Source organism: Terriglobales bacterium (genome assembly GCA_035691485.1).
Classification (GTDB): domain Bacteria; phylum Acidobacteriota; class Terriglobia; order Terriglobales; family Acidobacteriaceae; genus JAIQGF01.
The window spans coordinates 1-56,420 of the sequence record DASSIZ010000111.1 but is presented as its reverse complement, the minus strand read 5'-3'; the positions used below and the strand labels follow the sequence as shown (position 1 = coordinate 56,420).

The 56,420-nt window shown below is 61.2% G+C and carries 55 protein-coding genes and 1 tRNA gene (1 of these 56 running past the window's edge); 35 read left to right on the top strand and 21 right to left on the bottom strand.

The annotated features are described in order from the left end of the window. From VFI82_14160 to hslV, 7 genes are all read right to left on the bottom strand, one after another. A protein-coding gene (locus tag VFI82_14160; protein ID HET7185827.1) for a hypothetical protein crosses the window boundary here: on the bottom strand, window positions 1-163 show its 5' end (the start). 230 nt of this gene lie to the left of the window's left edge; only the first 163 of its 393 coding nucleotides appear in the window; the start codon lies at window positions 161-163; its stop codon lies off the left edge, out of view. A 214-nt stretch (window positions 164-377) separates the two neighbouring features. Next, a complete protein-coding gene (gene fsa, locus VFI82_14155) occupies window positions 378-1,052 on the bottom strand; it encodes a fructose-6-phosphate aldolase (protein ID HET7185826.1) in 675 nt (224 codons plus the stop codon). A 117-nt stretch (window positions 1,053-1,169) separates the two neighbouring features. Next, window positions 1,170-1,973: a fumarylacetoacetate hydrolase family protein gene (locus tag VFI82_14150; protein HET7185825.1), complete on the bottom strand. Its 804-nt coding sequence runs from the start codon at window positions 1,971-1,973 to the stop codon at window positions 1,170-1,172. Window positions 1,974-2,439: 466 nt separating this feature from the next. After that, entirely contained in the window at window positions 2,440-3,561 is a 1,122-nt protein-coding gene (locus tag VFI82_14145; protein ID HET7185824.1) for a hypothetical protein, read from the bottom strand. A 129-nt stretch (window positions 3,562-3,690) separates the two neighbouring features. Beyond that, the gene (gene hslU, locus VFI82_14140; GenBank protein HET7185823.1) at window positions 3,691-5,106 is read right to left on the bottom strand and encodes an ATP-dependent protease ATPase subunit HslU; all 1,416 of its coding nucleotides are present in this window, start codon (window positions 5,104-5,106) and stop codon (window positions 3,691-3,693) included. 21 nt (window positions 5,107-5,127) lie between these two features. After that, window positions 5,128-5,538: a DUF3052 domain-containing protein gene (locus tag VFI82_14135; protein HET7185822.1), complete on the bottom strand. Its 411-nt coding sequence runs from the start codon at window positions 5,536-5,538 to the stop codon at window positions 5,128-5,130. A 2-nt stretch (window positions 5,539-5,540) separates the two neighbouring features. After that, window positions 5,541-6,107 (bottom strand): ATP-dependent protease subunit HslV, encoded by a 567-nt coding sequence (gene hslV, locus VFI82_14130; protein ID HET7185821.1) that lies wholly within the window; start codon window positions 6,105-6,107, stop codon window positions 5,541-5,543. Window positions 6,108-6,221: 114 nt separating this feature from the next. Between hslV and VFI82_14125 the strand changes: the two genes are divergently transcribed. After that, a complete protein-coding gene (locus VFI82_14125) occupies window positions 6,222-6,599 on the top strand; it encodes a RidA family protein (GenBank protein HET7185820.1) in 378 nt (125 codons plus the stop codon). A 2-nt stretch (window positions 6,600-6,601) separates the two neighbouring features. Here VFI82_14125 and VFI82_14120 read toward each other — a convergent pair whose 3' ends face one another. The 3 genes from VFI82_14120 to VFI82_14110 all read right to left on the bottom strand — a co-directional run bounded on the left by VFI82_14120 (window position 6,602) and on the right by VFI82_14110 (window position 11,624). Beyond that, window positions 6,602-6,982: a PilZ domain-containing protein gene (locus tag VFI82_14120; GenBank protein ID HET7185819.1), complete on the bottom strand. Its 381-nt coding sequence runs from the start codon at window positions 6,980-6,982 to the stop codon at window positions 6,602-6,604. A gap of 447 nt (window positions 6,983-7,429) precedes the next feature. Then, window positions 7,430-10,192, bottom strand: coding sequence for a protein kinase (locus tag VFI82_14115; GenBank protein ID HET7185818.1), 2,763 nt, complete (start codon window positions 10,190-10,192; stop codon window positions 7,430-7,432). A 571-nt stretch (window positions 10,193-10,763) separates the two neighbouring features. After that, window positions 10,764-11,624: a hypothetical protein gene (locus tag VFI82_14110; protein HET7185817.1), complete on the bottom strand. Its 861-nt coding sequence runs from the start codon at window positions 11,622-11,624 to the stop codon at window positions 10,764-10,766. 292 nt (window positions 11,625-11,916) lie between these two features. Between VFI82_14110 and VFI82_14105 the strand changes: the two genes are divergently transcribed. After that, a complete protein-coding gene (locus VFI82_14105) occupies window positions 11,917-13,206 on the top strand; it encodes a radical SAM protein (GenBank protein HET7185816.1) in 1,290 nt (429 codons plus the stop codon). A 71-nt stretch (window positions 13,207-13,277) separates the two neighbouring features. Here VFI82_14105 and VFI82_14100 read toward each other — a convergent pair whose 3' ends face one another. The 4 genes from VFI82_14100 to VFI82_14085 all read right to left on the bottom strand — a co-directional run bounded on the left by VFI82_14100 (window position 13,278) and on the right by VFI82_14085 (window position 18,562). Then, complete coding sequence (locus VFI82_14100) at window positions 13,278-14,999, bottom strand: response regulator (protein HET7185815.1); 1,722 nt, start codon at window positions 14,997-14,999, stop codon at window positions 13,278-13,280. 261 nt (window positions 15,000-15,260) lie between these two features. Beyond that, window positions 15,261-16,706 (bottom strand): outer membrane protein assembly factor BamD, encoded by a 1,446-nt coding sequence (locus VFI82_14095; protein ID HET7185814.1) that lies wholly within the window; start codon window positions 16,704-16,706, stop codon window positions 15,261-15,263. Window positions 16,707-16,814: 108 nt separating this feature from the next. After that, window positions 16,815-17,489, bottom strand: a complete 675-nt coding sequence (gene rpe / locus VFI82_14090) for a ribulose-phosphate 3-epimerase (protein ID HET7185813.1) — start codon at window positions 17,487-17,489, stop codon at window positions 16,815-16,817. 68 nt (window positions 17,490-17,557) lie between these two features. Next, window positions 17,558-18,562, bottom strand: a complete 1,005-nt coding sequence (locus VFI82_14085) for an MBL fold metallo-hydrolase (GenBank protein ID HET7185812.1) — start codon at window positions 18,560-18,562, stop codon at window positions 17,558-17,560. 166 nt (window positions 18,563-18,728) lie between these two features. Here VFI82_14085 and VFI82_14080 point away from each other — a divergent pair, with 166 nt between their 5' ends. From VFI82_14080 to VFI82_14070, 3 genes are all read left to right on the top strand, one after another. After that, a complete protein-coding gene (locus tag VFI82_14080; protein HET7185811.1) occupies window positions 18,729-19,160 on the top strand; it encodes a hypothetical protein in 432 nt (143 codons plus the stop codon). A gap of 164 nt (window positions 19,161-19,324) precedes the next feature. After that, a complete protein-coding gene (locus VFI82_14075) occupies window positions 19,325-20,116 on the top strand; it encodes an ATP-binding cassette domain-containing protein (protein HET7185810.1) in 792 nt (263 codons plus the stop codon). Between the two features lie 132 nt (window positions 20,117-20,248). Further along, window positions 20,249-21,181 (top strand): DUF1259 domain-containing protein, encoded by a 933-nt coding sequence (locus tag VFI82_14070; protein HET7185809.1) that lies wholly within the window; start codon window positions 20,249-20,251, stop codon window positions 21,179-21,181. 3 nt (window positions 21,182-21,184) lie between these two features. Here the strand turns inward: VFI82_14070 and VFI82_14065 are convergent, their stop codons facing one another. Then, entirely contained in the window at window positions 21,185-21,811 is a 627-nt protein-coding gene (locus VFI82_14065; protein ID HET7185808.1) for a TetR/AcrR family transcriptional regulator, read from the bottom strand. Between the two features lie 121 nt (window positions 21,812-21,932). On the opposite strand from VFI82_14065, the gene VFI82_14060 reads away from it, so the two are divergent. Further along, window positions 21,933-22,355 carry a response regulator gene (locus VFI82_14060; protein ID HET7185807.1) on the top strand — a complete coding sequence of 141 codons (423 nt, stop codon included), beginning with the start codon at window positions 21,933-21,935 and terminating at the stop codon, window positions 22,353-22,355. Window positions 22,356-22,459: 104 nt separating this feature from the next. Here the strand turns inward: VFI82_14060 and VFI82_14055 are convergent, their stop codons facing one another. Continuing rightward, window positions 22,460-23,104, bottom strand: a complete 645-nt coding sequence (locus tag VFI82_14055; protein ID HET7185806.1) for a thioredoxin domain-containing protein — start codon at window positions 23,102-23,104, stop codon at window positions 22,460-22,462. 124 nt (window positions 23,105-23,228) lie between these two features. Continuing rightward, window positions 23,229-25,400, bottom strand: coding sequence for a TonB-dependent receptor (locus VFI82_14050; protein HET7185805.1), 2,172 nt, complete (start codon window positions 25,398-25,400; stop codon window positions 23,229-23,231). An 807-nt stretch (window positions 25,401-26,207) separates the two neighbouring features. Here VFI82_14050 and fusA point away from each other — a divergent pair. From fusA to VFI82_13965, 17 genes are all read left to right on the top strand, one after another. Beyond that, a complete protein-coding gene (gene fusA, locus VFI82_14045; GenBank protein HET7185804.1) occupies window positions 26,208-28,313 on the top strand; it encodes an elongation factor G in 2,106 nt (701 codons plus the stop codon). Between the two features lie 141 nt (window positions 28,314-28,454). Next, entirely contained in the window at window positions 28,455-28,661 is a 207-nt protein-coding gene (locus VFI82_14040; GenBank protein HET7185803.1) for a hypothetical protein, read from the top strand. A gap of 166 nt (window positions 28,662-28,827) precedes the next feature. Next, window positions 28,828-29,313 carry a type II secretion system protein gene (locus VFI82_14035; protein HET7185802.1) on the top strand — a complete coding sequence of 162 codons (486 nt, stop codon included), beginning with the start codon at window positions 28,828-28,830 and terminating at the stop codon, window positions 29,311-29,313. Window positions 29,314-29,348: 35 nt separating this feature from the next. Then, entirely contained in the window at window positions 29,349-30,407 is a 1,059-nt protein-coding gene (gene ruvB / locus VFI82_14030) for a Holliday junction branch migration DNA helicase RuvB (protein HET7185801.1), read from the top strand. 102 nt (window positions 30,408-30,509) lie between these two features. Beyond that, a complete protein-coding gene (gene ispE, locus VFI82_14025; protein HET7185800.1) occupies window positions 30,510-31,490 on the top strand; it encodes a 4-(cytidine 5'-diphospho)-2-C-methyl-D-erythritol kinase in 981 nt (326 codons plus the stop codon). Window positions 31,491-31,569: 79 nt separating this feature from the next. Beyond that, window positions 31,570-31,643, top strand: a tRNA-Gln gene (locus tag VFI82_14020). A gap of 154 nt (window positions 31,644-31,797) precedes the next feature. Continuing rightward, the gene (locus VFI82_14015; GenBank protein ID HET7185799.1) at window positions 31,798-32,829 is read left to right on the top strand and encodes a ribose-phosphate pyrophosphokinase; all 1,032 of its coding nucleotides are present in this window, start codon (window positions 31,798-31,800) and stop codon (window positions 32,827-32,829) included. 87 nt (window positions 32,830-32,916) lie between these two features. Then, window positions 32,917-33,654, top strand: coding sequence for a 50S ribosomal protein L25 (locus tag VFI82_14010; GenBank protein ID HET7185798.1), 738 nt, complete (start codon window positions 32,917-32,919; stop codon window positions 33,652-33,654). Between the two features lie 83 nt (window positions 33,655-33,737). Next, window positions 33,738-34,328 (top strand): aminoacyl-tRNA hydrolase, encoded by a 591-nt coding sequence (gene pth / locus VFI82_14005; GenBank protein ID HET7185797.1) that lies wholly within the window; start codon window positions 33,738-33,740, stop codon window positions 34,326-34,328. A gap of 127 nt (window positions 34,329-34,455) precedes the next feature. Further along, window positions 34,456-34,860 (top strand): 30S ribosomal protein S6, encoded by a 405-nt coding sequence (gene rpsF, locus VFI82_14000; GenBank protein HET7185796.1) that lies wholly within the window; start codon window positions 34,456-34,458, stop codon window positions 34,858-34,860. A gap of 109 nt (window positions 34,861-34,969) precedes the next feature. Next, complete coding sequence (rpsR, locus tag VFI82_13995) at window positions 34,970-35,338, top strand: 30S ribosomal protein S18 (protein HET7185795.1); 369 nt, start codon at window positions 34,970-34,972, stop codon at window positions 35,336-35,338. Between the two features lie 81 nt (window positions 35,339-35,419). Next, window positions 35,420-35,875, top strand: a complete 456-nt coding sequence (gene rplI, locus VFI82_13990) for a 50S ribosomal protein L9 (GenBank protein HET7185794.1) — start codon at window positions 35,420-35,422, stop codon at window positions 35,873-35,875. A gap of 358 nt (window positions 35,876-36,233) precedes the next feature. Further along, window positions 36,234-36,830, top strand: a complete 597-nt coding sequence (locus VFI82_13985; protein HET7185793.1) for a sigma-70 family RNA polymerase sigma factor — start codon at window positions 36,234-36,236, stop codon at window positions 36,828-36,830. Between the two features lie 4 nt (window positions 36,831-36,834). After that, entirely contained in the window at window positions 36,835-37,767 is a 933-nt protein-coding gene (locus VFI82_13980; protein ID HET7185792.1) for a HEAT repeat domain-containing protein, read from the top strand. 59 nt (window positions 37,768-37,826) lie between these two features. Beyond that, window positions 37,827-39,020, top strand: a complete 1,194-nt coding sequence (locus tag VFI82_13975) for a DUF4097 family beta strand repeat-containing protein (protein ID HET7185791.1) — start codon at window positions 37,827-37,829, stop codon at window positions 39,018-39,020. 71 nt (window positions 39,021-39,091) lie between these two features. Beyond that, window positions 39,092-40,390 carry a PDZ domain-containing protein gene (locus VFI82_13970; protein HET7185790.1) on the top strand — a complete coding sequence of 433 codons (1,299 nt, stop codon included), beginning with the start codon at window positions 39,092-39,094 and terminating at the stop codon, window positions 40,388-40,390. Window positions 40,391-40,570: 180 nt separating this feature from the next. Then, complete coding sequence (locus tag VFI82_13965) at window positions 40,571-41,902, top strand: amidohydrolase (protein ID HET7185789.1); 1,332 nt, start codon at window positions 40,571-40,573, stop codon at window positions 41,900-41,902. A gap of 63 nt (window positions 41,903-41,965) precedes the next feature. On the opposite strand, the gene VFI82_13960 is transcribed toward VFI82_13965, so the two are convergent. Further along, on the bottom strand, window positions 41,966-43,447 hold the full coding sequence (locus VFI82_13960) for a sensor domain-containing diguanylate cyclase (protein ID HET7185788.1): 1,482 nt from the start codon (window positions 43,445-43,447) through the stop codon (window positions 41,966-41,968). 62 nt (window positions 43,448-43,509) lie between these two features. Next, window positions 43,510-43,722 carry a hypothetical protein gene (locus VFI82_13955; protein ID HET7185787.1) on the bottom strand — a complete coding sequence of 71 codons (213 nt, stop codon included), beginning with the start codon at window positions 43,720-43,722 and terminating at the stop codon, window positions 43,510-43,512. 57 nt (window positions 43,723-43,779) lie between these two features. Here VFI82_13955 and glp point away from each other — a divergent pair, with 57 nt between their 5' ends. The 6 genes from glp (at window position 43,780) to VFI82_13925 (ending at window position 47,928) form a co-directional block, all read left to right on the top strand. Beyond that, entirely contained in the window at window positions 43,780-45,012 is a 1,233-nt protein-coding gene (gene glp, locus VFI82_13950; protein ID HET7185786.1) for a gephyrin-like molybdotransferase Glp, read from the top strand. Window positions 45,013-45,065: 53 nt separating this feature from the next. Continuing rightward, window positions 45,066-45,215 (top strand): hypothetical protein, encoded by a 150-nt coding sequence (locus VFI82_13945; GenBank protein HET7185785.1) that lies wholly within the window; start codon window positions 45,066-45,068, stop codon window positions 45,213-45,215. 60 nt (window positions 45,216-45,275) lie between these two features. After that, complete coding sequence (gene moaC / locus VFI82_13940) at window positions 45,276-45,767, top strand: cyclic pyranopterin monophosphate synthase MoaC (GenBank protein ID HET7185784.1); 492 nt, start codon at window positions 45,276-45,278, stop codon at window positions 45,765-45,767. Between the two features lie 7 nt (window positions 45,768-45,774). Continuing rightward, window positions 45,775-46,527, top strand: coding sequence for a DUF4388 domain-containing protein (locus VFI82_13935; GenBank protein ID HET7185783.1), 753 nt, complete (start codon window positions 45,775-45,777; stop codon window positions 46,525-46,527). A gap of 77 nt (window positions 46,528-46,604) precedes the next feature. Continuing rightward, on the top strand, window positions 46,605-47,090 hold the full coding sequence (locus tag VFI82_13930) for a MogA/MoaB family molybdenum cofactor biosynthesis protein (protein HET7185782.1): 486 nt from the start codon (window positions 46,605-46,607) through the stop codon (window positions 47,088-47,090). A 220-nt stretch (window positions 47,091-47,310) separates the two neighbouring features. Then, the gene (locus VFI82_13925) at window positions 47,311-47,928 is read left to right on the top strand and encodes a VTT domain-containing protein (GenBank protein HET7185781.1); all 618 of its coding nucleotides are present in this window, start codon (window positions 47,311-47,313) and stop codon (window positions 47,926-47,928) included. A gap of 45 nt (window positions 47,929-47,973) precedes the next feature. On the opposite strand, the gene VFI82_13920 is transcribed toward VFI82_13925, so the two are convergent. Continuing rightward, entirely contained in the window at window positions 47,974-48,483 is a 510-nt protein-coding gene (locus tag VFI82_13920) for a DUF6580 family putative transport protein (protein ID HET7185780.1), read from the bottom strand. A gap of 86 nt (window positions 48,484-48,569) precedes the next feature. Beyond that, complete coding sequence (locus VFI82_13915) at window positions 48,570-49,664, bottom strand: metal-dependent hydrolase (GenBank protein HET7185779.1); 1,095 nt, start codon at window positions 49,662-49,664, stop codon at window positions 48,570-48,572. Between the two features lie 165 nt (window positions 49,665-49,829). Here VFI82_13915 and VFI82_13910 point away from each other — a divergent pair, with 165 nt between their 5' ends. From VFI82_13910 to VFI82_13885, 6 genes are all read left to right on the top strand, one after another. Next, on the top strand, window positions 49,830-50,225 hold the full coding sequence (locus tag VFI82_13910; GenBank protein ID HET7185778.1) for a thioesterase family protein: 396 nt from the start codon (window positions 49,830-49,832) through the stop codon (window positions 50,223-50,225). 113 nt (window positions 50,226-50,338) lie between these two features. Then, window positions 50,339-51,517, top strand: coding sequence for a tRNA guanosine(34) transglycosylase Tgt (tgt, locus tag VFI82_13905; GenBank protein HET7185777.1), 1,179 nt, complete (start codon window positions 50,339-50,341; stop codon window positions 51,515-51,517). Between the two features lie 166 nt (window positions 51,518-51,683). Beyond that, window positions 51,684-51,989 (top strand): preprotein translocase subunit YajC, encoded by a 306-nt coding sequence (yajC, locus tag VFI82_13900; GenBank protein ID HET7185776.1) that lies wholly within the window; start codon window positions 51,684-51,686, stop codon window positions 51,987-51,989. A gap of 89 nt (window positions 51,990-52,078) precedes the next feature. Beyond that, window positions 52,079-53,707, top strand: a complete 1,629-nt coding sequence (secD, locus tag VFI82_13895; protein ID HET7185775.1) for a protein translocase subunit SecD — start codon at window positions 52,079-52,081, stop codon at window positions 53,705-53,707. A 136-nt stretch (window positions 53,708-53,843) separates the two neighbouring features. Then, window positions 53,844-55,061 carry a protein translocase subunit SecF gene (gene secF / locus VFI82_13890; GenBank protein HET7185774.1) on the top strand — a complete coding sequence of 406 codons (1,218 nt, stop codon included), beginning with the start codon at window positions 53,844-53,846 and terminating at the stop codon, window positions 55,059-55,061. Between the two features lie 257 nt (window positions 55,062-55,318). Next, a complete protein-coding gene (locus tag VFI82_13885; protein ID HET7185773.1) occupies window positions 55,319-56,059 on the top strand; it encodes a TonB family protein in 741 nt (246 codons plus the stop codon). Window positions 56,060-56,420: the final 361 nt, after the last annotated feature.

Here is a 56,420-nt window from a genome sequence, read left to right as displayed (position 1 = left end):
GGACGGTACCGTCGCAGATGCGGCCGATTTTCGACAGGCGGTCGCGGCGCATGCGCTCGCGCTGCTCCGCGGTGAGACGGTGGCTGCGAATCCATTGCCAGACACCAACCCCGGCGGCGGCTGCGCTCGCCGCGATGGCTGCATACATGCGAAGTGCGCTCATTGCGGGGATAAACTCGGCCAGATCAGAAAGCAAGTTACTACGCCTCCCCCTGCGGACAAATCCAGCTTACGCCTTAGATGCCGACAAGTAGAGGCTACGATTCCGCATTCAAGATTCCCCGAGCTCAGAGGTTTGAGCCGCGATCCGGCGAACACCAGCCAAGCAAGCGGCGCGACCGAGGCCGCGCCGTGGATCACGAGAGTGATTCAGGCCCTTACCCTTTGGCGACCAGTTCCGCCTCCGCCTGCGCCTTCACCTTTTCCCAGTCTTTAAGGAAGGCGTCGAGACCCTTGTCCGTGAGCGGGTGCTTGATCATCTGGTCCAGCACTTTGAAAGGGATGGTGGCAACATGCGCGCCCGCCAGGGCCGCTTCCACCACGTGCAGGGGATGGCGCAACGAGGCGGCCAGGACCTGCGTTTTGTAGCCGTAGTTGTTGTAGATCTGGATGATTTGCCGCACCAGGTCCATGCCAACATGGCTGATGTCGTCGAGCCGCCCGACGAAGGGGCTGACGTAGGTAGCGCCGGCTTTGGCCACCATCAAGGCCTGGTTGGGCGAGAAGCAGAGCGTCAAATTGGTGCGAATGCCTTTTTCGCTGAGCGTCTTGCAGGCCTTGAGGCCTTCCCGGGTAGTGGGCAGCTTGACGACGACGTTCTTGTGCCAGCTGGCAAAGTCCTGCGCTTCCCGCAGCATTCCCTTGGCCTCGATGGCCACGACCTCGACGCTGACAGGACCGTTCACGATGCCGCAAATTTCCAGGATCGTGTCCTTGAAGGGCTTGCCCTCCTTGGCGATCAGAGAGGGGTTGGTGGTGACGCCGTCGAGGATGCCCATCTCGTTGGCTTCGCGAATTTCCTTCAGGCTGGCAGTGTCAATGAAGAACTTCATCGAAGAGCCTCTCGCGTGGCGGATCGGGTAATTGCCGAACTGCGGAACTGCGGAAATTCAATTCAGCAATTCGGCACTTCTGCAATTCCGCAGTCGACTCATGAGCCCGCTCGAACCCTACTCGTTGACCACGGTATTACGCAACGTTCCCACACCCTGCACCGCGACCTCCACGACGTCGCCGGCATGCAGTTCACCGACTCCTTCTGGCGTTCCGGTCGCGATGACATCGCCGGGAACCAGCGTCATGGCAGCGGTAATGTGGCGGATTATAACATCGAGTGGAAAGATGAAATCGGCGGTGGTGCCGTGCTGGCGTACCTCCCCGTTGATGCGGGTTTCCACCTCGATCCCTGCCCACGGATCGAGCCCGTCGACGACCACCGGACCCACCGGGCAAAAGGTATCGAAGCCCTTGGCGCGCGCCCACTGGTTTTCCTTTTTCTGCAGGTCGCGCGCGGTAACGTCGTTGAGGATGGTGTAGCCGAGGACGAAGTCGCGCACATCCTCGCCTTCCTGGACCTTGTAGCAGCTCTTGCCGATGACCACTGCCAGCTCGCCCTCGTAGTGGACCATTTCCGATAGCTTCGGCAGGCGGATCTGCGCGCCCGGATCGGCGAGCGAAGATGGCGGCTTGAAAAATACCAGCGGCTGTTCGGGGATTGGATTCCCTAGTTCGGCGGCATGCGCCTTGTAGTTGCGGCCAATGCAGACAATCTTGGATGGCAGCACCGGGGTGAGCAGACTGGCGTTCTCCAGGGGAATAGGGTCAATGCGCCTGGAGGCGGCGTCTTCGTCGGGGATGCGCGCGCATGCGTCCGACTTGAAGACACGGGTGATCAGCTCGCGGCCGGTAGAACCCTCGGTTTCAACGAGCGCGAATTGCGGTTCATTGTTGATAAGCAGGCGGCAATATTTCATTGTGGTCCTTAGCAAACATTCTTACGGAACCTTTACCGCAGAGTACGCAAGGGGCCGCAAAGGAAACAAGTCAGAAGTTGTTCACGAGCCGTTTGATTCCGTCTTTGAGACATGGAACTTTGAAATTAATCAGAAGGCCAAGGTGAAGCGAACACCAAGACATCCAGCCGCGCAGCGGCGGCACAATGTGCAACCCCGGCGCGCAAGCCCGGGGTTATACGGTTACTTCAACTCCTGAGTCCCGCAGATACTGCAGAACCTAGCCTGGCACGTCAGTGCCGGAAAGCCTGTCCAAGGGACCAACGAGCGGCCTGCATCTTGCCTTCAGCGCGAGCGCAGCGAGCCCGGCATGCTTCGCCAGCCCAACGCGTGAGCGTTGGGTGGGATTCGCAAAACCAACCCAGCCCGAGCCAACGCGAGGCCGACACGCTCAGTGTGAGGCCGACAGCCCGAACCACGCTTAATTTCATTTTTTTTCCGGTACAGATTCGCTGGCTTCATTCGACTTAACACTCTCATTGCCGCGCAAATCCACTGCCGTCACGAAGTAAGAATATTTGTGGCCGGGCGTGACGTCCCGATCGCGGAAGGCGGGCGCCTTCACCAGCTCGGTATTGATCCTGACCTCGGCTTGCCCGTCCTGGCGACGATAGGCGTTGTATCCGGCAAGGTCGGGTTCGGTATTGGGGGCCCAGGTGAGGTCGATAAAAGGCGGCTGCCCGACGCCGCTGGCGACAGCCTGCAGGCCCGCGGGTGCAGCAGGGGGAAAGACATCATGGACAAAAACCTCGACGGGTGGCGACAGCTCGCCCTCCACCTCCTGGCTGCCGGCCGTTGACCTCACAGTCGTGACTACACCGACCCAGTAGTCGTACGTGTGTTCCCACTCCGCCGCGGGATCGATCACGTTCTCGTTCGGCTGCGGAAGGTCTGGGGAAACGAAACCGTTCTCGACGGGAATGGAAGTGGGAGCCGCATTGGGCTCTTGTGCATCGCGGCGATAGAGCCGAAAAGTGTACGAGACTGGCGAGCCTTGCTTGTTACTCTCCGGAAGCATCACCAGGTTGACCTGATCCAGCGGAACTGACCAGCCGATTACCGGGCCTTGTGCGGTGACCTTCGCAATAACCTTTTGCGGCGGCGGTAACGTCGGCGCCAGCGGAACCTGCACCTGGTTGGACAATCCGGCGCTGCGGCCGCGCGCGTTCAATGATTCGACAGCGTAGGTGGCGAAAGCAGTGGGATTCTGCTGCTGCAGGTCGTCGGGGAGCGTGTCGGTATAGGTCCTCGGCTGCGGGTTGCCGTTCGCGGCTGTGGCTGGAAGCTGCGCCACCTGCGTGCAGCTCACCATGGCGGAAGTATTCACGCCGCGGCAGACGCGCACCGGACCGGGATGGCGGATGTTCTGCTTGTCGGTGGTCTCGCGCGGGACGGTCCAGGTGAGCGTAGCCCTGTTCCCCTGCCTGCTGGCCGAAAGGTCCCTGACCGGCTGCGGCAGCTCCAGCGACGGAGGACGCGGCGCGCCCGGCGTCCCGCACGCGGCCAGGCACAACATGGCGACCAGCGCGAGATGAAGTGGGCATTTCATGAAAGCCGATCAGGGTAACAGACATTGGAAATTTGAAATTTCAAAATTTGAAAATTGCCGGGACTCTCAAATGAAAAGGCCCGGCATGCAGCGGGCCAAATTTCAAATTCTCAAATTTCCAATTTCAAGTTACAGGATGTACCTCGACAGGTCCTGGTCCTTCACGATCTCGGAAAGCATCTGGCGGACGTAATCGGCGTCGACGGTGACATGCTTTTCTTTCATGTCGGGGGCCTCGAAGCTGATCTTGTCGAGCACGCGTTCCATGATGGTGTGCAGGCGGCGGGCGCCGATGTTTTCCGTGCCCTCGTTGACGCGGGCGGCGAAATTCGCCACCTCTTCGAGTGAGTCCGGGGTGAACTCCAGCTTCAGTCCTTCGGTTTCCAGCAGCGCCATGTACTGCTTGACCAGCGAAGACTTGGGCTCGGTCAGGATCTTGATGAAGTCGGCGATGGTGAGCGATTGCAGCTCGACGCGAATCGGGAACCGGCCTTGCAGTTCCGGGATCAGGTCGCTGGGCTTGGAGACGTGAAAGGCGCCGGCGGCGATAAACAGGATGTGGTCGGTGCGCACCATCCCGTAGCGCGTATTCACGGTGGTGCCCTCGACGATGGGCAGGATGTCGCGCTGAACGCCCTCGCGGGAAACATCAGGCCCGTGGCCGCTCTCGCGCCCGGCGATCTTGTCGATTTCATCGAGGAAGATGATGCCCGACTGCTCGACACGCTCCACCGCGATGCGCGTCACCTGGTCCATGTCAATCAGCCGCTGCTCTTCTTCCTGCACCAGGTACTCGAAGGCTTCGTTGACCTTCATCTTCCGCTTCTTGGTGCGCTGGCCGAAGATGTTGGGCAACATGTCCTTGATGTTGACGTCCATCTCCTCGACGCCCTGGTTGGAGACGATCTCAAAGGCGGGGAAGGACTTCTCGCGGACGTCGAGCTCGACGATGCGATCGTCGAGCTTTCCCTCGCGCAGCTGCTGGCGCAGTTTTTCGCGGGTACGGCTGCCGGACTCGGCGGGATTGATTACCTCGATCGCCGCTCCACCGCCGTCGCCGCGCGGGGTGTTGCCGAAGCCGACGCTGCTGGGCAGCAGCAGGTCGAGCAGGCGCTCCTCGGCGTTGAGCTCGGCCTTGTCCTGCACGTCCTCCAGCTTCTCCTCCCGCACCATGTCGATGGCGATTTCGACCAGGTCGCGGATCATGGATTCCACGTCGCGACCGACGTAGCCGACCTCGGTGAACTTGGAAGCTTCCACCTTGAGGAACGGCGAATTGGCGAGCTTGGCCAGGCGGCGGGCAATCTCGGTTTTTCCCACCCCGGTGGGGCCGATCATGATGATGTTCTTGGGAATGACCTCTTCGGCGAGTTCCGGCGTGAGTTTCTGGCGGCGCATGCGGTTGCGCAGCGCGATGGCCACGGCGCGCTTGGCGGCGTTCTGGCCGACAACGTACTTGTCGAGCTCGCCGACGATCTCGCGCGGCGTCAGCTCATCGAGTCCGATGCTTTCTTCTTCTGCGGTTTGGGGTAAATAAATTGCCATAGGAAAGACAGTTTCCAGCTTCTACTTTCGGGCAGCCGCTCTCGCCTGCGCTTTGCGCCGATAGAACTTCAGCCCGGACCAGGTTTCATCGATGGCGCAAACCTTCACATCCACCCAGGTCAGGCGCAGACCGGCATTGCGAACCACGTCCTCGGTCAGGTCGGTGGCCACTCCGGATGCTTTCTTGGGCCACGAAATCCATACCATCCCGCCTTGTGTTACTCGCGCCAGCAGCGGCGGCAGGGCCTTCTGCAACTCGGCGGCGCTCTTCACGAAGAGCAGCGCGAAATCCAGGTCGCCGGAACGAACCGGTTTTGCTTCTGCCGTCAGATCGGCTATTTCAAGCTCTGCAGGCGCATTCAGAAACTGCACTCGCGCGCCCGGCTTGATGCCGAGCTTCTTCACCAGCGGTGTTCCGGAATACCCGGCCATGTTCACAGCTCTTCGAACGTGAATTGCTCGTTCGTGTAAATGCACATGCGCCCGGCGATCTTCATGGCTTCCTCGGCAATGGTGCGCACCGGCAGGTTGGTGTGCGCGGCCAGCGCCTGGGCCGCCGCCTGGGCATAAGGCCCGCCGCTGCCGATGGCAGCAATCCCGGAATCGGGCTCGATGACGTCGCCGGCGCCGCTGATCAGGTAGGTCTGCGTCTTGTCGGCGACCAGCAGCAGGGCCTCCAGGTGGCGCAGCGCTTTATCGGTGCGCCAATCCTTGGCCAGTTCGACCGCGGCGCGTCCCAGGTTACCGTGGTACTGGTCCAGCTTGGCTTCAAAGCGGCTGAACAGGGAAAACGCGTCCGCCGTGGATCCCGCAAAGCCGGCCAGGATCTTGTCCTGGTAGAGGCGCCGAATCTTGCGCGCCGAATGCTTGATCACGCCCTCTCCCAGGGTAACCTGCCCGTCTCCCGCCATGACCACATTGCCGTTCTTGCGAACGGCCAACACGGTTGTGGAGCGGATTTTCGGGAAATGACGATCGGATAGTGCGCGCAGCGCTGTCATCAGTAACATTCGATTATAGCAGCCGCGGAATTGGCGCGGCGAATCCAGGCCGCCGTCGTGGCGCGCAAACGGCAACTGCTACAATCTCGGCTCCATCATTACCGTGGAGATACCATGCGCGAAGTCATCGCTACTGCCAACGCTCCCAAGGCCATCGGCCCCTATTCGCAGGCCGTCCGCTCCGGCAACATGATCTTCTGCTCCGGGCAGATCGCGATCGATCCCGTCACCAGCCAGGTGATCGAAGGCGATGTCGCGGCGCAGACGGAGCGCGTGCTGAAGAACCTCTCGGCGGTATTGTGGGAGGCCGGCAGCAACCTGGAACAGGTGGTCAAGACGACCGTATTCCTGAAATCCATGAACGACTTCGCCGCCATGAACGCGGCTTATGGCAAGTTTTTCGCCAAGGAGCCGCCGGCGCGCTCCACCGTCGAGGCGGCGCGGCTGCCGAAGGACGTGCTGGTGGAAATTGACGTAATAGCGATGCTCTAGCTTCAGTTCGGTCGCCTGCGCTGACCGACGACACAGAAACTTAGCAGCACCATGCGTTGTTCTCGCGATAGGTTGAGGAACTGTACCCCGGCTGCGCGGCCGGTACAGTAGCGGACCAGGGCTTTGACCTGAATCGGGCCGCCCGGGATGCGCATTTCCAGCAGGATGACGCTGCCCACGGGGTAGGCAGCGGCGGTCAAGAAGCACATGCCATCGTCGTTGATGTCGGCGGCAAGTCCGAAGCGGATAGGCAGGCCCAGCCCGTGCAGAATGGGAAAACGCGATAGCCAGCGCGGAAAGGCACGATTCTCGTCGTTTAGTACCTCTGCCGGCATCACGATCTGACACAGCAGGGCAAAACTGTCCACTTCCACCATGTCCATGCTGCCGCGCCCCCAAGGCGCGAGTGGCTGAAGTTAGCGCCATGAGGGTGGAGGGACAACGTCACCGACGTAATCGCTTCAGTGGTGACTGGTAACCTGGGCCTGAAATTTGAGATCTGCGGCGGTGACCTTCCCCGCCCCTTAGTCCACGGATAATGGGGCTTTCTCTGGTTTTTGTTCGCCTCACGACCCTTGTTCCGAAGCGGGGGATCTGGCATTTGGAAAAGCTATGGAAAGAGTGCGAGTCGCCTGGCGGCTGCTGCGGGTCAAGTACGACACCGGCGATTGGCAGTAGCGAAGCGCATCCTCTCGGGCAGTGTTCTATTTTGCACAGACCGCGGGTCAACAAATTGTGGAGATGACGAAGCTGGACAGTGTCTTCAAGAAGAATGAAGGACTTCTTCGGGGACGTGACGGCGTAGCATCACGAGCCTGAAGCGCAATGCCTTACCGAAGCTTTGCGAACTCGCCCTTGGCCTGTTGCAGGATGGGAATGTCAGGGTCGCCGTCTTTCCACAGGGTAAGGAAGTCCTGGTAGGCGGCGCGGGCTTTGGCACTGTCGCCCTGGAGAGCGTAGGCGCGGGCGAGGCCGAGGTGGGCGAGCGCGCCGAGCGGGAAATTGAGCAGGATGCCGCGATGGTCAATCATCTTCTGAAATTCCGCCGCTGCTTCCTTGCCCTGGCGCGCCAGCAGGTACGCCTCCCCTCGCAGATAAACCGGGCACATCATACCCAAATTGATCGGCTCATTCTGGGCCAGTTCGTAGGGGGCCGCGGTCTGCAGGGTTTCGAGCGCTTTGCTGGCGCGCTTCCCATTGATTTCAAGGGCGGCCCGAATGGATGGCAGCCAGTACCGCTGCACGATCGTGTGCTGCGGGAATTCGATGTTCAGGGTATTCGCTAATTTTCCGGCCTGACCCGCATCGCCGGCTCGTGCCAGCGCCAGCGCCGCCACGCTCCTTGCGTCGTTGCCGCGCGCCTCCGCCAGGGCGGCCATCGCGTTCTGCCTTGCGGCGCTGGCATTACCGAATTCTGCTTCTCGCAACGCGGCGTTGGCCTGCCACAGCGCAGCAGTTTCCTTCGCGTCCGCATGCAGGGCCGACTGTACCGCACGCCGCGAAAACTCCCGCGCCTTCGCCAAACGTCCGAAATAAGCTTCCGTATCCGATTGCGCGGACAGCAGCCAGTCTTCTTCCGTGGGACGACCCACGGCCCACGCCAATTGCTGTTGCATCGTTTCTTTGTCACCGCGAAGGAAGCCCGCCTCGTAAAGCGCCAGCCGTAGAAGATGGGAATCCAGCTTGCGTGCCTGTGCCTGCTCGAGGGTGGCTCTGGCCTCCTCCGTCCGGCTGAAGGCAAGCTGCATCCACACCAAATTGCAGTATATTATGACGACGTTTTGCTCGAGACGTAACGCATCCTGCGTATTCCTCAATGCCTTCTCCCACTGCCCCAGCCTCATGTAGTTATCTCCCAGGTTGCCGTAGGCCAGCCAATCTCGCGGATAGCTTTGCTTCCATAGCTCGTACACTTGGGGAACCTTTTCCAATTCTCCCGTGACCAATAAGTAGTAGAAAGCGTCGATCTCGTATCTCTCTCGCTCGCTCACCCGCTCCCGCAAGTCGAACGCCTTTCTGGCATTTTCGCTGGCCCGCGTGGTCTGCCCAAGGTTGCTGTATGTAATTGCCAGAGATCTGTACGCGAGGGCGAATTTGGGGTCGCGCTCCACTGCCTGCTGATAGAACGGGAGGGCGGTCGCATCACCCTTTTCATACAGGAGCTTTCGTCCCATACTGTAGGCCTTCAGCGCTTCCAGCGAAGACGTGGTTGCTTCCTCGATGGGGGTAGCGAATTTCTGCACCGAGGCCAGCGATTCACCCAGCTTAGTTCGCAACGTCGATGCCGAACTGTCCAGAGCTTTCAGCACCTCGCCCTTGCCGGAGGCCCGTGCCTGGGCAGCCACGAGCGTATCGCCGGTAGAGCAGTTGATCGCATTCAAGCCAATCACGTATTCGTTACCCAGACTAGAGATCGACCCCGCCAGCATGGCCTTGCTGCCCACCCGCTGGCAGAGGTCGCGCACCACCTCACCGATAAGTGGCTGGTCGGGCGAGCGCCCCATCAGCCGCAACGTCTGCGCGACTTTCCGGTCTGAAAGGATGTTCAGGAATGGTGATTGCTCCAGGTCGACCGTCAATGCCTGCTTGAGCGTATCGTCAAACACCGCGTCGCCCGTCTTGTTGTCAAAGTCGGCCAGGACGATCGTGTCTTTCTCGTTGAGGGCGGGAGCGCGACGCGCGTAAAACAACGCGCCGGCTCCGATCACGGTTGCCACCAGACCCAATGGAATGGCGATCTTCCAAGTTCGTGATTTGCGCTGAACTTTGGTCACGGGTGTTCCACTCGCAACTGCTGTGACCGGCGCTGTCCCGCGCTGTATTCGTTTCAGGTCGGTGCGAATTTCCGAAGCATGCTGGTAGCGCAGTTCGCGATCCTTCTCCAACGCTTTGTCGATGATCTCTTCCAGCTTCGGCGGTACAGCCGGGTTCAAGCGCACGGGCGCCGTCGGCGCGTCGCTCAGGATGGCATGCGACACGGTGCCGGATGTGGGGCCCCGGAACGGCAGCGTGCCCGTCGCCATCTCGTACAGCACGACGCCGAAAGAAAACAGGTCGGTACGCGCGTCCAGTTCTTTTCCCCTGACCTGCTCGGGCGACATGTACACCAGCGTGCCGACGGCTTCGCCGGGCAAGGTCAGCGCTGTCGCCAAGTCATCTGAGGGGGCTGCGGCCTGCGCCACAGTCATCTTCGCCAAACCGAAATCCAGAACTTTGGCCTGGCCTCGCCGGGTGACAAAGATGTTCGCCGGCTTGATGTCACGATGGATGATGCCTGCGGCGTGGGCTGCATCGAGCGCATCGGCGACCTGAATGGCGACGTCGAGCAGCAATTCCAGTTCGAGCGGCTTATTCTCGATGGTGTGCTTTAGAGTCTTGCCTTCGAGCAACTCCATGGCGATGAAAGGCTGCCCGTGGGCCGAGTCAACGTCGTAAATCGTGCAAATGTTGGGATGATTGAGCGCGGAAGCGGCTTGTGCCTCGCGCTCAAAACGGCGGAGCGCAGTGATGTCGGAGGCGAGATCTTGTGGGAGGAACTTCAGGGCAACGCGGCGGTGCAGTTTGAGGTCCTCGGCCTCATACACCACGCCCATACCGCCGCCACCAAGCTTGCGCAGAACGCTGTAATGCGAGATGGTCTGACCGATCATGTGCCATCCGTATTCGGCGGATAGTACGTTGCAGGGACGCCGCCGTCAATCAGACGAGATCCCCGATAGAAGAAATGATTTCCTTTGGATCACATGCTCATGGATACGAACTTAGACCACAGCTGAGGCCCACTGAGGGGGTTCACGCAAGCCAAATCCAGACGTTGCTCGCGAAGACCATCCTCACGGGCAATGTTCTGTTTTGAACAGAATTACTGGTCAGAGAGTTGCACAATTCTGGCATGGACCCGTACACCAGTCCCGCCGGAATTGAGTCCCCGGAGCCGGTGGTTGAATTTGCCAACCTGGTCTACTTCTACCGTATCCTCAGGCAGGTATCAGAACGTCCCGAAGAGGTACCGGTCGGCGCCGCAAGCCGCAATTCTTGCCTTCAGTAGTGTTCCGCTGAGGCTGGCGCTTACAGCCAAAGAGAGGGTGATTGCGATGAGTGGGTTCACCCGCGGCGTCCGCGCCCCGCGCCCATTGGCGCCTTTCTTTAGCTGTGCCCCCGCGGCTAATGACCGACGTGGGCAAGCCGAGAGCTGAAGAACAAGAAGAAGTTGGAGCCAACCTCGATCGCTCGGCCGGCCGCTTCCGCGTCATCCATGGTTCTCGACGACGTGATGCCGCTCGAGCCGTCGGCTGCCGGCCAGTCGCGTTGGTCCATCACCAGCACTGGACGAACCTCCCACCAGATCGGGGTCGTGTTAACGCGGCTGTTGTCCACCACGTGACTGTGATTCGGCGTGGGGACGAAAATAGGAGTGGTGATAGGGCCCTTAATCTTTCCCAAGGCAAGCAAGGTCTTCGACAAATCGACGGACGAGGCGTGCATCGTGCAGGTGCCGGGTACAGGATTATTTGGGTCGGGGCACTGCGTCGTGATCGCCGGATTCACCTTCGTCCTCCAGGCTTCCGGAATAAACCCAAAGAGGTTAATCAGCGCCGTCCCCAGCACGGGTCCGCAGAGTTCACCTGGGCGTCCATTATTCGGGCACGGCATCGCGTCTGCCGGGTTCGTATCAGGAGGTTGTTCGGCGGAGAACATGGGGATGAGCACGTACAGATGTGCGGTGTGCTTGATGTCCCCACCGGTGGGGTCCTGTGTTGGTTCAGTGATGGGCTGGCAAATCGGCGTCTGCATTTCATTGGGATCGGACTGCGCCAGCACCCCGTTGAAATCAAGATCCAGAGTTGGTTGATCCACGCAATCAAAGTTTTGCAAATAAGTGAAAGTGACGAGCTGGTTATTTCCGAAACCATTGGTCTGATTCGGCGCCACCTGCTGCGCCGAAACAACACCGGTCAGGAGGAGAGCGACGACCAGCAGGGTTGAAGCTGGGGATTCCAGGGACGTGCGTCCGGTACCTGGCATGTTGACCTCCTTTGATTGGCAGTAATGCGTGTCCCAGCTTTCGGGGCCCGAACAGCGCATGTAATGCGGAGGTAGATGCACCCACCGAAAACGAATCGTCACCAAGCTGTCATCGTTTTGTAAAACGTTTGTCACCGCAGAGCGGAGTGCAGTGTAATAATCTGAGAAGGGGCGCGTTTGGTTCGCTCTAGCCTTTTAGCTCGGGCCGCCAATAATTTGTTTCGAGCTGACCGCCACCAGGCGTAGCTTAGCTGCAACCGGGGAGTCAGAAACCGTTGAGAAGCTTGGCCACATGTCCCCAGATCCCCGTACGCTGCTTCTGATCACCGCTTCGTCCCCGGAAATCCAACGGGTGCGGCGGTCTCGCGTCCTGAACTTCCAGCAAATTACGATGCCATACCTGGCCGCCTTTGTGCCTCCGCATTGGACCGTGCTCCATGTGGATGAAGCAGTGGCGCCGATTGACTTCAATACGCCGGCGGACCTGGTTGCCATTACTTTCCACACCCCGAGCGCGCCGCACGCCTACGATGTTGCTGCCCGCTTCCGCCAACGCGGAGTCACGGTGGTTTTGGGCGGACCCCACGTCACCCTGATGCCGGAGGAAGCACAGGCCCACGCGGACGCAATCTTCGTCGGAGAAGCCGAATCCCACTGGCCGCGATTCCTCGCCCAGTTTGAGGCTGGGAATTACCAGTCGCGCTACCGCTGTGTGGAACCTCCTGCCCTCGAGCAAGCCCCCATGTCACGGCATGACCTGTTTCATCGGCGTGACCACGCGGCCGGGGTTCTGTTCGCCACGCGCGGCTGCGTTTATCGGTGTGACTTCTGCACGCTGGCGGTGATGTATCAGAGCAGTCTGCGCAAGCGGCCGGTTGAGGTGGTGGCGCAGGAGTACGCTTCCTTCCGCGGCAAAGTCATCATCCTGTGGGACGACAACATCGCGGGCGACACCCACTACGCCAAGGCGCTGTTCCGGGCTCTCGCTCCCCACCGCAAATGGTGGAGCAGCCAGGCGAGCATCCATGCGGCCGAGGATGACGAGTTCCTGGAGTTGGCCGCGCGCAGCGGGTGCAAGCAGCTGTTCCTCGGGCTCGAATCCGTCTCGCAGGCGAGCGTGAATGAAGTCTCGAAAGGGTTCAATCGGGTGGAGAAGTACGCGCAAGCGATCGAGCGGATCCATTCGCACGGCATTGCGGTGCAGGCGGGAATCGTCTTCGGCTTCGACCACGACACGGAGTCGGTGTTTGAAGAGACGCTGGATGTGTTGGAACGGTCAGGAGTGCAGAATGCAACCTTCAACATCCTGACTCCCTTTCCTGGGACTCGCCTGCATGAACGACTGGAGGCGGAGGGCAGGATTCTCACCTGCGACTGGAGCAAGTACAACGGCCGAACCGACGTTGTGTTTCATCCCCGGCACATGAGCCCGGAAGCGCTTTTGAATGGCTACCGCTATGCGAACGCGCGATTCTACTCGTGGGGCAGCATATGCCGACGTTTGTCTCGTTCTCCAGTCCAGTTGTCTTGGGTATTGCCGTTGAACTTGGCCTATGCTTTCGCCCTTCGCTACCCCAGGTAGTGTTCATAGCTGGGTGACGGGTGTCAGCCGAGGCTCGGCAACCGGCCTGCCGGCGACTTATGAGATAGGCTCTAGCCTTTGAGCTCGCGGACGATGGCGGAGATCAGTTCGTCCTTGTAGCGATCGAGGACATGCTTCACCGCCTCGGCGACCCGTTGCTCATCCATCATGCTGAACGGCGCTGCGGTCCCGGTGGCGGGGGACTCCGTCGGCTCGCCTTCCGGCGGAGCTTCCATGTGTGCCGCCTCGAGTTCAGCGGCGAACTGTGCCACCAGCTTTTGCGTGATCCCGCCGGCTTCCGCCGGATGCTCCGTTTCGCGAGGTTCCGCTTCTGCCGTGTCTTCCGAAGGCTCCGGGGGAAAGCTGTCCAGCGGCTGTGTATCGACGCCAACTTCGGCCGGGGGCGCGGGTTCCTGCGCTTGCGGTTCCGGTTCGCATGCCGCAGGTGCGTCCTGGTGCACCACTTCCGCGGGATGCATCTGCGGCCAGAGGTCCACAGGCTGCGTATCCACACCGACTTCCGCTCTTGGCTCAGTCTCACGAGCGGGCGCAGCGGCGGCGGCGCCACCCGCGAATTGGCGATGCATGCTCTCCCCGTAGCTGAGGCCGGTTTCTGACATCCGGGAAGCTTCGCTCAACAGAGCGGAAATCTCCGCCATGGCTTCTTCGTGCGTGGAGTGTTCGATGGTGAGAACGTGGTCCTGGGCTTCCAATCCCATGACCTCAGCCTGCGCCGGCTCTTCGACGTCGGCAGCGTGATCGTCGGCCGCATGTTCGACCACCGAGCTATCTGCGGCCGCCTCTTCCATCATGCCCGTCGCATCTTCGAGTACTGGCTCGTCCGCGGCGCACAGTTGATCCGGCTCTGCCATGGCAATGCCGACGGGAACGTCCTCCGGATGTTCCTGGCCGAACTTGGTAGTGAACTGGGTAAAATCCGAGGGATCGGTGGCCAGGGCTGGATCTTGTACTATCGCAACTTCATCGGCGCTTTCCTGCAACGTGGGTAGCAATTCGGCAGCCGGCGCAACCTCCACTTCGCCCGCCTGGGGCAAAGAAGTGAATTCCAATTCAGACGGCAGTTCGGCAACGGAGGTTTGCGCGGCCGAGGTGACGACCGGCGCCGCCGCTTCCGTGTGCTGCTGCAAATCAAAGGCGGGCGCAGCATTCAGGTCGAAGTCAGGATGGGAAACGGGCGCGCTGTCGACCGCGAATTGCCCAACCGCGGCGGCTGGCGCGGAAGCAGCTTGCTCTTCCTGCGGCGGGGGCAGCTCTTCGATGCCCAGCACCGGCGAATGCGCAACTTCCTGCGAGAAGGCCGGCTGCCGAGGCTCTGGTTCCAGAGAGGCGTCCGCTTTCCAATCCGTATCACTTTCGTCATCGGCAGAGGGCAGCTTGGCGGTCTTTTCGTAAAGCGACTCGGGAGCGTGCAACTTCTCTTCAAACTTTCGCACAACCGACAGCAGATCAGTGGCCTCGAACGGCTTCACCAGCACGCCGTCGGCTTTGACGCGGTTGCCGTCGGCGGCATTGTACGGTTCCATGTTGGTGATGGTAAGCAGCACCGGAACGCGCATGGTTTCCACGGCGCTCTTGACCTTGTCGCAGACCTCCAGGCCGGTATAGCCGGGCATGTAGACGTCAAGAATGATCAGCTCCGGCTTCTCAGCGGCGATCTTCTTCACCGCGGCGGCGCCATTGCTGACCGCCACCACGGTGTAACCGGCGTCGCTAAGTATCTTGGAGCCCATTCTTTGGGCCGTAATGTTGTCGTCCGCGAGCAGTACCTTCATAGGCACGGAAAGCCTCATGGCGGGGGAGCGTGAATCCGACGTTACTGTGACTCCGGATGCAAAGTCAATGAAAACAGCGCCCGTGGAAGCCGCCGGAAGCCGCGTTGGGACATGTCCTTTCAGGGCACAAGAAGCAGGAAATTAGCTGGCAGCGCGTAAGAAACAGATGAGCGGACAGAGGGCGCCAGGAACACAGAACGCAAACGCGGCGAGGTGTGGCTCGCCGCGTCCGTTGCATTGTCTTGGCCTTGCCTCAGGACCCTAGAACGGGTTCAGTTTCCCCAAGCCTTTCTTCTTTTTCTTCTTGCTGGTTGAAGTTGTGCTCTTGTCAGCGTCGTTGGAAGAACTGGTGGACTCCTGCGCTGTCGCAGGCGCTTTGGACTGGTCGGCGGCTTCGTTGACCTGGGTTGGGGGCGCCGGAGCGCTGCCGGCAGAACCCGTCGCTGAAGAGCTGGAACCGGAATCCGCGGCGGCGCCTTCGGGCGGAGTCACCGGCTTCAGTTCGGGAATTCCAGTGTCGTCGGAATTGCCGGTTGGTGAGGTGCTGCCGGGCTGGGCATCGCTACGCGGCACGGGCTGGTTGGGCGGCGGCGCCTCGCCCGCCTTGATTGTTTCCACGGAGACGCTGCTTGTGCCCCCGCCGCTTCCGGCGGCGGCATTCACCAGCGAGGCGGCATTGGCACGCACAATATCAGGTGCATTAGTAGGTTTGGAGTCCACCATCGTAGGCTCGCCCACTCTCGACACCAGCGAGGTGTCGGGACCGCGATGCATGTTGAGCATCATGCGGTGGAACCGGCCCGCCTGCTGGCGGCTCTCTTCTTCCTTCTTGTTGAGAGCGATCGCCTCCGGCGTGGCGGTGGGAACGGGACGATGAAGTGCCTCCAACCGCTTGCGGGCATCGCCAGCGCGGTCGGTCACCGGGTACCGAGTGATGATGCGCGAGTAAGCGGCGGCAGCCTTATCGTCAAGGTCCTTGATCATCCGTCCCTTCGTGGTTTCATCGAACTTGGAGCCACGAATCATGTCAACCTGCTTCTCGTAGGCGCCGCCGAGCAGGTACAGGGCATCGTCAGCGCCACTGTAGAGCGGGTACTCATCGGCGAGCGACTGCAAGCGTGCGATGGCGGCGGGAAAGGACTCGCGGAGATAGTAGAACCGCCCGATGCGGAATTCGCGCTCGGCGAGCACTTCCTGCACCTCGCGCAATTTTTCCTTGGCTTCGGGCACCAGCTTGCTGTCGGGATACTGCTGGATCAGGTTGCGATATTCCTCTTCGGCGCGCATGGCGTGGGTGAAGTCGCGGTCGGGCTTCTCCATCTGCCGATAATGGATGTTGGCGATCTTCAACTGCGCTTCCGCGGCTTCCGGCATGTTGGGAAAGAAGGTCTCGAAGTCCTTGTACTCGTTTTCAGCCTGGGCCAGGGCCGCTGATCCGCCCTCGGCGTACCAGGAATCGCCAACCGCCAGCTTGGCGCGGGCGATGTACTCCGAGTCAGGATAGGTATTGATCAGCGTCTGCAGAATGATCCGGGCCTGGTCCATATGGTTGTGCTTCATCTGGTCCATGGCGCGATCGAAGAGGACTTTGTCGGGCTGCTTGGATCCGACGTCGGCCAGCGGGTTCACGACCTTCTTGTTGTGACAGCCGGCAAGAGCGACGGCCAGCAGCGAGATAACGCAGAGTGGAAGAAGACGTCGAAACATTTCTACCTCAATACCTCTCGAACCCAGGTTGGCACGGAGAACGGTTGTCCATAGTTTACAGGAAAGCGGCTGCGCGCGCCGACCCTCCGCGCCCGAGAGGGGACCCGGCTAGACCTTCTCCAGAGCGGCGTCCATGGCCATTTTCAAGAGACTCTGGGCATTGCTCTTGGGATCACCGGAACCGAACACCGCGTTGCCCGCGACCAGGACCTCAGCCCCGGAACGCACCACTTGCTGGACCGTGTCCATGGCAATGCCGCCATCCACTTCAATGCGAAAATCGAGGCGGCGCTCCGAGCGCACCGCCGCCAGACGCGCGATCTTGGGCAGCGAAGAAGGCAGAAATTTTTGGCCGCCGAATCCGGGGTTGACGGACATGACCAGGATGAAATCAACGATGTCGAAAACCTCGGCGAGGGTGGAAACGGGAGTGGCGGGATTGATCACCACCCCGGCGCGGCAGCCATGCGATTTGATCAACTCCAAGGTCCGGTTCAGGTGAATGCAAGCTTCCTGGTGCACGGAAATCCAGTCGGCGCCGGAATCCGCGAAGGCCGGGATGTACTGGTCCGGGTCCTCAATCATGAGGTGGCAATCGAGCGGCAGGTTGGTGGCCTTGCGCAAGGACTTCACCACGGGCGGGCCAATGGTGATGTTAGGCACGAAATGGCCGTCCATGACATCAACGTGCAGCAACGATGCGCCGCCCTCGCCGGCGGCGTGGACCTGCTCGGCAAGGTGGGCGAAATCGGCCGACAAGATGGAAGGCGCCAACTCGATCACGGCAGCCTCGCTTTCGGGGAATCAGCCGAAGTTTACTACAACCTCTCCGGCGGCGACTCAGCCCGCCCTTACTTCACCAGCGATCCCGGATGAATGCCTTCGCCGAGCACGTAGGTGGCTCCGACCGTGCCGACGACTGCCGACTTGCGGGTCAACGCGGCGCGCTCGCGAACACGATACACGGCCTCAATCCCGGTGCAGTGCGCCCCCACCAGGTTGGCCACTTTGAATTCCTTCAGCTTGTCTGCGGTCCAGTTCAATTGCTCATCCGAGGCGGGGAACAGGTGCAAACCACCGACGATCGCGTTTACCGGCTCGTTGGGAAACTCCTGCGAGGCGTAAGTCAGGATGTTGACGATGCCCGCGTGACCGCAACCGGTCACGACGACGATGCCTTGTGTCGTGTTGAGGACTAGAGACTGGTCTTCTGGAATCGTGTCTTCCACCAGGCCTTGTGGCGTTTGCACCTTGCCGCTGACGCTCCAATTGCGCTCCGGAAACTTGCGCGGCACAGGTCCGGTCAGCCATGCTCCGGGGAAAATCGGCGCCCCGCTGTCGTACTCGATGATCTTTCCGCCGGTGGCCTCGTATTCTTTACGGATGGCGATCATGGGATTGTCTTCGCCGGCGGGCGAAGGGCGGCTGTAGAAGATTCCTTTGCCGACGTGCACGACGGACAGGGCGGCGGGATCTTTCTTCATCAGCTCACGCCGCAAAGTCAGCAGCCCGGTGACGTGGTCCCAGTGATTGTGAGTAAGGATGACATCCTTCACATCGGAGAGATTCACCTTCAGTTCGCGCGCATTTTGCAGCACGGTCTCCGGATGCCCGCCGGTGTCCACCAGCACGCGATGTCCATCGGCCTCCACCAAGCCCGAGAATCCCCACTCGCCGAATCCGGCGCGGTCGCCAACCATCATGGTGGAAAGGATCGTGATCTTCAAAGCGTGAATCTGCGCCGGCGCCGTCGTTTGCGCAAACGCAGCCGGCACGGGCCAGCACACGACGAGCAGGAACCCGGCGATCAGAGTCCGCCGAATAGCGGCCATCAAGGCGGAAAAGAGAGTGGTCAAGGGTCACCCCACAGTTCTTGTGAGGTGAGGTATACCGCGCCCGAGCAGATTTTGGCAACGACGATTCTTCACGTCCTGCTGGTTGCCCGAAACGAATCGGAATGATCAAAAAAAGAGTGCTGCGGGTGGAGGAAAACTTCCGCAGCGGGGCGCATCTAAACTTGACGTGACTGGAAAACGCCTACTGAAGCGGATTGCGGTGACCATGGCTCTGGCGGCCGGATTTGTCATGTTCATGGCCGCACTGGAAGCGGAGGCGACACCGATCCGCCCCGACATCCGCAAGATTGTTGAGCAGCCGCCGGCGGAAGCGGCGCAATCCGTGCCGGCGCGCGCCGGGTGGGACGGTCCGGAAATGGCCGCCGGCCAACCGGGTGGAGGAATCTTTTTGAAGACCGAGCTGACGGGCGAAAGGCTGGCGCGCGCGGAGCGGGCGGAGTTGATCGCCGCCGCAACGCCCAATCCGCAAGCAATCCTGGGAATCGCGGCCGTGATCTTTCTGCTCCGCCTGCTGCGACAACACGACGAACGTCGCGCCAAGGTGAATGTCGTCGCTGCTCGGCGGCTGGAAACACCGGAACAGCAAATCGCAGCCTGATACAAGTTTACCGCGCGCAAGAAAGGGCTTCTCTCTGCGGCAGTTGATTCGGAGAGAGGCCTTTTTCTTGAATGAAGAGGTTGGTGGCACCCGGTACTCAGGGCTCGTGCCATTGGCGCAAGATACTGGCAGCGAGTGGGCGGTAGCGAGTAATCTGCAGGCTCATGGCACTGGTCGAAGTGCGAAACCTGAGCAAGATTTTCCCGCTCGGCGAGTCCGTCTGGGGAGGACGAGCCAAGGGCGAGGTGCGCGCGGTCGATGATGTCTCGCTCGATATTCAGCCGGGAGAGACCCTGGGATTGGTCGGGGAATCAGGTTCGGGAAAAAGCACCCTGGGAAGGCTGGTGCTGCGGTTGATTCCGCCGACTTCCGGCAGCATCCGGTTCGACGATCGGGTGAACGTGCTGGCGGCGGGCGCGGCGGAAATGCGCCGCTTGCGGCGCGACATGCAGATCATCTTCCAAGACCCGTTTGGCTCGCTCGATCCGCGCATGAAGGTGAAGGACATTCTCTCCGAACCGGGCCGGATTCACGGCGCAGCGGCGAAAGGCGATGGGCTGCTCACGCCGTCTGAACTGCTGCGCGCGGTCGGGATGGACGAATCGGCGCTCACCAAGTTTCCGCACGAGTTCAGTGGCGGCCAGCGGCAAAGAATCGGGATTGCGCGCGCGCTGGCGTTGCGGCCGCGGTTCATCGTTGCCGATGAGCCGGTGTCGGCGCTGGATGTCAGCGTGGGAGCTCAGATCATCAACCTGATGGCGCAACTGCAACGGGAATTCGGCCTCACCTACCTGTTCATTTCTCATTCCATGCCCGTGGTGCGCTACCTGGCCTCGCGGATCGCGGTGATGTACCGGGGAAAAATCGTGGAGGTGGGCGCGACCGAGCAGATGATGACCCGGCCGGCGCATGAGTACACGCGCTCGCTGCTGGCGGCCACGCCGGAGATGGGATAGCAGCCCGATTGGTCCCAAGAAGGGCATCTCCCAGGGCGAGTTTCGCGTCTGCATGACCGGACAATGCTGAAGCAGGCCTTCGGCAACTGTTTCCACGTTCGCTGGACTCCTGATATCTGCCAGGGAGGGTATATGCGGCTCACGAAACGAGCGAACCAGATCGTGTCGCTGACATTGTTCACCATGTGGCTAGCGTGCGCCGCGAGCGGACAGGGCAAAACCGCTGACGAGAACGGCGACTGGAAGGCAGTCGAGGCGGCCATGGGCCGCCCGGGAAAACTGCAACCGGATGGCGCCTTCAAGTTCGGCATGCCGCGATCGGACCTGAAAGTTTCGGTGGCCGGCACGCCGATCCAGGCAGGTCTCGCGCTGGGATCATGGGTCGCGTTCCAAGGCGCGCGCGATCATGCCATGGTGATGGGCGACTTGGTGCTCACGGATAGTGAAGTCGGGCCGGTGATGCTGAAGCTGCAGCAACAAGGGATCGAGCAGACCGCGATTCACAATCACCTTCTGCACGAAACGCCGCGCGTGGTTTACATGCATATCGCAGGCCGTGGCGATGCAGTGCAAATGGCGAAAGCCCTCCACGATGCGCTCGCATTGACCAAGACACCGTCGGCGCCGCCGGCCAGCGCGGCCAGCGCGCAGAACATTGGAATCGATACGGCACAGCTCGATTCCATCCTTGGCCACAAAGGCAAGGTAAACGGCGGAATCTACCAAGTGAGCGTGCCACGATCGGAAAAGATCACCGAAGGAGGCATGGAAGTACCGCCATCGATGGGCACGGCGACAGCGATCAACTTTCAACCAACGGGCAATGGACGCGCCGCCATCACCGGGGACTTTGTTCTGCTGGCAGCGGAGGTCAATCCGGTAATCCGTGCTTTGCGTCAGCACGGCATCGAGGTCACGGCGCTGCACAGCCACATGCTCGCTGACGAGCCGCACCTTTTCTTCATGCACTTTTGGGCCAATGATTCCGCCCTGACCCTGGCAAAGGGATTACGTGCGGCACTCGACCAGACGAAATCGGCAGGACAGGAAGCGAAATCGAAGTAGCGGCTATTTCGGCGACGCCAGCGCAGGCAGCAGCGTGTTGAAGATCTTGCTCATGTCGGCGGCGGTAAAGGTGGAGGGGAAACCCATTTTCTTCGCCAGGAGCTGATCGCGCATCAGTCCTTCGAACATTCCCATCAGGGCGGAGCGGAGCGCATCGGCGTTGATGTCAGGACGCAACTGGTGGGCGGCGCGCATCTCGGCCAAGATGCTGTCAATGACATGAACAAAATGCAGGAAGCCCTGGGTGATGAGCACCATCTGGCCTTCCTTGCGGATGCGGCGGCCTTCCAGCAGGATGAGCAGCTTCAGTTCGGGGTCGCGCTCCATGGCGGCCAACATTATTTCGACCAGCATGTTAAGTTTCTTGACCGGCGAGGCAATTCCCTCGATCTGCTTTACCGCCGAGGCCAGGGTGGTCCAACCGTCGTCGAAGATGGCCTCCAGTAATCCTTCCTTGCTGCCGAAGTGTTTCATGAGCTGCGATTCGCTGGTTCCAGCGAGCCGGGCAATGGCAACTGTGCTGGTATTTTCGTAACCGCGCGAGGAAAACAGTTGCTTGGCGGCATGCAGAATTCGCTCCCGAGAACTACTGCCCTTGCCGGAATCGCCGAGATTGGGTGCGGAAGCCATAGTCATATAACTACTAGCTTTGACAACCCTTTGCAAGTCGGAAGATACGGGCAGCAGGAATTCTGTTGACATCGTTCTTGCAATAGTGATACTACTACCATTCGCAACCTGCCAAGTTTCCATGAGTTCACCTCAGCTTGCCAGTTACGGATGCTGTGTCGCGAAGCAGCCGGTCAACGCGATCGGGAAGCGCCCGCGCGTGGTCGTGGTCGATGACGAGCCTTCGATCCTGGAAATCTGGGGTGCAATCCTCACCGCCTCGGGATACAGCGTGGAGTGTTGCAGCGACGCAACCTCCGCCTTGGAAGCAATCGCGGCGGGCTGCGACTGCGTCCTCACCGATTACCATATGCCGCTTATGACGGGCGTGGAACTGATCCGCGCAGCGCGGAAATGGTCGACGGCGAAGTTCATTCTGATGACGGGGAATATGTCGAGCATGTTGGCGGAGGATGCGATCGGCGCAGGAGCGTCCTGCGTGCTGCACAAGCCGACGACGGCCCCGCAGGTGTTGCAGAAGATCGAAAGCCTGTGTCGCGGCTAGTGGAACCTTCTCTAGCCCCCAGAGGGACACAGAGGATCTCAATCCTGAATCGCAAAGACGTAGGTCCCAGTGCCCCGCCGGCGGCAAATTGAAAAAACTCTCGCCTACGTGCCCGCCTCGCTCTTCATCTGGTCGATCAACTGGAAAAGCTGGGAGCGGTCCACCACCTCGATAAATGGGCGGCCGGTGCGGCTGTTGTTGACCACGTAGAGGGTAGGTGTGTGCTCGATGCCAATGTGCACGCCGAGTTCGCGGTCGGCGCGAACGGCGGCGGCGAACTTGTTTTGCGGATCGACGACGAAGGGCAGCGTGGTTTTGTGTTCCTTGGCAAACTGTTCCGCCGCGGCCCGCAGGCGCTGCTTCTGGCCACTCTCGTCGGAAGTATTGGCGCTGGTGATCACGGGCTGATGCTGGAAGATGTACTCGCGGAATTCCAACCCCAGCGCAGGCGACTTGCTGCTGAAATAGCGGGCCATCACGGCAGCGTCAAACGCCCAGAGGTGCTGCGGCAAAGGGAAATCGTAGCGTACGACAGGAATCTTGTAGGTCTTGCCCGCCTCGATCACCAGGGGCGCGGCGCGGGCGCAATCCGGACATTCCAGATCTTCGAAGACCACGATCGCAACCTTGGCGCCCTTGGGCGGACGTAGAACTTCGCCGCTGGTCTGCGCGCGAAGCGCAATCGTTCCGCAAACGGCAAGAACAAGAAAGATAATCAGCCAAATCAGGCTGCGTTTATTCATTTTCATAAGCAGAGCTGCTCTTTCCATATAGATGTCGCGGCCCGCAGATAGTTGCGCTACACAGGCGAGCAACTCAGTAATTTACCGCATGGATACTGGGCGGAAGCAAGAGGCGGGATTAAGGCGACGCCTAATACTTGAATCGATAGCGGAGTTCCACCACCACCTCGCGAGGATTGACGAAGTGCGTCCCGCCGAAGGTGTTGCTGTTATCGAGCAGGTAGTGGTTGTTGTTCAGGTTCAAGGCGCTTGCATGCACCGTCCAGCTCTCGCCGAAGCTCTTGCCGGCCGCCAGATCGAAGGTCGTATGCGGCGGCAGGTGGAAGGGGCCATTGCCGTCGAGAAAACCGGAGCCGTAATTGAGGTTGGCGGAAATCCAGGCGCGCAGGGGCAGGCGCACGTTGCCTCCCAGGCTGAGCGTGTCGCGCTGGTCGTGGTCGAGGAAAAACCAGTCATTCTGAGGCGGAGAGAAATCGGTGAGGCCGCCGGTAATCGCGCCCAGACCCTCGACCCACTGTCGCGAGAAGGCGAGGTGAAAGGAAGCGCGCTGGAACAGCTGCGGCGACCGAACGGTTGCCTCATAGCCATGCACGCGGGCGCGGTCAATGGTGAGCGGAAAAAACACGTTGGAATTGCCGAGGACGTCGTGATCGAAGTAATTTCGGGCTGCGGTTTTGAAGTTCGCGAAATCAAGCGTCCAGCCGCGCACCGGAATGGTCAGCCCGAACTCGTGCTGCTCGTCGCGCTCCCCCTTCAGAGGCAGGAAGCCAAAGCCCTGGCTGGCGGCCAGCGCCAGCACTGGACCGCCGACGCTGAACAGCGGTGGAGCCTGGTAGTAGCGGCCGTAGAACGCGCGCAGGTTCCAGTGCAGCCGCGGCACCTGTACCGCCGCGCCGATGCGCGGGTCGGCTACGGTTTCATTCAGGCCGCCGCTAAAATGCGTTAGCCGCACGCCGGCATTGAACGTCAGCCACGAAGCGGCCTTGAATTGATCTTCGGCGAACAACGCGCTGAGGCTCCCCCAGCTCCGCTGTGACTCACTGAGGGGCGCAACGGTGGTCAACGAGAGGGAGCGCGATTCGTGCTGGGTGAATCCTTCCACGCCGACGCGCAGGTTGTGGGCTCCGTGAGCCACGCCCAGGCTGGCAACGCCGCCGGCGAAGTTGGAGCCACGATGGTCGTCGAGGCTGCCCTGATAATGCGCGCTGTTGAAGTGGAAGAAGGGCGAGACGGTAAGCATCAGCCCGCTGGGTGATGTGTGCACCCAGGAAAAGTTGCCGAAGACATCGCGTTCGTTGTCGACGTCGCGAATGCCGGCAACTTGCGCGTCGGAATCATTGGGAACCTGGTAGTGGTCGCCGCGAACAGAGACGACCGAGCGTAGCTGGTCGTGGGGTGTCTTGTTGTAGATGAGCGAGGTAAACGCGCTGAGGCCGCTGCCGAGGTCGTGCAGCACTTGCGGATTCGGCGCCTGCAGGCCGAGGTCGGTCCGATTACCCGCGACGCTGCCGTAATAGGCGAACTGCTCGTTGTGGCTGCCGAAGTTGAATTGGTTGTTGGTCTGGTTGAAGCTGCCGTAGCTGGCGATGAGTTCGGCCTGGCGGTCGCGCTCGAAGCCGGAGCGCGGAACCACGTTGAGGACGCCGTAGGCCCGGTCGCCGTATTCAGCCGACAGGCCTCCGCGCTGAACTTCCATGTAATCGATGTCTTTCGGATCGAACTGCGGCCCGACGTTGCTGGCAATGTTGGTGTTCGGCACCGGTACCCCGTCGAGCAGCCAGGTGACTTGATGGCCACCGCGGAGGTGCAACTGGTCGTGAACGACGACAGCGCTGGGCGTGTAATCGGTGATCATGGCCAGGCTGTTGGTGCGGTCCGCGCCCGGGGTTTGCGCGATTTCCTCGCGGCTTACCAGGCTGGTGGTCGAGGTGGTGGTTCCGACGGATTCGGGCTCGGCGCGGACCTCCACCGATTGCTGGACACTGGCCAAACTCAGCGGAAAGTGGATTTCCAGCACATTCCCCGAAGCCACGGGGACTACCTGGCGCGCGATAGCAAATAATGGCGCGGAAACTTCCACTTCATACGCCCCGGCGGGAAGAGCCTCAAAACGGAATTCGCCGAGATCATTGGTGACCGCGGTCTTGCGAAAGTCGGAATTGACCGCATGCACCACCACCTGCGCGCCGGCAATCGGTCGATGCTGGGCGTCGTGCACCAGCCCGCGAATGCCGCCAAACACGCTCGCACAGCACACTCCGGCGCTGGCGAGCACAAAGCACAAAATCCAGTTCTTTCTCATGCCGAAACCTTCAACGCCATCGGCGCCGCAACCATCCGGAATCACCCGGGAATGGATTCCCGACGCGATTCCCGGTCAATTCTTGTTTTGGCGACTACTCTCGTCAGGCAGTTGCGATGCGGCGCGGAGGCGCGCGGGAGGCGCGCAGGCGGATTGGCGTGAGGGACGGATCCAATTGCGCTTGATGGATGCGGGACGCCTGGTAGAGAGAAAGTGAAAACCGAGCCGAGTGCGCGGCCAGGTGGGCGCGGACTTTCAGCAGCGCGTGGCACCAGGCGCAGTTTCGACAGAGGGCCTGGAATGATTCACCGGAGTTGTGGTGCGAGTGGCAGGCATGCGACATGCGCATGCAGCAGGCTCTCTGGGCCGGGGCAGGGGCGGCGGCAGCGAACGAAATTGCTACCGGCCAGCAGAGAGCGAGCACGAGAACCGCGCTGATCGTGCGCGCAAATTGGCGTCCGCCCTCGGTCATGCGAATTTAGAGTGTCCCAAGGCGTTCCTGGATACGCTAAATTCATTGCCGGGCCTGGGGCACGCGGGAGATGTACATCTAAGGATGCGGACGGCAACCGCATCCGCTTTCAAGGGCCGAACCAATCGTCCAAGCAGGCGCGGCCTTAGCCCGCAGAACGGCCCCGGTTGAGCGGAAAATTTACCGTCTGTTAAAATTCGTGGTTTCATAGCTCTCCCGTTCGCCTTCCGCAAGGGGCCACCAATCCCGCCGGCACGGAATCCGGGTAGTCGGATGGCCCCGTCCCGCGCCAAGGTGGCGCGTGCAGCGGAGACGGGCTGCAAGGAGTTGTACCCATGAAAGTTTATGAAGGCGCAAACGTGCGTAATGTGGCGGTGGTCGGCCACGGCCATGCCGGCAAGACGCAACTGATTTCGGCCATGCTCTATACCGCGGGCGCCACTCCCAAGCTGGGGCGCGTGGACGACGGCAGCGCCACCACCGACTACGACGAAGAAGCCATTGCACGCCAAATGACGGTCACCAGCGGTGTCGCCTGCGCCGAGTGGAAAGGCACGAAGATCAACATCATCGATACCCCCGGCTTCAACATGTTCGTGCACGAAGCCAAGATGGCGATGCCGGCGGTGGAGGCCGTGATCGTCGCCGTCGACGGCGTAGGCGGCGTCGAGGTGGTCACCGAAAAAGCCTGGCAGTATGCCGAGGAGTACAACCTGCCGCGAGTGATTGTCGGCTCGCGCATGGACCGCGAGCGCGCCGATGCCGAGCGCATGCTGGAGTCCGCGGTCGGCGCCTTCGGCCGCGCCGTCATTCCCGTGCAACTCCCCATCGGCAGCGAGAAGAACCTGACGGGCGTGGTGGACCTGGTCAAAATGAAGGCCTTCACTTACGACATGGCCGGTAACGGTCAAGGCAAGGAAAGCGAGATTCCCGCCCATCTTGCCGATGCAGCCAAGGCGGCGCACGAAAAGCTGGTGGAACTGATCGCGGAGGGCGACGACGCCCTGATGGAAGAATTTTTCGATCAAGGCACCCTCAGCGAGGAACACCTGCTCACCGGCCTGCGCAAAGCGGTGGATGCGCGCCGCATCTATCCCGTGCTGTACACCTCGGGGCTGGGGAATATCGGCGCCGATCGGCTGTTGCAAATCGTGGTGGACTACATGCCGGCGGCGACGCAGCGGCCTGCCGTGGAGGCCATGCCCGGCTCCGGGAACGGTTCGCCGCAAATGCGGAAGGTCGCCGACAACGAACCGGCTTCGCTGTTCGTTTATAAGACCCTGAACGATCCCTTCGCGGGCCGCATTTCCTACTTCAAGGTATATTCCGGGGTAGTGAAGAATGATGCCACGCTGCAGAACTTCACCCGCTCGAGTTCGGAAAAGCTGGCGCACGTGTCGGTGATGCAGGGCAAGAACATGGTGCCGGTCAATGAGATCCATGCCGGCGACCTGGGCGCCGTCGCCAAACTGCGCGATACCTTGACCGGCGACACCCTGGGCGACAAAGGTTCCCCGATCCAGTATCCGCAAGTGAAATTGCCGGAGCCGGCCATCACCTTTGCCATCGAGCCCAAGACGCGCGCCGATGAAGACAAGCTGTCCAACGGCATTTCCAAGCTGCGCGAGGAGGACGCGATGCTGCGCTTCTTCCGCGACGAGCAGACCAAGGAATTCCTGATCGCGGGCACCGGCCAGCAGCACATCGAGGTGACGGTCTCGAAGCTGAAAAAGCGTTTTCACACCGAAGTGAACCTGAAAGCGCCGAAGGTGCCCTATCGCGAGACCATCCGCGGGCGCGCCGACGTGCAGGGTCGGCACAAGAAGCAGACCGGCGGCCACGGCCAGTTCGGCGACTGCCGCATCAAGATGGAGCCTTTACCACGGGGAGCGAAGTTCGAGTTCGTGAACGAGATTTTCGGCGGCGCCATCCCCAAGAACTTCATTCCCGCCGTCGAGAAGGGCATCATCGAGGCGGCGCAGCGCGGCTTCCTTGCCGGTTATCCGGTGGTGGACTTCAAGGTTGTGCTCTACGACGGTTCCTACCATGACGTCGATTCCAATGAATTGTCGTTCAAGACCGCGGGCCGCATCGCCTTCAAGAAAGCGATGGAACAGGCCAAGCCCACGCTGCTGGAGCCGATCATGAAGGTGGAGATAGAAATTCCCGATGAGTTTGCCGGCGGCATCATGGGCGATTTGAACGGGCGGCGCGGCCGCATTCAGGGCATGGACAACAAGGCCGGCAAGACGGTCATCAAGGCCGAGGTGCCGATGTCGGAGATGCTGACCTACGGCGTAGACCTGACCTCGATGACGCAGGGCCGCGGCTCGTTCAACATGGAAATGAACCACTACGACATCGTCCCCGCGCAGCAGCAGGAGAAGATCATCGAGAACTACAAGAAGTCGCGCGGCGAAGAGGTGGCGGAAGAGGAGTAGTACCGCGAAGTCGCAGATGCGATGCCGGTGCCGGGCGGCGTGAGCCGTCCGGTTCTTTTTGGACGTAAAATGTCCGGGCAACAAAGACGGGCTGAAAACTGGCCCCCATCAGGTTCACCGACAACCCGCAAACGATTTTCCATGGCGCGCTTTGAACAGTTCGAAATCTGGGAGTTCAAGAAGGGACGATGGCAGCTCGCCGCCTCCTTCAGTGATTTCCAGGTCGCGCAAGTCATGGCTCTACACCGCGGCTGCCGGGTGCGGGTCATGCAGGTTATATACGAGGAAGGCAAACCGCCGCAGCAGCAGGTGCTCACCGATATCGGGGCCACGCGTGATGAACCGTAGCTCTGCGGCAAGGGACCAAAGTAACTTGCAGCGTCTGCGGCCCTCCGACATAATGGCGTCGACTCTCCTCCTCCGGTTACTTCCCAAGTACCCTCCCACCTCCTTCCGCCAAACAGCCCTATGATTTGTAGTAACGTTTCCGCCAGCGGCGGAAAAGAGTCTGGCTATGCGGAGAAACAGAGGATTTACGCTCATCGAGCTGCTCATCGTGGTGGCCATCATCCTCACCATTTCGGCCATCGCCATTCCCAGTTTGCTGCGTTCGCGCATCGCGGCCGATGAGGCCTCGGCAGTGGCTTCGATACGCGCCATCACCACCGCGGAACATGCCTACGCGCAGATGTTTCCCAACATTGGATATACCTGCACGCTCAGCGATCTCGGTGCGCCCGCAGCTGGCCAACCGATTGGCCCGACGGCCGCCGGCGGAATTCTGGATTCAGTGCTGGTCGCGGGAGTGAAGCAAGGCTATATCCTCTCGCTTTCAAGCTGCAACGGCTCCCCGAAATCCACTTATAGCTCCGTCGCCGTTCCGGTGACGCCAGGAACCACCGGGGTACGCTCGTTCTGTTCCGACGCGAGCGGTACCATCTGGTTCGCGAGTGATGGCACGGCGGCGACGTGCCAGACGGCGGGCTCGGTCCTGCAGTAGCCAAGGACCCTAAATCGCGTGATTGCCTCCTCACGATTTTCGTCTTACTATCGCCGCACGTGTCCACCACCGGGCAAAACCCAGATCGCATCGTTTCCGCCGCGCCGGTCGATGACGATGCCTCCTTTGAATTAAAGCTGCGGCCACGACGACTGGTTGAATTCATCGGTCAGGCAAAAGTGAAAGATAATCTCGCCGTGGCCATTGAGGCGGCACGCTCCCGTGGCGAAGCCCTGGATCATGTCTTGCTGTACGGGCCGCCAGGACTTGGAAAGACAACGCTGGCCACCATCATCGCCAATGAACTGGAGGCTCATTTTCAGCAGACCTCCGGTCCGGCGCTGCAAATCAAGGGCGACCTGACCGCCGTGCTCACCAACGTCCGCGACAAGCAGGTCCTGTTCATCGACGAAGTGCACCGCCTGCAGCCCGCGCTCGAAGAGCTGCTGTACTCCGCGCTGGAAGATTACAAGCTGGACATCATCATCGGGCAAGGGCCGTCGGCGCGGACGCATACGATTGACGTGCAGCCGTTCACCTTTGTGGGAGCGACAACCCGCGCCGGGCTGCTGTCTTCACCGCTGCGCTCGCGCTTTGGCATCGTGCTGAGGCTGGAGTTTTACACCCACCTGGACCTGAAGGTGATCGTCACGCGCTCGGCCGAGATCCTTGGCGTGCAGATTGATGCCGAAGGCGCCCTGGAGATCGCATCGCGGGCCCGCGGTACGCCACGCATCGCCAACCGGCTGCTGCGGCGCGTCCGCGACTACGCCCAGGTCCGCGGCGGCGGCAAAATCGATCGCGCCACCGCCGAGGCGGCGCTGCAGATGCTCGAGGTGGACCGCTACGGCTTTGACGACATCGACCGCAAGCTGCTGCTCACCATCATCGACAAGTACCAGGGTGGACCGGTGGGAGTGAAGACGTTGGCGGCAACCCTGGCGGAAGAACCGGACGCCATTGAAGAGATCTACGAGCCGTTCCTCATTCAGATCGGGTTTCTCAATCGCACCCCGCAGGGGCGCACGGTTACCCATCTTGCCTACGAGCACTTCGGCATCAAGCCGGGGCAGCGCCAGAACACGCTATTCTAGGCTGCAACGCAAGCTTGGTTGGCTTTTTAGTTCCTGCGAAAGCGGAAGTGCAGCCGCGTACCACCTGCGCAATTCCGCAATCCATTACAATTACCGCTCCCCATGCCCAGCTCTGTCCGCGCTTACGCGAAAATCAATGTCGGCCTCTATATCGGAACCGCGCGCGCTGATGGTTTTCACCAGTTGAGCACGATTTATCGGACCATCGACATGCACGACGTGGTCCGCGTCACCGCCTCCGCCGGGACCGGCATCGAAATTCGTTGCAAGAACCCGCAGGTGCCGCAGGATGAGAGCAATACCTGCTGGCGGGTTGCCGAACGCGTCCTCAGGGCGCTCAAGCAGCGCCGGCGGGTGGTCATCCAGATTGAAAAAAACCTTCCCGTGCAAGGCGGCCTGGGCGCCGGCTCCTCCAACGCGGTCGCTACCATGCTCGCCCTGGAGCGCGAACTTGGGAAGCCGCTTCCCGCGGAGGACAAGCTTTCGATTGCCGTCGAGACCGGCAGCGACGTGCCGCTTTTCCTGATTGGCGGCGCCGTGCTCGGCCTGGGGCACGGTGAACAGGTCTTTCCGCTCGCCGAACCGCCGCTCATGCACCTGGTGGTCGCGACTCCGAACGTCGGGATTTCGACGCCCAAAGCTTTCGCCGACTGGGATTCTTTAACCGCTAACGAGCGGACCGCGTTGACGCCCGCCGCTTCGGCCAGTAGAATTGACGTGTTCAGCCGCTCGATGTTTGCGTGGCTGGCGGGTTCCTTATCCGGTGTTCCTGTCAAGGACAGGGACCGGGCCGAGACACCGCTTCTCGACCTCGTCCGTGCCGGGATCGAAAACGACTTTGAACGAGTCGTCTTTCCTCAGTATCCCGAACTGCGCGAGGTAAAACGTGTCCTGGAGCGCGAAGGCGCAAGGTACGCCTCCTTGTCGGGTTCCGGCTCCGCCTTGTACGGGATTTTTGACACGGCGGAGGCGGCGGAAAAAGCCGCAGGCGCCTTGAAGACACAAGGTATCGAGGCGCGGGCGACGAATTCGCTCAGCCGCGAGCAGTACTGGAAGAATTTGGTAATTTCGGTAAGTAAGTAATTGGTAATTGCGAAGGCAGGGTTTAGGAACCCAGAAAAAGATTACTCAATTACCAGGTTACAAAATTGCCAAATGGGATTGGGCGGTCGACTAATGGTAGGTCAAGTGCCTTTGGAGCACTTTGTCCAGGTTCGAATCCTGGCCGCCCAGCCAACACGGTTGTCGGTGATCGGTTTTCGGTTTTCGATCGCCGAGGTTGCGCAGAACCGACATTGGATAGCCGAGAACAACGAACTTGAGTTACGCGGCACAAAAACAGAGCCCGGCAGTCGATTCCACTGAGGTCCGCACCGCAGCGAGCAACGCTATGGCAACAACGACGGTGGCTACGACGACGACACAAGCACAGAAGGATCCCGGTACGCAGGCGAAGGAGCGCAAGCCGCAGCGCGCGCGCACCGACGACAAGTTGAAAATCTTCTGCGGCACCGCCAATCCGGCGCTGGCCGACGAGATCTGCGCCAACCTCGGGATCCCGCGCGGGCAGACGCATATCACGCGTTTCTCCGACGGTGAGCACTACGTGCAGATCCTGGAGAACGTGCGCGGCGCCGACGTCTTCGTCTTGCAGCCCACCTGCCACCCGGTGGATTCGCACCTGATGGAATTGCTGCTGATGACCGACGCCCTCAAGCGCGCCTCCGCCCGCCGCATCACGCCCGTGATTCCTTACTACGGTTACGCCCGCCAGGACCGCAAGGACAAGCCGCGCTCGCCCATTAGCTCCAAGCTCGTCGCCGACCTGCTGACCACGGCAGGCGCCGATCGCGCTTTAATCGTGGACTTGCACGCGCCCCAGATTCAGGGCTTCTTCAATATTCCGGTGGACCACCTGTTCGCTTCTCCGGTGCTGGTCGGTTATTTCAAGGAGCGGGCGTTTCCCGACCTGACCGTGGTTTCTCCGGACGCAGGCGGCGTGGAACGCGCCAGATTTTTTGCCAAGAAGATGGATTCGGCGCTGGCCATCGTCGATAAGCGCCGCGTCGAGATGGACGTGACCGAGGTGATGCACGTGATTGGCGACGTCCACGGCCGCACTTGCCTCATCCTCGACGACATCATCGACACCGCCGGCACGCTGGTGAAGACCGCGAACGCGCTGATCGAGAGCGGCGCCCGCAAGGTGGTGGCCTGCGCTACGCATCCGGTCCTTTCCGGTCCTGCCATCGAAAGGATTTCCAAGTCGCCGCTGGAGCAGGTGGTGGTAACCAACACCATTCCGCTCAGTGAAGCGGCGCGCAACGAACCCAAGATCAAGGTACTCTCCGTCGCCGGGCTGATCGCCACCGCGATCCGCTCCATCCACGAGGAAACCTCGGTCAGCAAGTTGTTTGCTTAACCCAAAGTCGATCCGTCTGTCAGTCGATTCGTGGTAGCGCTCGTGACTGACCGGCGAGGAGACTGAAAGACAGTCAAGGTTCTAATTATGGCAACGACAGAAATGGAAAAACTCGTAGAAGCGCAGCCGCGCGAGGCCGGCAGCAAGAACGTGGCCCGGCGGGTGCGCAAGCAGGGCAAAGTTCCCGCCGTAGTGTACGGCGCGGGCAAGCAGCCGGTCTCGGTCAGCCTCGATCCCAAGCAGGTCTCGCGCATCCTGCACTCGGAGTCGGGTCACAACACGATTTTTGATTTGCAGCTCGATGGCGAGCGTACCAAGGCGATGATCGTCGACTGGCAGTACGAGCCCATCAAAGGCGCGCTGCTCCACCTCGACCTGAAGCGTATTGCCATGGACCAGCGGCTGAAGGTGGCAGTGCCGATCATGCTCAAGGGCGAGGCCGCCGGCGTGAAGCAGCAGGGCGGAATCCTGGATCACGTGCTGCGCGAGGTGGAAGTCGAGTGCCTGCCGGGCGACATCCCGAGCCACGTCGATGCTGACGTCAGCCACCTGGTATTCGGCCAGTCGCTGCGCGTCTCCGATCTGCCGCTGGACCGGAGCAAGGTGAAGGTCCTTACTCCGGCCGAGCAGGTCGTGGCGCACGTCACCTCGGTGAAGGAAGAAGTTGCGCCCACCCCGGAAGCGGCCGCTGCCGAAGCTGCCGCCGTCCCGGCCGAGCCCGAGGTCATCAAGAAGGGCAAACAGGAAACAGCCGAGGAAGGCGCCGAGGCTGCTCCCGAAAAGGCGGAAAAGCCCGAGAAGGCCGAGAAGAAGGAGAAGAAATAAGTTTCACGTTGCAAGGTTTCACGTGGCACGTTGCCGGGCTTGGCTCGTGAAACGGAAACCTGAAACGTGAAACCTGGCACGGCATGAAGCTCGTCGTCGGACTTGGAAATCCCGGCATCGAGTACCAATTCACGCCGCACAACCTCGGGTTCCTGGCGGTGGACCGCATCGCCGAGCAGTACGGGGCCGAGCTTAACAATCGTCGCTGCCAGGCCATGACCGGCAAAGCGCGCATCGGTGCGGAAGAAGTGGTGCTGGCCAAGCCCGAGACGTACATGAACTTGAGCGGGCTGGCGGTGCGCGATCTGGTTGGCGAGTTGGAAATTGATCCGGTCCGCGACCTGGTGGTGATTTATGACGAGCTCGACTTGCCCTGGGGCACCATCCGAATCCGCGAGCGCGGCGGAACGGCGGGACACAACGGGCTCGAGTCGGTGGTGAACGCGCTGGGCACACAGGATTTTCTGCGCGTCCGGCTCGGAATCGGGCCCGACTTTAAGGTGGGCGACGGCGCCAAGTACGTGCTGTCGCAGTTGAAGAAGTCGCAGTACGAGGTGGTGGACCAGGAACTGGATGCTGCTGTTGAAGCAGTGAAGGTGATTTTCACCGAAAGCCCGGCGGCGGCGATGACCCGCTTTAACCGGAAGGCTGGCGGAGCGGCAGACGAAGAGTGATCGATAGCGGCGGAATTCATTCCGCCGTCGCAGCCAGTAATTGGACGGAATAAGCCCCGTCGCCACGCAATTCAGGCTTTGCTGAGAGCTGAAAGCTGATCGCTAACAGCTTCAGCAGGAGAAGAAAATGGAACGCACTTATGAATTGATGTTTATTGTCCGCCCGGACGTGGTGGACGAAGAGCTGGACCGGTTGATTTCCACGTTGGAATCGCAGGTGAGCACCGCCGGGGGCACGCTGAAAAATGCCGAGCGCATGGGCAAGCGCCGCCTGGCCTACATGGTGCGCGGTTTCCAGGACGGCATGTACGTGCTGTTCACCATTGAAGGCACCGGGCAGGTGGTGCGCGAGTTGGAACGCCGCCTGCGTGTCACCGAGCAGGTGATCAAGTTCATCACTGTGCGGATTGACGAAGAGCAGAAGCGGCTGAACAAGATCAAGGCCCTGCGCGATGCACGCGTCAAGGCGAAACCCGCTCCCGCGGCCGAAGCCGCCGACGCCGGCAGCGAAGCAGCGCCGGCAGCGGTTTAACCCGTTTCAAGTTTTGCGTTTCGCGTTTCACGAGGTGAAGTTGGGCCCGGTAACGCGGTGACGTGAAAGCTTGAAAGATGAAACTGGGAACATTTTTTAGAGAGGACTCATGGCAGACGAAACTACCCGTACCGCAGCTCCCGCAGGAGCCAATGGCGGCGAGACCGCGAGCGCTGCGCCGACGCAGAGCTCCGGCCCTGGCGCCGGTCCGCGCGGACCGCGCCCACAGCGACCCGGCGGATCCCGCGAGGGCGGCCGCAAGTATTTCCGCCGCAAGAAGGTTTGCAAATTTTGTGTCGAAAAAATCGACTCCATCAATTACAAGGACGTGCGGCTGCTGGCGCAGTTCGTGGCCGAGAGTGGGAAGATCGTGCCGCGGCGCCTGACCGGGGTTTGCACTCCCCACCAGCGCCGGCTTTCCACCGCCATCAAGCAGGCACGAAACATCGCCCTGCTGCCGTTCGCGGGAAGAGCGTAGTGGTGGAGCGGCGGAATTGATTCCGCCGGTCACAGCCAGTAACTCGACGGAATCAATTCCGTCGCTACACGGAGACATAACATGGAAGTGATTCTGAAAGAAGACGTGCCCAAGCTGGGCTCGCGCGGCGACGTGGTCAGGGTGGCCGAAGGATACGGGCGCAATTTTCTGTTGCCCAAGAAGCTCGCGATTGAAGCGACCGCGGCCAATAAGACAGTCATCGAGCAAATGAAGGCCGCTGCGGTCCGCCGCATGCAGAAGGACAAATCAGATGCGGAAGCGCTGGCCGGGCAACTGTCAGGCGTCACCATAACTTTTCATCGCCGCTCCGGCGAGCACGAGCAGTTGTTCGGCTCGGTGACCTCCAGCGACGTGGCCGCGGAACTGGACAAGAAGGGCTTTAACATCGATCGCCGCAAGATCCACCTGGACGAGCCCATCAAGACGGTCGGAGAGTTCAAGGTTCCGGTGCGCCTGTTCAGGGACGTGACCGCGCAGGTCAAGGTCGAAGTCCACAAGGAAGCCGAAGAGCAGTAAGATCGAGCTCGCCGGAATTTCACCAAGCAGGGCCAAGTGCCCTGCTTATTCGTTTGTTTTCAGTTGTTTCATGGGCTCCGGAGTCAAGTGCCTGGAACCGTCACAACGCGGCGCCGAACTACGGAGCCGGGCTCGGTTTGCTGCTCACCATTCGGCCCCTGCCACGTCCAAAGCATTGGCAGTGAATTGATTGGCTCCGATTGTAAAAAGCCGTACTGGGCAGTCAGCCAGTGCAGAGCGGAGCGGACGTGGAGCAAATACCATGCCGGCCGAGGCGGCGGCGATCCCATTTCCGGGCGGTGAGCTGAAACGCATGGAACAGGCTCGTCCAAACGATTCATCGTCGAGTCGGGGGCGTATGGCATCGGGTGGCATCCGGCGCGTGGACGATACGGTCCTGATCCGGGAAGCGCAGGCGGGCAACAGCCGCGCTTTCGAAGAGCTGGTCCGGCAGTATGACCAGGCGGTGCTTCGCCTGGCATTGCACTTGACCGGTTCGGAATCTGACGCGCAGGACATCTACCAGGAAGCCTTCCTCAAAGCGTACCGCTCGGTGGCCAAGTTCCGCTTCGAGTGCTCCTTCTACACCTGGCTGTATCGCATCGTGACCAATCTCTGCCTCGACCACCTGCGCAAGAAACAGGTTCGCAAGGAAGACGCTCCCGTGGTGTCCGATTCCGACGGCGAAGAATTCAGCATTATCGACCAGGTTGCCGACGATCGCGCGCACAGCAACCCGGAGCACGACCTGATGCGCCGCGAGCTGGGAAAGAGCATCAACACCGCCCTGGGCAAGCTTTCGGGCCGGGAGCGAATGGTTTTTGAATTGAAGCATTACCAGGGACTCAAGCTGCGCACCATCGGTGAAATGCTGAACACCACCGAGGAGACAGCCAAGAACACGTTGTTCCGGGCTACGCAGAAGCTGCGCGCGTCCCTGGCGGAAATGAGATGACGTCATGAACTGCGATTGGGTGAAGGGAAACATCACGCTGTACGTTTACGACGAGCTGGCCGACGACAGCCGCTACGAACTGGAGCAGCACGTCGCCCGCTGCGGCGCCTGCGCCGCGGAACTGGAGAGCGCGCGCGCCTTCCGCACCACCATGTCGGAGATGCCGCAGCTGGAGCCCACTCCCAACCTGCTGGCCGCCTCGCGCATGCGTTTGCAGGAAGCCCTGGAAACCGCCGAGCAGAATCGCGGCTGGCGCTTCCTCGATCCTGTGCTTTGGCTGCGGCAGATGAAGTTCTCGCCCGCCCTTGCCGCGGTCCTTCTCATCCTTGGATTCGCCGGCGGCATCGGGACCGCCTGGCGCATGGTCCCGCGGGCAGGAAGCGCGCAACTGCTTCCCGGCGGCAACAGCGCCTCCCCGAATGAAGCGTCCATCGCAGGAATCAGCGAGATCACCCAGGTGCCGGGCAGCGACAAGGTGGAAATCAAGTACGACACCACGGTCCCGCAGAAGGCGGAGGGCTCGCTCAACGACCAGCGTATCCAGCAATTGCTGCTGTTTGCCGCCCGCAACAATTACAACCCCGGCGTGCGCCAGAACGCGGTGGACCTGGTTTCACAAAAGCCGGAAGAGTTGCGTTTCCGCGAGTCGCTGAAAGCCTCGTTGCTCTACGACAGCAACCCGGGCGTGCGCCTAAAGGCACTGGAATCGCTGGCCCCGTACGTCCAGCAAGACACCAGCGTGCGCGATGCGGTGTTACAGGCGCTGCAAAACGACAGCAATCCCGGCGTCCGCGCCGAAGCCTTGCGCTTCCTGCAGCCGGTGCGCGCCGACAGCGCCGTACGCGTGGTGCTGGAAAAACTGGCTTCCAATGACCGCAGTGAGTTCATCCGCCAGCAGGCCAGCCATGTACTGGCTTCCCTGCCGGAGATTGATTAATAAACCGGAGCGACCTGGTCGAACCGGGAATATGTTTGTGGAGGAGATAGGAGACGGAAGTGAAACGCAATCATACATTCGCGCTGCTGGCGGTGATGGCGATGGCCGCGCTGCCGCTGTTCGCGCAGATCAGCAATTCCAACAGCAGAATTACGCGCGACGGCGGCGGCTGGGTCGAGGAGGTCACCGGCACCATTCCGGCGCCGGGCAGTCTGCGGGTCAATACCGATACCGGTTCCATTGAAGTCCAAGGCGGATCGCAAAAGGACGTCACCTATACCATCCGCAAGCGCGTCAACGGCGGCTCGGAAGAGAATGCGCGCCGCGACCTGGCCGGCTTCCGTATCGTCGCCATGAAGCACGGTGAGGTTGCTGCCATCGAGGGCGTCAATGACCGCCACTATGGCCGCCTTTCGGTGGAGTTCCACATCCAGGTTCCGCGCGAGCTGCAGCAGGTGCGTGCCAGCACCGAGGGCGGCAACCTCAACCTGCGCAACTTGTCCGGCCGCGTGACCGCGCAGTCGGGCGGCGGGAATATCACTCTTGCCGGCCTGGGCGGTGAAGTCACCGCCAACACCGGGGGCGGCAGCATTGATGTCGCCGATGTGACGAACACGCTCACCGTGAACACCGGCGGCGGCAACATTAAGATCAACGGCTCGAAAGGCAAGGTGAGCGCCAGCACCGGCGGCGGATGGATCGCGCTCACGGGCGCTTCCGACGCGGTGAAGCTCACCACCGGCGGCGGCAACGTGAAGGTGCAACAGTGCGGCTCGGAGCTGCACGTTACCACTGGCGGGGGCAGCATCGAGGTGGGCGAGGTCAGCGGCAACGCACGCATGGAAACCGGGGGCGGCAGCATTCGTTTGACGTCGGCTCGCGGACCCGTCATCGCCAACACCGGCGGCGGCAGCATTGAGCTCTATAAGCTCATGCAGGGTGCGCGCGCGGAAACCGGCGCCGGACCGATTACCGCCGAATTCCTCGGCATCGGCACCGACTCCACCTTGCAGACATCGGTGGGGGACGTCATTGTGTACCTCGGCCCGCAGGCGAAGGTCACCGTCAAGGCCGAGCTCGACATGGCCAACGGGCACAAGATCCGCTCCGACTTTCCGGACCTGAAGATCACCACCGACGGCGCCGAGTATGGCCCCACGAATTATTACGCCCAGGGATCGCTGAATGGCGGCGGCCCGGTGCTGCGCGTGCGCACCATGTCCGGCAACATCGAATTCCGGCGCGCCCGCTAGTCGTGGCGCGATTACGACTTTCATACGAGGGCTGACACAGCTTGGGGGATGGAGAAGAGCAGAGGACAATCATGAAGAGGTTCATTGACTTCCTAATTCTTTTGGTTGTGCTAGGCACGGTGGCCGCAGCCCAGGCCCCAGCGCCGGCAGCTCCGGCCAAACCCGCGGCACCGGCAGCGCCCGCAGTTCCGGCCAAGCCGGCTGCGCCCGCAGTTCCGGCGACGCCGGCCAAACGATATTCTTACCTTGGTGTAACCGTGCACGACGTCACGCCGGAAAAGGCCGCGTCCTTGAAGTTGAAGGAAGCGCGGGGCGCCGAAGTCGTGCTGGTGGATTCCGACAGTCCCGCCGGCAAGGCGGGCCTCAAGGTGCATGACGTCGTTCTCTCGTTTAACGGCCGCAACGTGAAGACTCCCGAGGAGCTGCGCAGGCTCATCCGCGACACCCCGCCCGAGCAGACGGTTGAGCTTGGCATCAGCCGGGACGGCCAGCCACTGACGATCAAGGCGCAATTGGCCGACCGCCATCGAATAACCATCGTCGAGCCTCGTGTCAAAAACCGGATTGTCCGCATCCCGCGGATGGAGATACCGATCATCACCACCTTCGCGCGCCGCGACGGCGTGGTGGTGGAGAACCTGACGCCACAGTTAGGCGAAGTCTTCGGAATCAAAGACGGCCAAGGGGTGCTGGTTCGCTCGGTCGAGAACGGCAGCGCCGGGGAAACAGCTGGGCTGCACGCCGGTGACGTTATCGTCCGCATCGGCAACCAGCGCATCTCCGGCACCTCGGACTGGAACCGTGCCCTGCGCGAGCAAAAGCCCGGTCCGGTACAGCTCGGAATCATGCGCGACAAGCGCCAGCAGACACTCTCGCTGAACCTGCCGGAGAGCAGTGGCGAGCAAACCATCATCATCCCGGGCGACGCGTTCGCCAAAGGCATGGAGCATTTTGCCGACGGAATGAAGGACTTCCACGGACAGATGTTCGATTTCGAAGGCTTGCAGCCTGAAATCGAGCGCTCCATGCGCGAAGCCCAGGAAAAGATCCAGCGCGAACTGGAGCGCAGCCAGCGTGAAATCGAGCGCGCACAGCGCCAAGCCCAACGCGCACAAGAGCAAGCCCAGCGCGCGCAGGAGCGAGCGGAACGCGAGCGTGAACGGGCGCAGGAGCAGGCCGAACGCGCGCAGGAGCAGGCGCAGGAACAAGCCGAACACGAGCGGGAACGAGCGCAGGAGCAGGCCGAACGCGAGCGTGAACGGGCGCAGGAGCAGGCCGAACGCGAGCGATCGTTGCAACAACAGCAACCGCCGGATACAGCGCAGCCGCAACCGCCTCAACCGCCGAAGCCGCCGTTGTCCGAGAAGTAATTTGCGGGACCAATGTTTCGGACCTGGGGCCGCGAGCTGATCGCGGCCTTTTCAATTGTCGGGGAGTTCCGCGCAAATGACTCCCAATTCCCAATCCCCTATCTCCCAGCCACTTCTTGCAAAGCCATATAATCCGGAAAACATCGCTGACATCGTGGGCTCGACTTGCGAGGACCCTGAATGAAATGGCAACGGCTCATCTTTCCGCTCCTTGTGGTTGCATCTGCCTCTGCCCAATCGGTTCCGGCTGAGGTCCAGGCGGCGTATGCCGACGCGCATGCGTTGTATATCGACATTCACCAGCATCCGGAACTGTCGTCACACGAAACCCAGACCGCCGCAAAGCTGGCCGGCAGACTGCGCAGCCTCGGTTACCAGGTCACGGAGCATGTCGGCGGCACTGGGGTTGTTGCCCTTCTCAAAAACGGCGTGGGGCCCACCATTATGCTTCGCACCGAACTGGACGCGCTTCCGGTCGAGGAGAAAACCGGCCTGCCATACGCGAGCACCGTGCACGTGAAAGATGACGGCGGCCGGGATGTTGCTGTGATGCATGCCTGCGGCCACGATCTGCACATGGCTGCGCTCGAGGGCACGGCAGCAATCATGGCGCGGAGCAAAGATAGCTGGCACGGGACCCTGGTCCTGATCGGCCAGCCCGCCGAGGAAACCACCGGGGGCGCGGAAGGGATGATCAAAGACGGCTTGTTCACCCGTTTCCCGCGCCCCGACGTCGCTATTGCCATGCACGTCGGCAATGAACTGCCCGCGGGCAAGGTGGGCATAACGCCGGGGATTTTTTCCAGCAATTCCGACTCGCTGCGCATCACCATTTACGGCAAAGGCGGGCACGGCTCGGCGCCGCAGACCGCGGTGGATCCGATCGTCATCGCCGCCCGCACCATTGTCGCCCTGCAGACGATTGCCTCGCGCGAGGTCAGGCCCGGCGAGATGGCCGTAGTGACCGTCGGCTACATTCGTGCCGGGACCAGGAACAACATCATTCCCGACCAGGCCGAACTGGGTCTCACTGTGCGCACCTATAAGCAGGATGTGCGCCAGAAAGTGCTGGCTGCGATCACCCGCATCACCAGGGCAGAAGCGCAGGCCGCGGCCACTCCCCGCGATCCTTTGATCGAGAGGTTGGAAGGCACCGACGCCGTGTATAACGATCCCGGGCTCGCGCAGCGCCTCAAAACTGCCTTGGAAGCCAAGCTCGGCAAAGACAACGTCATTGCCGAAGGGCCACACACACCGTCGGAAGATTTTTCCGATTTCGTCAAAGCCGGGGTGCCGGGCTTTTACTTCAGCCTCGGGGGAGCGGACCCGCGGAAGCTGGCGCAGGCCAAGGCCGCCGGGACCACCTTACCGTCCAATCACTCTGCCTTGTTCGCGCCCGTGGTCGAGCCCGCCATGGAGACTGGAATGACGGCCGAAGTCGCCGTGTTGCGTAACCTGCTGAACGCATCGCCGGAGGAGTTGCACCGGCTGACGGAGGAACCGCCGCAATGAGAGGACGACAAAGAGTCGGGAATCAGTGACTGGTAAACAGCAGGCAGATTCGGGGAGCCGGCGCTAGTTGGTGCTCGGCGCCAACTCGGCCAGCAGCACGCGGTTGCGTCCGCTCTGCTTGGCCCGGTACAGGGCGTCATCGGCCGCCTTGACCAATTCATCGCGGGTGCGGCCGTTCAGCGGGAAACTGGCCACTCCCGCGGTCACCGTCACCGGCCGCGGCACACCGGGAAACGACCATCCTTCCACCACCTTGCGCAGTTTTTCGGCCACTCCCTGTGCCTGGTCGCCCGGGGTCTGCGGCACCAGGATGACAAATTCTTCCCCGCCATAGCGGCACGCGAAATCTACTTTGCGAAGATGCTGGGAGAAAATCGTGGCCACCTGGCGCAGCGTTTCATCACCCAGCAGGTGCCCGAACTCGTCGTTCAACTTCTTGAAGTTGTCGACGTCGAGCATGATGATGGAGAGATCGTTCTGATAGCGCTGGGCGCGCTCGATCTCCTCCGCGATCCTCATCTCGAAGTAGCGCCGGTTGTGGATGCCGGTCAGCCCGTCCAGGTACGCCATCTGGCGGACTTTCTCGAAATAGCGGGCGTTCTGGATGGCGGTGGCGCAAATGTCGGCGACCGACTCCAAGGGCTGTCCCTCGGCGAGGGAAAATGCATTCGCCCGCGCGCTTTCCAGGGTCAGCACGCCGATCGCTTCTCCCAGCGAGACCAGCGGCAAGCACATCTCCGATCGAGTCTCCTCGTATCTCAAGACATAACCCGGGGCGTGGCTGACGTCGTTCTCCACCACCGGTTTTCCCGAGCTGACGGCGAGCCCGCAAATCCCCGCGCCCGCGGGCAATGCGGCGCCCACCGGCAAGCGTGGCGTCAGCTTGCCTTCCTGGGCCCGCAACACCAGTTGACCTTCCTCGAGCAGCAGCACCGAGACATGGTCGGCGGCAAACGACTGCCGGATTACCTGGCACGACTTCCGCAGCAGCTCGTCGATGTCGAGCACGGCCGTCGTCTGTCGCGCGATGGTGTTGATGGCCTCCAGTTGCGCCGCCTTGCGTTGCTCCGCCGAATACAGCTTGGCGTTCTGCAGTGCGATCGATGCCTGCGTCGAAAACAGCGTCAACAGGTCGATCGTCTCGGGGTCGAAGAATTCCTCCTGATCGCTCTGGCAATCGAGCACTCCCACTACTTCGTCGCGCACGATCAGCGGGATCGCCAGTTCCGACTTGGTGCTCGGAATCGACATGATGTAGCGCGGGTCGTGTTCCACCTTGGGCGCGTAAATCGGCCGCTTCAGTTTGGCCGCGGTCCCCGGCAATCCCTTGCCCAGCGGAATGTCCGCCACTTCGGTCTGCTGGGTCCACCCGGTATGGGAGCGCACCCGCAAGATGTTCGTCTCCGGATCCAGCAGGACAATGGCGACGCGCTGGAGATGAAAATAGTCACGCAGAATCGACAGGATCTGGCTCAGCACCTCGTCCAGATCAAAGGTGGAGATCACAGCCTGGCTGGCGTCGTAGAGGATCGCGATCTTCTGCATGCATCGCTGCCCGGGAGGGTAGCGAAAGAATTCCAGCCCGGGAAGAGCGCTAGTTTACCGCATCATTTGCCGCCCGCACCTGCACTTTTTCTGCGCCCGGCCAGCTCGATTACGCCATAGACCGCCACGCAGACCCAAAAGTCGATCACCAGCCCCAGGTCGATGCGCGCCATCCCGTGCCTTCCCGACGGCGGCAGCAGCGGCATGATGATCAGGAAATAAATGGCATTCCCCACCACCACTGCGATCAGTGATTGGAAGAAATTCGGCCGCACTTCCGGTTTGGATGCGCCCCCGGAGAGCCCGCCGGTGGCTCTATAATCAACCTTTCGATGGAGCCGGTAATCCTCTCTTTCCAGGACGCTCGCCACCGCGTCGAGCAAGCCGCCGCGCAGCTTCGTCCCGCCGAAGCGGAAGGGTGCGAACTCCTTCTGGCCGGCGGCCGCATTCTTGCGGAAGCGGTCATGGCCGACCGCGATTTTCCGCCGTTTCCTCGCGCCACCCGTGATGGTTATGCGGTTCGCGCCGCCGATGTCGCCAAGGTTCCGACCCGCCTGAAGCTGGTGGGAGAAATTCGCGCCGGGGGGCCGCCACCATCGCTCCAGATCCGCGCCGGCGAGTGCATCGAGATCATGACCGGCGCTCCGGCGCCCGCAGGCGCCGATGCCGTGGTCATGGTCGAGTACACCTCGCGCACGGCAGATACGGTCGAAGTCCAGCGCAGCGTCTCCGGCGGCGAAAACATTGTTCCCGCCGGCGCCGAGGCCCAGCGAGGAGAAACACTGCTTTCCTGTGGCACACGCCTGACGCCTGCCGCCATCGCGGTCGCCGGATCCTGCGGATGCCACGAAGTGCGCGTGTACAAGCGCCCGAACGTCGCAATCCTCTCCACTGGCGACGAACTGGTAGACATCGCCGCCGATCCCGCTCCCAACCAGATCCGCAATTCCAACAGCTATTCGCTCGCGGCCCAGGTGCACGCCGCCGGCGGAGTACCGGTTGTGCTGCCCATCGCGCCCGACGAAACCGCAGCCTTGCGGCATCTTGTGAAGCAAGGTCTGGCTTCCGACCTGCTCCTGCTCTCCGGCGGGGTCAGCATGGGCAAGTACGACCTGGTCGAGCAGGTGTTAACCGAGTTGGGCGCCGAGTTCTTCTTTACCGGCGCGCAGATTCAGCCGGGGCGGCCCATCGTGTTCGGGCGCGCACCCGTCCGCGCGGGCGCTCTGCCCACGTACTTTTTCGGATTGCCGGGAAATCCGGTTTCGACCATGGTCTGCTTCGAGTTGTTCGCGCGCGCGATGGCGGAAGCGCTCGCCGGCGTTTCCCCGCGCAAGATGCTGTTCACCCAAGCGCGCCTGAAATCCGAGGTGAAGGTGAAAACCGGCCTGACACGATTCCTGCCTGCCATCCTTGGCGGCGAGTTCGAGCGCACCGAGGTCGAACTGGTGAAATGGCAGGGCTCCGGCGACATGGCCGCCACCGCGCGCGCCAACTGTTACCTAGTGGTTTTGCCCGACCGCGAAAAGCTTGCCGCCGGCGAAATGGTTCCTGTTCTCGAGGTCTAGTGGCCCCAAGTACGCATCTTTTCACTGCCGGCGCGCCGGAATAGGATGTTCAGGTGGACGAGAAGAAGCTGTTCTGGCTGATTTTTTTCATCTTGAGCCTGGTCGCCGATTTCGTGCTGCCGCTGGTTTGGGGCTTGCTGGCATCGATTCTCATTCTGTTTTTCAGTTGGTGGGTGGTGTACCGTAGCGGCTGGATTGCATGATTGCCGAACGGCGGAAGTGCGGAATGGCTGAATTGACACCATCGCTGTGGCGGAGAGTTCATGGCTAAAAGCCTTTCTCACTACGATAAATCTGGACGCGCTCGCATGGTGGACGTCTCCGGGAAGCCGGTCAGCCAGCGCCAGGCCGAGGCCAGTGCCTTTGTCGTTATGTCCCCTGAAGTGTTGAAAAAGCTGACGCAGAACCCCAAGGGGGATCCGCTGGAAGTGGCGCGCGTGGCTGGAATCATGGCCGCCAAGCGAACCTCGGAGCTGATCCCGATGTGCCATCCGCTGCCGCTCAGCGTGGTTGACGTTGAAGCGCGCGTGCGCCACAATGGCGTCGCCATTGCCTCCAGAGTAACCACCAACGCGGTCACGGGCGTCGAGATGGAAGCGCTGGTAGCCGCCAGTGTCGCTGCCCTGACCGTGTACGACATGTGCAAGGCGCTCGATAAGGGGATCGAGATCCGCGAGATCGTGCTGCAGAGCAAGTCGGGGGGAAAGAGCGGCGACTATCGGCGCAAGGCTCAAGCAAGGCGCAAGGCAGACTGAATCATCCATGCCATCCAACGTCAGAGTCCTGCTGGTAGACGACAATCCCATGGTGCTGGGGATCCTGCGGCAGGCGCTCGAGAACATGGCGAACATCAGCACCGCGGGCGACGGCGCCGACGCTCTGCTCAAGATTATCGACGAGCCTTTCGATCTCATCATCAGCGATTACCAGATGAACGGCATGGACGGCCGCGCCCTGTTCGACAAGATCAAGGCACGTGCTTCCACCTCGCGCATTCCCTTTATCCTGATCGCCAGCAAGGGCGACATCGACGAGAAGCTGAAGCTGCTGCAAGACCGAGTCGAGGACTTCATCGAGAAGCCGTTCTTCATCAAGGAAGCGGCGGGCAAGATCAAGCGCATTATCGACAAGATCGCGCTGGAGAAGCTGGCCCGGGAAGCTCCCACCGCGGATGGGAAACTCCGCGGCAGCCTAGCGCAGATGAATGTCATCGACCTGCTGCAATCGCTCGACCTGGGCCGCAAGAGTTGCCTGCTGACGCTGACCAACGATGGCGATCGCTGCGAAATCTACTTCCGCGACGGGCAAATTAACCATGCGGTTTACGGCAGCGTGAAGGGCGACGAAGCCGTGTTCAAGGTGCTGAGCTGGACCGGGGGAAATTTCCAGATTGATTTCAACGGCCAGAGCGATCAGCAGTCCATCGCGCGCTCGACGCAAGGATTGCTTATGGAAGGCCTGCGCCTGCTCGATGAAGCCAGCAAAGAAGCCGAAGATAATGTCCTGGAATCGTAGTTTCCCCGCGCTACCGCCATGGCGACAGTCGGGTAAGATTGGCTGAAAATGGCTGATCTGGTTTAATCTGCCCGCCAATGGAATTCACCGCCGCAGTCATCACCATGAGCGATTCCTCAGCTGCCAAAAAGCGCGAGGACCTCTCCGGTCCGGCGGTACGACGGGCGCTGGAGGCGAAGAAATTTCGTGTGGTCGCCAGCGCGGTGGTGAGGGACGACCAGTCCGATATCGAGGTTGCGCTGATGGAAATGTGCCACCAGGCGCAACTGGTCGTGACCACCGGCGGCACCGGCATCGCCGCGCGCGATGTCACGCCGGAAGCGACACGCTCGGTAGCAGACAAGATCGTGGAAGGAATTGGCGAGCGGATGCGCTCCGAAGGGGGCACCAAGACGCCGCTGGCTGCCCTCAGCCGGGGAATTTGCGCAACGCGGGGAAAGTCGCTGATCCTGAACCTGCCGGGAAGCCCGACGGCGGCAACCGAATCGCTGGCCGCGGTGATTGACATCCTGCCGCACGCGCTGGAACTGCTGGCGGGAAAAACCGAACACTCTCCACAATAAAGCTGCTTTTGCGTGCGCAGACACGTGCGCAGACAATGGAGCTGATTGCGGAATTGCCGAACTGCGGAATCGGGTAATTGAAAAACCTCTTCGATCGACGCCATTCCGGAACTCCGCGTTCGTTCGTTCGCGCCCGAAACGTCGATGGTGTTGAAGATGGGAGTTCCTCGGTGCCCTCTGTGGCTAAATCCGTTCTAGCGCGGCTGGTAAAATTCCCTGCTTGCGAACGATAGGAAATCTACTCGCCCGCTGGTCGGCCTTTTTGTGGGCGCTGCTTAAGCCGCTTGGTGCCTGGGGCGTGTTTGCCATTGCCGGAATCGATTCGGCGCTGTTCGGGCTGCCGCTGGATCCGGTGGTGGCCAGCTACGTGTACCAGGAGCCCCACCTGTTCTGGCTTTACACAATCATGGCTGCGGCGGGCTCGGCCTTCGGCAGCCTGATCATCTACGGCATCGGCTATGAAATGGGCGAACTGGTGCTGGAGAAGCGCATGGGCGCGGCCAAGTTCGCGCGCATGCGGGAACGCTTCGAACGCCACGAGTTTCTCACGCTCATGCTGCCGGCGATGATGCCGCCCCCGTTCCCGTTCAAGCTGTTCGCGCTTTCAGCGGCCGTCTTCGAAATGCACTTCAGCCACTTCATGCTGGCCATCTTCGCCGGACGCGTGGCCAGATTCCTGATCCTTTCCCTGCTGGTTCTCAAGTTCGGCCCGCGCGCGGCAACTCTGGCCGTTTACCTGATTCGATCGCATCTCGCGTGGCTGCTGGTGGGGCTGGGGCTGGCGGTAATCTTCGGGGTCGCGTTCTGGTTGCGGATGAAGAAGAGACGGGCGATTTGAGCCGTCTGCGTAGCGACGGAATTTATTCCCTAGTGGCTGCTGGTCTTACGCCCTTGCCGGAGCGGGGCGAAGCAGTTGAACCAGCGCCGGCACGCCGAACATCACGGCGGTAAACAAGGCGTCCGATAAGAACTGGTTGCGGAAGAACGGCAACGCCGCGGCATAGCACAGATACAGACCGTTCAAGGAGTGCGGGTACATGGTCCACGCCAGCCACACGGCAAAGTTGCTGACCAGGAAGAATCCAATGGAGGCGGCCAGCGCCGCTCCCGCGATACGCAGCGGGCGAGTATTCTGGCGCAGCAGGGTACCGATGCTGAGCACCGCCGCGTACCAGGCAATCGTGACCACGTGGTCGAGCGTATAGGGATAGCCGTAGACAAACCTGGTCAGCGCGACATCGGCTCCGGCGAGCAGCAGCACCGGGATCCATGCATGCTTGCGCGGGCCGCGCGCGCCAAAGAACAGCAGCGCGGGGGTCACGGGCGCAAAGCTCAACGGAATGGAAAGGAACCGCATTGCCACCGCGAGCACGATAAACAGATACGCGAGCATGAATGCCTCCGCAAAGAACCGGGGATGATTTTCCTGCCGGGAAGCAGGGAACGTCAAGTCGATGCGGAATCTGCCCGGCGGATTCCTCAATCGGGGTGCGGGGACCGCGAACCGAACCACGCCGTCACATCGTGCAGGTTGCGATCGAGCAGGACACTGGCGCCGAGGGTACGTCCGCCGCGGCGTGGGCGATCGGGATATTCGAAGCGCAGGTCGTAAAAGCGCACCACGTAGGCTTCGTTTCCGGCCAGGTCGAAGCCGAAGGTCCGGCCGTCAACGCGCTCGACCTCCAGCATGGGATATTGCGCCCAATCGAGGTAGACGCGTCCCAGGCGGGTGTTCTTAGCGGCCTGGGTGACCGGCGTCTCCTCGGGCTTGTAGCGGGTTTCGCTGCGCGCGGCGGGATCCACCTCAGGAGTCAGTGAGTCCACGGTGACGCGCTCGAAAAAATTCTGGGTCTCGGTCACGCCATACCACTTGAAAGGATTCAGGTAGTAGGGGAAGGCGGAAACGCGAATGGGATCGGCCCCGTGATAGAGACGCGCATTGAGGGCGGCCACGGCGCGGCGATGCTGGTAATCGCGCACACCCCAGAGCGCGACCATCAGCACCAGGGCCACGATAGCGCCCGCGCGGCCGCGTGGCTTGCGTCGCGCGCCGATTTCTTCGTTGATGAGCGCGAACAGCGCCGGCAGCGCCAGGCCTGCGAAGAAAAAGAGGTAGAGCAGCGGCTCAAAGATGAAAACGATGTCCCACGAATACCATCGGTAGGAAAAGGGCTCGAAAGGACGCACGCCGTAGTTGTTCGTGTAGTCGAGCAGGATGTGGCTGAAGCCGGCGATTAACGCGAACAGGTAGAGCCATCCCCAGCGCGGTGTTTTCGGCAGAGGCGGGCCGCTTGCCGCGCCAGCCGGTTTGGGCTTGAGCCGTCGCTTGACAAGCCATACCAGGTACACGAAACCGATCACGACGGCGGCAACGAAGGGCACGCCAACCAGAGTGTGGGTGATGCCGCGGTGATGCGCGAAGCCCTCGATGGGACTTTTGAAGTACCAGAGAACATCGAGGTCGGCGGCTTCGGCGGCCAGCACACAGGTAGTGGTGGCAAGCAGAGTTTTGCGGTTGAGCCCGGCGGCCCGCGAGATGCAAGCGCCGGTGAGGAAGTGGGTGAGCGGTTCCAAGCCTTACCAAAATAACATCGGTGGTGAACCTGAGCGGAATGAAGAATGCAGAATGCAGATTGAAGAAGGCGAGAGGCGCAAACGTGAATTCCAGTATTCTTCATTTCTCTGCGTCCTTCCGGCCTCCGGAAGAATCCTTCTGCTGTCGAACACCAAGAGGATCCGATGAGCAAACCTGTTCCTGATGGCGCCCGCGCCGAGGTGGAGACGACAGTGGAGTTGAAGCACACGCTGGCCGCGATTCATGCCGCGTTTCCGCCGCTCTACTCAACGCCGCAGATGATCCAGTTGATGGAAGAAGCATGCTTTTGGGCGCTGCAGCCCTACCAGGAAGGCGACGAGATCACCGTCGGAACGCACGTCAACGTGTCGCACAAGGCGGCGACCGGGATCGGCAGCAAGGTGCGAGCTGAGGCCGTGATGGAGTCCTTCGATGGGCGCTTCTACACCATGCGGGTGCGCGCCTGGGACGAGAACAACGAGATTGGTAGCGGCACGGTGAACCGCGCGTTCGTCAGCGTGGGGAAATTCATGGCCAGGATGAAAGGAAAGGGCGCCTAGACATCTGTATTTCTTACTGCCACTGATAAACGCTGCTCAACCCTGATAACCCACCAAAGAATCGGTGCTGATGAGTGTTCATCAGTGGCTGATCCTTCTAGAATCAAACCCGGATGCCATTGAATTTCAACCTGCTCGGGCAATCCGGCTCCGCCCGGCGCGCTCGCCTCTCTACTGCGCATGGTCCGGTGGAGACCCCGGTATTCATGCCGGTGGGCACGCAGGCAACGGTAAAGGCGGTGCCGCAGGAAGCGCTGGAAGAGCTAGGCGCGCAGATCATTCTCGCCAACAACTATCATCTCTATCTGCGGCCGGGCGCGGAGCAGATTCGCGCGCTGGGCGGCCTGCACCGGTTCATGAGCTGGGAGCGGGCGATCCTGACCGATTCGGGCGGGTTCCAGGTGTGGAGCCTGAGCGAGATGCGCAAGGTGTCGGAGGAGGGCGTCCAGTTCCGCTCCCACCTGGACGGGTCGTTGCACTTCTTCACCCCCGAGTCGGCGACGGCGTCGCAGCTGGCGCTCGGGGCGGACATCATCATGGCGTTCGACGAGTGCACCGAATACCCGGCGGAGCGAGAGCGGGCGCAGGCTTCCATGGAATTGACACTGCGGTGGGCCGAGCGGTGCAAGCGGCATCGGGAGAAAGAAGAGCCGGCGGTCGACGGTCGAGCGTCGACCGCAAGTGCGCTGTTCGGCATTGTTCAGGGCGGGATGCACCTCGACCTGCGGCGTGAGTGCGCGCTGCGACTGGTGGATATGGATCTTCCCGGATATGCGATTGGCGGGTTGAGCGTGGGAGAACCGCGGGCGCTGACGCGGGAGATGGTGGAGGCGACGCTGGAGCATTTGCCGGCCGACAAGCCCCGTTACCTGATGGGGGTGGGAACGCCGGAGGAGATCGTGGAATACGCCGGGCTGGGCGTGGACATGATGGACTGCGTGCACCCGACGCGGGCGGCGCGGCACGGTCTGCTGTTCACCTCGGAGGGAAAAATCAACATCAAGGGCGCCTGCTACGCGGCGGATGAGCGGCCGCTGGACGCCGGCTGCGGCTGCCGGGTGTGCGCGCGTTATTCCAGGGCCTACCTGCGGCACCTGTTCTCCACCCACGAGGTTCTGGGGCAAGTGCTTAACTCCATTCACAATCTGGCCTACTATCTTGACACCATGAAACGGGTGCGGCATTCTATTGAACTTGGGGAATTCAGAAATTTTCTTTCTGGTCTCCGGTCGAAGAATTTGAACTCCCCTGCTCGAGCCCAAAGGGAAGATCCGACCATCGCCCCATCGTAAGAAAGCGACTGGGGCTCCCGGGACCGTTATCCTCCCCGGTGGTAGTCAGTTCCCGCAGGTCGAAACCTGTTTGGCGGAGCCCTGAAAACCGGTACCCGTCGCATCCGGCGGCAAAGGACGCGCGGGAGGAGATTGGCAAGCTTTGACATCGTACGCTTTAGCCCTCATGCAAGCCTCGGGCTCGTCCGGCGGAGGCGCGTTGGTATGGCTGCCGCTGGTTTTCATCTTCGTTATCTTCTATTTCCTGCTGATTCTTCCGCAACAAAGGCGCCAGAAGAAGTGGCAGGCTATGCTGAGCGAGCTGAAGACCGGCGATCGTGTCGTCACCAGCGGCGGGCTGCGGGGGACCGTGATCGCGTTGCGGGATGATTTCGTCCACCTGCGCGTGCCTCCCGACAATTTGCGGCTGGAAGTGAGCCGGAGCTCAATTGTGAACGTCAGCTCCGGCGAAGAAGTGAAAACAAGTGGCTAACGCCCAAGTGAAATCGGGCAATCGGCTAAAGTGTAAAGTGACCCGCTGTACTTTCTCCTTTACCCGATTACTGAATTGGACTTTTCGGAATGACTAAGACCTTACTCTGGAAGACCCTGTTTATTGTGGCCGTGCTCCTGGTGTTCCTGTTCGGCATCTTCGGAGTGCCCGGCGGGGTGAACGGCAGCGCGTTGCGCGCGGCCCTGCTGGACCGGATCCACCTCGGCTTAGACCTCAAAGGCGGCACCCACCTGATCCTGCAAGTGATGGTGAATGACGCGGTGAACGCGGACAGCGATCGCGCCATGGAACGGCTGAAGGAAAGCCTGAAGACCAAGGGCATCGCCTACAACGAGATCAGCAAGCCCGACCCGCAGAACAACCCCGACCGCGTCGCCATCAAGGGCGTGCCCCCGGAGTCGGCGGCAGATTTGCGCGACATCGTCAATAACCAGTTGCCGGAGTACGTGCTGAATTCGGGGCCGGAGAATTCCTGGACGCTGGCGATGAAGCCGCAGTCCCTCACCGAGCTGAAGACGCGGTCGGTTTCGCAGGCGATCGAGACCATCCGCAACCGCATTGACTCGCTCGGGGTCAGCGAACCGGTCATCGAGGAGCACGGGCTGGGGCAGTACCAGATCCTGGTGCAGCTGCCCGGCGTGGACGATCCCGCCCGGGTGAAGCAGATCATGCAGTCCACGGCGATGCTGGAGATTCGGCAGTCGCTGGGCGGCCCCTATCCGAGCGAGCAGGAGGCGTTGCAAGCCAAGAACGGGGTGCTGCCCCCGGATTCGGTGCTGCTGCCGGCGGGTAACCTCATGACGCGCCGCGGAGCTTCGCCCGATCAGATCAAAACCGAGTATTTCCTGATCACCCGGTCCTCGGCGGTCACGGGACGCGACCTGCGCGACGCGCGCATGGGCCGCGACGAAAACAACCGGCCTGACATCGAGTTCAGCCTCACCGGCGACGGCGGGCGGCGGTTCGCGACCTTCACCTCCGCGCACGTCAACGACGCCCTGGCGGTGGTTCTGGATAATAAAGTGCAGTCCGTGGCCAACATCCAGGAAACCATTCACGACCAGGGACGCATAAGCGGCAATTTCACCGAGCAGGAAGCCAAGGACCTGGCCATGGTGCTGCGCTCGGGGGCGCTGCCGGCCGGTATCCGCTACCTGGAAGAGCGCACGGTGGGGCCATCGCTGGGCGCCGATTCGATCCGGCACGGGGTGATGGCGGCGGTGATCGGCATGCTCGCGGTCATGATCTTCATGCTGGTTTACTACCGCGGGGCCGGAATTAACGCCGATATCGCGCTGGCGTTCAACCTGGTAATCCTGCTCGGATTCCTGGGATACAGCGGGGCGACGCTGACCTTGCCCGGCATTGCCGGGGTGATTCTTACGGTCGGCATGGGCGTCGATTCCAACGTGCTGATCTTCGAGCGCATCCGCGAGGAGTTGCGCAATGGCAAGACGGCGCCGTCGGCGGTGGAACAAGGATTTGGCCGGGCGTGGATCACCATCGTCGACACGCACGTCACCACCATCGTCTCGGCTTTCATCCTGTTTATCTTCGGCACCGGTCCAGTGAAGGGATTCGCGGTAACGCTGACCTTCGGCTTGCTGGCGAACCTGTTCACGGCGGTGTTCGTGTCGCGCGTGATCTTCGACGCGCACCTCAACAACCTGAAGCGCGGGGAAGCGCTGAGCATTTAGTCGTTCGTGGGTGGCCGTTCGTCGCTGGCGGCCAACTGCGGGCGGCTCGAACATATTAACAAGCAGCGGTTTTTCGGTCGTCCGTGGTCCGGTATTGCTAACAACTAACGACGAACGACCATCGACAAGGTAAACAATGGAGTTTTTTCGGAATCCGAACATTCCGTTCCTGAAGTACAAGTGGTACTTCCTGGTATTTTCCCTCGTGTTCAGCGTGGCCGGCGTGCTCAGCATGGTTTTCTGGCACGGCGTCCCGTTGGGCGTGGATTTCCGCGGCGGCACGCTGGTGTACGTAAAGTTCACTCATCCGCCCGATAACAACCAGATCCGCAGTGAGCTGGACCGCGCCGGGCTGCACAATGCCCGCATCCAGCGCTACGGGGATCCCGCCGGCAACGAAGTGCTGATCGCGCTCGACATCAAGGAGACCAGCGAAGCGGCGCTGGACCAGGGCAAGAACCAGATCATCAACGCGCTGGAGCCCCCCAATCCCCCCGCCGGCAAGCAGGACCTCAACAACGCCTCGATTCAGGCGATGCAGGATTACCTGTTGTCGAAGGACCCGTTGCATCTGGGAAGCGACGCGGCGCAGCGTTACGCGGATCTGGCGCGCCAGATTGCCAATTACCGCGACAAGACGCGCGGCGGGGCCATCGGGTCGGTGGATGAGCTCAAGTCGGCGGGCATTCCGGCACCGGCCATTCAAGCGCTGGACGAGAGCTTTTACACCTCCGAATTCGGCGTGCGCAACGTCGAGATCGTCGGTCCCCAGGTTGGAAAGCAGCTGCAGACGCAGGCCAAGCTGGCGGTTTTGTACTCCCTGGCGGGAATGCTGGTGTACCTGTGGTTCCGCTTCGAGCTGATTTACGGCCTGGCCGCGGTGGTGGCGTGCTTCCACGACACCCTGATCACGGTGGGGGCGTTTTCCCTGCTGAACAAAGAGATTTCGCTGACGGTGATTGCGGCCATCCTCACCTTGGTGGGGTACTCGATGAACGATACGATTGTTGTATTTGACCGTATCCGGGAGAATGTTAAACTGCTCCGCCGCGAATCGCTGGCGGAGATTGTGGACCGCAGCATTAACCAGACGCTGAGTCGAACCGTCCTCACTTCCGGTTTGACTTTTCTGACGGTGCTTTCGCTGTACCTGTTCGGGGGCGAGGTCCTGCATGGATTCAGCCTGGCGCTGGTGATCGGTATCATCATCGGAACGTATTCGTCGATCTTTATCGCGTCGCCGATGCTGGTGGCTTACCAGGATTGGCGCCTGGGCAAGTCTCGCCGGGTGGCAGCCCAGGTTCCGGCGGGCGGGGCAACGCAGAGACGGGAAAAAGTCAAGGTCAAGAGCTAAGCGAGGGACCCTGTATTTGTGCGCTTTTGGCGAATGTTGGTCTGGGTCTCAGATTGAGCAGATCTGCCAGCCCCCGGCAGGTCTGGATTAGCAAAAGGGCCCTGCCATAGCCGGGTGGAAAGGTTGCCCGGCCTGTTTCAGCCCCAGCTTTCTAAGGCGTTTGCCTCAAGTCGAAAAAGTTAACGCCGGAGGGAGCAAAAATCGCGGTCCCGGTGTCTAAATAAAGTGCGGGTAGAACCGCACCCGGAGAACAGGCCATGTTTGAGGACAGCCTAATCGAATCAGGCCGACGGCTAAAAAGCAAGCGCGGAGCAACGACGTTCCTGTCGTTCTTCCTGCAGGCAATTCTGCTGGGCATCCTGATCTTGATTCCTCTGATCTATACAGAAGCGCTGCCAAAGCAGCAGTTGATGACGTTCCTGGTAGCGCCGCCACCCCCTCCACCGCCGCCGCCGCCGCCCGCGGCCACGCCGGTGAAGGTTGTTAAACAGGTGGTGAGCGAGCTTAACAACGGGCAGTTGCGGACTCCGACCAAGATCCCTGAGAAGGTCCAGATGATCAAGGAAGAGGAAGCGCCGCCGCCGACTTCCGGCATCGCCGGAGTGGTGGGTGGTGTTCCGGGCGGTGTTCCGGGCGGGCAGATGGGAGGCGTAATCGGCGGCATCATCAGTTCCACCCCGGTGGCGGTTCCCAAGGTAGCGGCTCCCCAGAAGATCAGAGTTTCGCAAGGCGTCGCGCAAGGACTGCTGATCCACCAGGTGAAGCCGAACTATCCGCCGTTGGCGCGTCAAGCCAGGATCCAGGGTGCGGTGGTGCTGCAAGCTGTCATCTCCAAGGATGGCACCATCCAGGGACTGCATGTGGTGAGCGGCCACCCGATGCTGACCCAGTCCGCCATCGATGCGGTGAAGCAGTGGCGCTACAAGCCTTACTTCCTGAACGGCGAGCCGGTGGAAGTTGAGACGGTAGTGACCGTGAACTTCACGCTGGCCGGTTAACCGTTTTTCTCGATCCGCAGAGGCATTCGATTTCTGGGGCTGGTTGAAGCGCGGTCACGACGACCGCGAAGTCAACCAGGCCCCGATCGCGGGCAATTGGGGCCATCCCGTGCGCCGGCAGGCGACGGCGCAGCGGGATCGCAGTACGCAAAAGTTTTGGCCCGCGCCAGTTCACCGGTAATCACGCCTGATCAGAATTTCTGAGGAGGAACAAGCAACTCATGCTCTTAGCACTGGCAACTCTCTTCTACGCACATATGCCGACGGTCGCCCTTGCGTTTTTCCAGGCCGAAGGCGGCGGCATTACCTGGGATCCGATCTCGCTATGGAAGCAGATGGGAATCCTGGCCAAACTCGTGGT

Bases quoted from the DNA above. Each gene is read 5' to 3' on its own strand.
- VFI82_13970 (HET7185790.1), top strand. From the start codon at position 39,092: ATGAAGAGGTTCATTGACTTCCTAATTCTTTTGGTTGTGCTAGGCACG.
- VFI82_13980 (HET7185792.1), top strand. From the start codon at position 36,835: ATGAACTGCGATTGGGTGAAGGGAAACATCACGCTGTACGTTTACGAC.
- VFI82_14150 (HET7185825.1), bottom strand. From the start codon at position 1,973: ATGAAATATTGCCGCCTGCTTATCAACAATGAACCGCAATTCGCGCTC.
- secD (HET7185775.1), top strand. From the start codon at position 52,079: ATGACTAAGACCTTACTCTGGAAGACCCTGTTTATTGTGGCCGTGCTC.
- pth (HET7185797.1), top strand. From the start codon at position 33,738: ATGAAGCTCGTCGTCGGACTTGGAAATCCCGGCATCGAGTACCAATTC.
- VFI82_14065 (HET7185808.1), bottom strand. From the start codon at position 21,811: ATGGCTTCCGCACCCAATCTCGGCGATTCCGGCAAGGGCAGTAGTTCT.
- rpsR (HET7185795.1), top strand. From the start codon at position 34,970: ATGGCAGACGAAACTACCCGTACCGCAGCTCCCGCAGGAGCCAATGGC.
- yajC (HET7185776.1), top strand. From the start codon at position 51,684: ATGCAAGCCTCGGGCTCGTCCGGCGGAGGCGCGTTGGTATGGCTGCCG.
- VFI82_13960 (HET7185788.1), bottom strand. From the start codon at position 43,447: ATGCAGAAGATCGCGATCCTCTACGACGCCAGCCAGGCTGTGATCTCC.
- VFI82_14075 (HET7185810.1), top strand. From the start codon at position 19,325: ATGGCACTGGTCGAAGTGCGAAACCTGAGCAAGATTTTCCCGCTCGGC.
- VFI82_14040 (HET7185803.1), top strand. From the start codon at position 28,455: ATGGCGCGCTTTGAACAGTTCGAAATCTGGGAGTTCAAGAAGGGACGA.
- VFI82_14095 (HET7185814.1), bottom strand. From the start codon at position 16,706: ATGTTTCGACGTCTTCTTCCACTCTGCGTTATCTCGCTGCTGGCCGTC.
- VFI82_14055 (HET7185806.1), bottom strand. From the start codon at position 23,104: ATGAAAATGAATAAACGCAGCCTGATTTGGCTGATTATCTTTCTTGTT.
- VFI82_14010 (HET7185798.1), top strand. From the start codon at position 32,917: ATGGCAACGACAGAAATGGAAAAACTCGTAGAAGCGCAGCCGCGCGAG.
- VFI82_13885 (HET7185773.1), top strand. From the start codon at position 55,319: ATGTTTGAGGACAGCCTAATCGAATCAGGCCGACGGCTAAAAAGCAAG.
- VFI82_13920 (HET7185780.1), bottom strand. From the start codon at position 48,483: ATGCTCGCGTATCTGTTTATCGTGCTCGCGGTGGCAATGCGGTTCCTT.
- hslU (HET7185823.1), bottom strand. From the start codon at position 5,106: ATGGCAATTTATTTACCCCAAACCGCAGAAGAAGAAAGCATCGGACTC.
- VFI82_14060 (HET7185807.1), top strand. From the start codon at position 21,933: ATGAGTTCACCTCAGCTTGCCAGTTACGGATGCTGTGTCGCGAAGCAG.
- moaC (HET7185784.1), top strand. From the start codon at position 45,276: ATGGCTAAAAGCCTTTCTCACTACGATAAATCTGGACGCGCTCGCATG.
- VFI82_14105 (HET7185816.1), top strand. From the start codon at position 11,917: ATGTCCCCAGATCCCCGTACGCTGCTTCTGATCACCGCTTCGTCCCCG.
- rplI (HET7185794.1), top strand. From the start codon at position 35,420: ATGGAAGTGATTCTGAAAGAAGACGTGCCCAAGCTGGGCTCGCGCGGC.
- VFI82_14015 (HET7185799.1), top strand. From the start codon at position 31,798: ATGGCAACAACGACGGTGGCTACGACGACGACACAAGCACAGAAGGAT.
- rpsF (HET7185796.1), top strand. From the start codon at position 34,456: ATGGAACGCACTTATGAATTGATGTTTATTGTCCGCCCGGACGTGGTG.
- VFI82_14100 (HET7185815.1), bottom strand. From the start codon at position 14,999: ATGAAGGTACTGCTCGCGGACGACAACATTACGGCCCAAAGAATGGGC.
- VFI82_14115 (HET7185818.1), bottom strand. From the start codon at position 10,192: ATGGGCGTGGTGTATGAGGCCGAGGACCTCAAACTGCACCGCCGCGTT.
- VFI82_13930 (HET7185782.1), top strand. From the start codon at position 46,605: ATGGAATTCACCGCCGCAGTCATCACCATGAGCGATTCCTCAGCTGCC.
- VFI82_14120 (HET7185819.1), bottom strand. From the start codon at position 6,982: ATGGACATGGTGGAAGTGGACAGTTTTGCCCTGCTGTGTCAGATCGTG.
- fsa (HET7185826.1), bottom strand. From the start codon at position 1,052: ATGAAGTTCTTCATTGACACTGCCAGCCTGAAGGAAATTCGCGAAGCC.
- VFI82_14070 (HET7185809.1), top strand. From the start codon at position 20,249: ATGCGGCTCACGAAACGAGCGAACCAGATCGTGTCGCTGACATTGTTC.
- fusA (HET7185804.1), top strand. From the start codon at position 26,208: ATGAAAGTTTATGAAGGCGCAAACGTGCGTAATGTGGCGGTGGTCGGC.
- VFI82_13965 (HET7185789.1), top strand. From the start codon at position 40,571: ATGAAATGGCAACGGCTCATCTTTCCGCTCCTTGTGGTTGCATCTGCC.
- VFI82_14145 (HET7185824.1), bottom strand. From the start codon at position 3,561: ATGAAATGCCCACTTCATCTCGCGCTGGTCGCCATGTTGTGCCTGGCC.
- ispE (HET7185800.1), top strand. From the start codon at position 30,510: ATGCCCAGCTCTGTCCGCGCTTACGCGAAAATCAATGTCGGCCTCTAT.
- VFI82_14035 (HET7185802.1), top strand. From the start codon at position 28,828: ATGCGGAGAAACAGAGGATTTACGCTCATCGAGCTGCTCATCGTGGTG.
- VFI82_13935 (HET7185783.1), top strand. From the start codon at position 45,775: ATGCCATCCAACGTCAGAGTCCTGCTGGTAGACGACAATCCCATGGTG.
- VFI82_14125 (HET7185820.1), top strand. From the start codon at position 6,222: ATGCGCGAAGTCATCGCTACTGCCAACGCTCCCAAGGCCATCGGCCCC.
- VFI82_14110 (HET7185817.1), bottom strand. From the start codon at position 11,624: ATGCCAGGTACCGGACGCACGTCCCTGGAATCCCCAGCTTCAACCCTG.
- hslV (HET7185821.1), bottom strand. From the start codon at position 6,107: ATGACAGCGCTGCGCGCACTATCCGATCGTCATTTCCCGAAAATCCGC.
- tgt (HET7185777.1), top strand. From the start codon at position 50,339: ATGCCATTGAATTTCAACCTGCTCGGGCAATCCGGCTCCGCCCGGCGC.
- glp (HET7185786.1), top strand. From the start codon at position 43,780: ATGGAGCCGGTAATCCTCTCTTTCCAGGACGCTCGCCACCGCGTCGAG.
- VFI82_14050 (HET7185805.1), bottom strand. From the start codon at position 25,400: ATGAGAAAGAACTGGATTTTGTGCTTTGTGCTCGCCAGCGCCGGAGTG.
- VFI82_13910 (HET7185778.1), top strand. From the start codon at position 49,830: ATGAGCAAACCTGTTCCTGATGGCGCCCGCGCCGAGGTGGAGACGACA.
- VFI82_13985 (HET7185793.1), top strand. From the start codon at position 36,234: ATGGCATCGGGTGGCATCCGGCGCGTGGACGATACGGTCCTGATCCGG.
- secF (HET7185774.1), top strand. From the start codon at position 53,844: ATGGAGTTTTTTCGGAATCCGAACATTCCGTTCCTGAAGTACAAGTGG.
- VFI82_14135 (HET7185822.1), bottom strand. From the start codon at position 5,538: ATGGCCGGGTATTCCGGAACACCGCTGGTGAAGAAGCTCGGCATCAAG.